General features: G+C 69.6%; 45 protein-coding genes and 4 pseudogenes (2 of these 49 running past the window's edge). 28 read left to right on the top strand and 21 right to left on the bottom strand.

What is annotated here, in order from left to right; all coding sequences use genetic code 11:
• From ACFY0P_RS22340 to ACFY0P_RS22350, 3 genes and pseudogenes are all read left to right on the top strand, one after another.
• Nucleotides 1-153: the 3' portion of a hypothetical protein gene (locus ACFY0P_RS22340; RefSeq protein ID WP_388915708.1), read on the top strand. The gene continues 528 nt to the left of window position 1, outside the view; the window shows 153 of its 681 coding nt (coding positions 529-681); the start codon falls outside the window, past its left edge; its stop codon occupies nt 151-153.
• Nucleotides 38-289, top strand: a pseudogene (locus tag ACFY0P_RS22345) (DUF4291 family protein); the annotation flags it as partial. The gene ACFY0P_RS22340 and the pseudogene ACFY0P_RS22345, both read left to right, overlap by 116 nt.
• 112 nt (nt 290-401) lie before the next feature.
• Complete coding sequence (locus ACFY0P_RS22350; RefSeq protein ID WP_388915711.1) at nt 402-1,469, top strand: integrase core domain-containing protein; 1,068 nt, start codon at nt 402-404, stop codon at nt 1,467-1,469.
• 54 nt (nt 1,470-1,523) lie between these two features.
• On the opposite strand, the pseudogene ACFY0P_RS22355 reads toward ACFY0P_RS22350, so the two are convergent.
• Nucleotides 1,524-2,831: pseudogene (locus tag ACFY0P_RS22355) on the bottom strand (PP2C family protein-serine/threonine phosphatase); the annotation flags it as partial.
• 617 nt (nt 2,832-3,448) lie between these two features.
• On the opposite strand from ACFY0P_RS22355, the gene ACFY0P_RS22360 reads away from it, so the two are divergent.
• The 6 genes from ACFY0P_RS22360 to ACFY0P_RS22385 all read left to right on the top strand — a co-directional run bounded on the left by ACFY0P_RS22360 (nt 3,449) and on the right by ACFY0P_RS22385 (nt 10,347).
• Nucleotides 3,449-4,234: an AAA family ATPase gene (locus tag ACFY0P_RS22360; protein ID WP_388915714.1), complete on the top strand. Its 786-nt coding sequence runs from the start codon at nt 3,449-3,451 to the stop codon at nt 4,232-4,234.
• Nucleotides 4,235-4,423: 189 nt separating this feature from the next.
• Entirely contained in the window at nt 4,424-5,470 is a 1,047-nt protein-coding gene (locus ACFY0P_RS22365) for an AraC family transcriptional regulator (protein ID WP_388915717.1), read from the top strand.
• Between the two features lie 106 nt (nt 5,471-5,576).
• Nucleotides 5,577-6,779: an acyl-CoA dehydrogenase family protein gene (locus ACFY0P_RS22370; protein WP_388915720.1), complete on the top strand. Its 1,203-nt coding sequence runs from the start codon at nt 5,577-5,579 to the stop codon at nt 6,777-6,779.
• A 74-nt stretch (nt 6,780-6,853) separates the two neighbouring features.
• A complete protein-coding gene (locus ACFY0P_RS22375; RefSeq protein ID WP_388915722.1) occupies nt 6,854-8,629 on the top strand; it encodes an FAD-dependent monooxygenase in 1,776 nt (591 codons plus the stop codon).
• Nucleotides 8,630-8,865: 236 nt separating this feature from the next.
• Complete coding sequence (locus ACFY0P_RS22380; RefSeq protein WP_388915725.1) at nt 8,866-9,672, top strand: flavin reductase family protein; 807 nt, start codon at nt 8,866-8,868, stop codon at nt 9,670-9,672.
• Between the two features lie 96 nt (nt 9,673-9,768).
• Entirely contained in the window at nt 9,769-10,347 is a 579-nt protein-coding gene (locus tag ACFY0P_RS22385) for an NADPH-dependent FMN reductase (protein WP_388915728.1), read from the top strand.
• A gap of 204 nt (nt 10,348-10,551) precedes the next feature.
• Here the strand turns inward: ACFY0P_RS22385 and ACFY0P_RS22390 are convergent.
• Together ACFY0P_RS22390 and ACFY0P_RS22395 are read right to left on the bottom strand one after the other, a co-directional pair.
• Nucleotides 10,552-11,641: pseudogene (locus tag ACFY0P_RS22390) on the bottom strand (maleylacetate reductase).
• Nucleotides 11,641-12,522 carry a dioxygenase gene (locus tag ACFY0P_RS22395; protein WP_388915731.1) on the bottom strand — a complete coding sequence of 294 codons (882 nt, stop codon included), beginning with the start codon at nt 12,520-12,522 and terminating at the stop codon, nt 11,641-11,643. The pseudogene ACFY0P_RS22390 and the gene ACFY0P_RS22395 overlap by 1 nt, the downstream one beginning before the upstream one ends.
• Nucleotides 12,523-12,935: 413 nt before the next feature.
• Here ACFY0P_RS22395 and ACFY0P_RS22400 point away from each other — a divergent pair, with 413 nt between their 5' ends.
• The 4 genes from ACFY0P_RS22400 to ACFY0P_RS22415 all read left to right on the top strand — a co-directional run bounded on the left by ACFY0P_RS22400 (nt 12,936) and on the right by ACFY0P_RS22415 (nt 18,339).
• Nucleotides 12,936-13,967 (top strand): AraC family transcriptional regulator, encoded by a 1,032-nt coding sequence (locus ACFY0P_RS22400; protein WP_388915734.1) that lies wholly within the window; start codon nt 12,936-12,938, stop codon nt 13,965-13,967.
• 345 nt (nt 13,968-14,312) lie between these two features.
• Complete coding sequence (locus ACFY0P_RS22405) at nt 14,313-15,782, top strand: streptophobe family protein (RefSeq protein WP_388915737.1); 1,470 nt, start codon at nt 14,313-14,315, stop codon at nt 15,780-15,782.
• A gap of 236 nt (nt 15,783-16,018) precedes the next feature.
• Nucleotides 16,019-16,717, top strand: coding sequence for a response regulator transcription factor (locus ACFY0P_RS22410; RefSeq protein WP_388915741.1), 699 nt, complete (start codon nt 16,019-16,021; stop codon nt 16,715-16,717).
• Nucleotides 16,714-18,339, top strand: a complete 1,626-nt coding sequence (locus ACFY0P_RS22415; RefSeq protein ID WP_388915743.1) for a sensor histidine kinase — start codon at nt 16,714-16,716, stop codon at nt 18,337-18,339. Before ACFY0P_RS22410 ends, ACFY0P_RS22415 begins: the two co-directional genes overlap by 4 nt.
• 212 nt (nt 18,340-18,551) lie before the next feature.
• Here ACFY0P_RS22415 and ACFY0P_RS22420 read toward each other — a convergent pair whose 3' ends face one another.
• A complete protein-coding gene (locus ACFY0P_RS22420) occupies nt 18,552-19,538 on the bottom strand; it encodes an Lrp/AsnC family transcriptional regulator (RefSeq protein ID WP_388915746.1) in 987 nt (328 codons plus the stop codon).
• A 143-nt stretch (nt 19,539-19,681) separates the two neighbouring features.
• On the opposite strand from ACFY0P_RS22420, the gene ACFY0P_RS22425 reads away from it, so the two are divergent.
• From ACFY0P_RS22425 to ACFY0P_RS22450, 6 genes are all read left to right on the top strand, one after another.
• Entirely contained in the window at nt 19,682-20,767 is a 1,086-nt protein-coding gene (locus ACFY0P_RS22425; RefSeq protein WP_388915749.1) for an urea transporter, read from the top strand.
• Nucleotides 20,768-20,811: 44 nt separating this feature from the next.
• Complete coding sequence (locus ACFY0P_RS22430) at nt 20,812-21,774, top strand: dihydrodipicolinate synthase family protein (RefSeq protein ID WP_388915752.1); 963 nt, start codon at nt 20,812-20,814, stop codon at nt 21,772-21,774.
• Nucleotides 21,775-22,076: 302 nt separating this feature from the next.
• Entirely contained in the window at nt 22,077-23,345 is a 1,269-nt protein-coding gene (locus tag ACFY0P_RS22435) for a PucR family transcriptional regulator (RefSeq protein ID WP_388915755.1), read from the top strand.
• A gap of 203 nt (nt 23,346-23,548) precedes the next feature.
• Nucleotides 23,549-24,772, top strand: a complete 1,224-nt coding sequence (locus ACFY0P_RS22440) for an acyl-CoA dehydrogenase family protein (protein WP_388915758.1) — start codon at nt 23,549-23,551, stop codon at nt 24,770-24,772.
• A 79-nt stretch (nt 24,773-24,851) separates the two neighbouring features.
• Nucleotides 24,852-25,427 carry a flavin reductase family protein gene (locus ACFY0P_RS22445; protein WP_388915761.1) on the top strand — a complete coding sequence of 192 codons (576 nt, stop codon included), beginning with the start codon at nt 24,852-24,854 and terminating at the stop codon, nt 25,425-25,427.
• Between the two features lie 337 nt (nt 25,428-25,764).
• A complete protein-coding gene (locus ACFY0P_RS22450; protein ID WP_388915764.1) occupies nt 25,765-26,538 on the top strand; it encodes an SDR family NAD(P)-dependent oxidoreductase in 774 nt (257 codons plus the stop codon).
• Nucleotides 26,539-26,889: 351 nt separating this feature from the next.
• On the opposite strand, the gene ACFY0P_RS22455 is transcribed toward ACFY0P_RS22450, so the two are convergent.
• Nucleotides 26,890-27,855 (bottom strand): SDR family NAD(P)-dependent oxidoreductase, encoded by a 966-nt coding sequence (locus tag ACFY0P_RS22455; RefSeq protein WP_388915767.1) that lies wholly within the window; start codon nt 27,853-27,855, stop codon nt 26,890-26,892.
• Nucleotides 27,856-27,892: 37 nt separating this feature from the next.
• Between ACFY0P_RS22455 and ACFY0P_RS22460 the strand changes: the two genes are divergently transcribed.
• Nucleotides 27,893-28,582 (top strand): GntR family transcriptional regulator, encoded by a 690-nt coding sequence (locus ACFY0P_RS22460; RefSeq protein ID WP_388915770.1) that lies wholly within the window; start codon nt 27,893-27,895, stop codon nt 28,580-28,582.
• A 236-nt stretch (nt 28,583-28,818) separates the two neighbouring features.
• Here the strand turns inward: ACFY0P_RS22460 and ACFY0P_RS22465 are convergent, their stop codons facing one another.
• The 5 genes from ACFY0P_RS22465 to ACFY0P_RS22485 form a co-directional block, all read right to left on the bottom strand.
• Complete coding sequence (locus ACFY0P_RS22465) at nt 28,819-29,520, bottom strand: LuxR C-terminal-related transcriptional regulator (RefSeq protein WP_388915773.1); 702 nt, start codon at nt 29,518-29,520, stop codon at nt 28,819-28,821.
• A gap of 136 nt (nt 29,521-29,656) precedes the next feature.
• The gene (locus tag ACFY0P_RS22470) at nt 29,657-31,165 is read right to left on the bottom strand and encodes an MFS transporter (RefSeq protein WP_388915776.1); all 1,509 of its coding nucleotides are present in this window, start codon (nt 31,163-31,165) and stop codon (nt 29,657-29,659) included.
• Nucleotides 31,166-31,267: 102 nt separating this feature from the next.
• Entirely contained in the window at nt 31,268-32,314 is a 1,047-nt protein-coding gene (locus ACFY0P_RS22475; protein WP_388915779.1) for a lipocalin family protein, read from the bottom strand.
• A 941-nt stretch (nt 32,315-33,255) separates the two neighbouring features.
• Nucleotides 33,256-34,500 (bottom strand): DUF3500 domain-containing protein, encoded by a 1,245-nt coding sequence (locus ACFY0P_RS22480; RefSeq protein WP_388915782.1) that lies wholly within the window; start codon nt 34,498-34,500, stop codon nt 33,256-33,258.
• A 24-nt stretch (nt 34,501-34,524) separates the two neighbouring features.
• On the bottom strand, nt 34,525-35,220 hold the full coding sequence (locus ACFY0P_RS22485; RefSeq protein ID WP_388915784.1) for a FadR/GntR family transcriptional regulator: 696 nt from the start codon (nt 35,218-35,220) through the stop codon (nt 34,525-34,527).
• A gap of 74 nt (nt 35,221-35,294) precedes the next feature.
• Here ACFY0P_RS22485 and ACFY0P_RS22490 point away from each other — a divergent pair, with 74 nt between their 5' ends.
• The 3 genes and pseudogenes from ACFY0P_RS22490 (at nt 35,295) to ACFY0P_RS22500 (ending at nt 37,593) form a co-directional block, all read left to right on the top strand.
• Nucleotides 35,295-36,164 (top strand): fumarylacetoacetate hydrolase family protein, encoded by an 870-nt coding sequence (locus ACFY0P_RS22490; protein ID WP_388915787.1) that lies wholly within the window; start codon nt 35,295-35,297, stop codon nt 36,162-36,164.
• Nucleotides 36,165-36,849: 685 nt separating this feature from the next.
• Nucleotides 36,850-37,014 (top strand): annotated as a pseudogene (locus ACFY0P_RS22495) (helix-turn-helix domain-containing protein); the annotation flags it as partial.
• A gap of 54 nt (nt 37,015-37,068) precedes the next feature.
• Nucleotides 37,069-37,593 (top strand): IclR family transcriptional regulator, encoded by a 525-nt coding sequence (locus tag ACFY0P_RS22500; protein ID WP_388916380.1) that lies wholly within the window; start codon nt 37,069-37,071, stop codon nt 37,591-37,593.
• A 384-nt stretch (nt 37,594-37,977) separates the two neighbouring features.
• Here the strand turns inward: ACFY0P_RS22500 and ACFY0P_RS22505 are convergent, their stop codons facing one another.
• From ACFY0P_RS22505 to ACFY0P_RS22530, 6 genes are all read right to left on the bottom strand, one after another.
• Nucleotides 37,978-38,667 (bottom strand): type 1 glutamine amidotransferase domain-containing protein, encoded by a 690-nt coding sequence (locus ACFY0P_RS22505; protein ID WP_388915790.1) that lies wholly within the window; start codon nt 38,665-38,667, stop codon nt 37,978-37,980.
• 240 nt (nt 38,668-38,907) lie between these two features.
• Nucleotides 38,908-40,101, bottom strand: a complete 1,194-nt coding sequence (locus tag ACFY0P_RS22510) for a cytochrome P450 (RefSeq protein ID WP_388915793.1) — start codon at nt 40,099-40,101, stop codon at nt 38,908-38,910.
• A 196-nt stretch (nt 40,102-40,297) separates the two neighbouring features.
• Complete coding sequence (locus tag ACFY0P_RS22515) at nt 40,298-40,915, bottom strand: TetR/AcrR family transcriptional regulator (RefSeq protein WP_388915796.1); 618 nt, start codon at nt 40,913-40,915, stop codon at nt 40,298-40,300.
• Nucleotides 40,916-40,924: 9 nt separating this feature from the next.
• On the bottom strand, nt 40,925-43,264 hold the full coding sequence (locus tag ACFY0P_RS22520; RefSeq protein ID WP_388915799.1) for a bifunctional 3-(3-hydroxy-phenyl)propionate/3-hydroxycinnamic acid hydroxylase: 2,340 nt from the start codon (nt 43,262-43,264) through the stop codon (nt 40,925-40,927).
• Nucleotides 43,265-43,411: 147 nt separating this feature from the next.
• Nucleotides 43,412-44,671 (bottom strand): DUF3500 domain-containing protein, encoded by a 1,260-nt coding sequence (locus tag ACFY0P_RS22525; protein WP_388915802.1) that lies wholly within the window; start codon nt 44,669-44,671, stop codon nt 43,412-43,414.
• A gap of 342 nt (nt 44,672-45,013) precedes the next feature.
• A complete protein-coding gene (locus ACFY0P_RS22530) occupies nt 45,014-45,307 on the bottom strand; it encodes a putative quinol monooxygenase (protein WP_388915805.1) in 294 nt (97 codons plus the stop codon).
• An 847-nt stretch (nt 45,308-46,154) separates the two neighbouring features.
• Here ACFY0P_RS22530 and ACFY0P_RS22535 point away from each other — a divergent pair.
• Genes ACFY0P_RS22535 through ACFY0P_RS22550 form a run of 4 tightly spaced genes read left to right on the top strand, consistent with a single transcriptional unit; the run spans nt 46,155 to nt 50,010 of the window.
• On the top strand, nt 46,155-47,399 hold the full coding sequence (locus tag ACFY0P_RS22535) for a CaiB/BaiF CoA transferase family protein (protein WP_388915808.1): 1,245 nt from the start codon (nt 46,155-46,157) through the stop codon (nt 47,397-47,399).
• 17 nt (nt 47,400-47,416) lie between these two features.
• On the top strand, nt 47,417-48,319 hold the full coding sequence (locus ACFY0P_RS22540) for a fumarylacetoacetate hydrolase family protein (protein ID WP_388915811.1): 903 nt from the start codon (nt 47,417-47,419) through the stop codon (nt 48,317-48,319).
• Nucleotides 48,316-49,137: an enoyl-CoA hydratase-related protein gene (locus tag ACFY0P_RS22545; protein WP_388915813.1), complete on the top strand. Its 822-nt coding sequence runs from the start codon at nt 48,316-48,318 to the stop codon at nt 49,135-49,137. The genes ACFY0P_RS22540 and ACFY0P_RS22545 overlap by 4 nt, the downstream gene beginning before the upstream one ends.
• A 36-nt stretch (nt 49,138-49,173) precedes the next feature.
• Entirely contained in the window at nt 49,174-50,010 is an 837-nt protein-coding gene (locus ACFY0P_RS22550; protein ID WP_388915815.1) for an SDR family oxidoreductase, read from the top strand.
• A gap of 500 nt (nt 50,011-50,510) precedes the next feature.
• Here ACFY0P_RS22550 and ACFY0P_RS22555 read toward each other — a convergent pair whose 3' ends face one another.
• Both ACFY0P_RS22555 and ACFY0P_RS22560 read right to left on the bottom strand, forming a co-directional pair.
• Complete coding sequence (locus tag ACFY0P_RS22555) at nt 50,511-52,331, bottom strand: acyl-CoA dehydrogenase (RefSeq protein ID WP_388915817.1); 1,821 nt, start codon at nt 52,329-52,331, stop codon at nt 50,511-50,513.
• Between the two features lie 510 nt (nt 52,332-52,841).
• The gene (locus ACFY0P_RS22560) at nt 52,842-53,906 is read right to left on the bottom strand and encodes a lipocalin-like domain-containing protein (protein WP_388915820.1); all 1,065 of its coding nucleotides are present in this window, start codon (nt 53,904-53,906) and stop codon (nt 52,842-52,844) included.
• Nucleotides 53,907-54,272: 366 nt separating this feature from the next.
• Here ACFY0P_RS22560 and ACFY0P_RS22565 point away from each other — a divergent pair, with 366 nt between their 5' ends.
• A complete protein-coding gene (locus ACFY0P_RS22565) occupies nt 54,273-54,938 on the top strand; it encodes a TetR/AcrR family transcriptional regulator (protein WP_388915823.1) in 666 nt (221 codons plus the stop codon).
• Between the two features lie 135 nt (nt 54,939-55,073).
• Here the strand turns inward: ACFY0P_RS22565 and ACFY0P_RS22570 are convergent, their stop codons facing one another.
• The 3 genes from ACFY0P_RS22570 to ACFY0P_RS22580 form a co-directional block, all read right to left on the bottom strand.
• Entirely contained in the window at nt 55,074-55,751 is a 678-nt protein-coding gene (locus ACFY0P_RS22570) for a response regulator (protein WP_388915826.1), read from the bottom strand.
• Nucleotides 55,748-57,082, bottom strand: coding sequence for a sensor histidine kinase (locus ACFY0P_RS22575; protein WP_388915829.1), 1,335 nt, complete (start codon nt 57,080-57,082; stop codon nt 55,748-55,750). Before ACFY0P_RS22575 ends, ACFY0P_RS22570 begins: the two co-directional genes overlap by 4 nt.
• Before the next feature lie 90 nt (nt 57,083-57,172).
• On the bottom strand, nt 57,173-57,671 hold the 3' portion of the coding sequence (locus tag ACFY0P_RS22580) for an ABC transporter permease (RefSeq protein WP_388915832.1). The gene runs 344 nt beyond the window's last position; 499 of the gene's 843 nt are visible here — the last part of the coding sequence; its start codon lies off the right edge, out of view; it ends in the stop codon at nt 57,173-57,175.

Here is a 57,671-nt window from a genome sequence, read left to right on the forward strand (position 1 = left end):
TGGCGGGGAAGCGACTCGCTGGTGGCCGTGTACGCAGGTGAGGCCGAGTGCCTGTCGGCTCCCCAATGCCGCACAGCGTTGCTCTACTCCGGCCTCGGCGAATGGGGGTTGTACGGCGGCGTCAAGGACGGGAGCAGACGGAAAGGGCTGTGAACGAGTCTTGACGTGGATCAAGCCGTCGTTCCCGTGGATGATGTACCGCTGCGGATGGGGTACCAAGGAAGGCCAGAAAACTGTCCTCATGGTCGAGATTTCCCGTGAAGGCTTCGAGTGGGCACTGGCACACGCCTCCCCAAAATCGCCCAGATCAACCAGCGGACCACCCGTATCGCTTCAAAATGGCTGCATAGCCTGTGACCTGGGACAACGCTCCGCGGGCCGATCGGGCACCATCGGACCTTGTGGCCGTACGAACGCTCTACCTGATCACCACGCGGATCTTCGCGTGGCTGGTCCTGCTCTCCCGATCCTCCGCGGCGAAGGAGGCCGAGATACTGATCTTGCGACACGAGGTCGCGGTACTGCGCCGACAGGTCGCGGCCCCCAAACCCAGCTGGCCCGACCGGGCACTGCTCACCGCCTTCGCCCGACTCCTCCCGCGGGCGCTGCGCCGGCATCGCATCGTCTCCCCGCGCACCCTCCTGGCCTGGCACCAGCGTCTGATCAAGGACAAGTGGACACAACCCGCCTCACCGGGACGCCCACCGATACCCGAAGAGCTACGCGACCTGATCATCCGGCTCGGCGCCGAGAACCCACGGTGGGGCTTCCGACGCGTTCACGGCGAACTCCGCCGCCTCGGGCACAAGGCCAGCCCGGCCACCGTCCACCGCATCCTGCGCGCCGCCGGCCTCGGGCCGGCCCCGCGCCGACATCCGGTGCGCAGTGAGTGGACCACCTTCCTCAAGGCCCAGGCCCACGGCCTGCTCGCCACCGACTACTTCCACGTCGACACCATCAGCCTGCAGCGGCTGTACGCGCTGTTCGTCATGGAGGTCCGCACCCGAACCGTCCACATCCTGGGCGTCACCGCGCACCCGACCGCCGCCTGGGCCGCCCAGCAAGCCCGCCAGCTGCTCTGGCAACTCGGCCACCGAGCATCAGGCTTCACTCACCTGATCCGCGACCGGGACGCGAAGTTCACGGCCGCCTTCGATGCCGTCTTCGCCAGCGAGGGCATCAACGTCACCAAAATCCCTCCGCGCTCTCCCAACTGCAATCCCCACGCCGAGCGGTTCGTACGATCAGCACGCGAGGAGTGCACCGACCGGCTCCTGATCTTCGACCGCGGCCACGCCGAGAAGGTCCTCAAGGACTACGCGCGCCACTTCAACCGGCATCGGCCGCATCAAGGCCGCGGCCAGCTCGCACCGTTGGACGATGCCAACGTCATCCCCCTGCCAGCAGCCCGGATCGAACGCCGGCAAGCCGTCGCCGGACTGATCAATGAGTACCACCGAGCCAGCTGACCGTCCGGCAAAGCCACAGCTCACAGGCTGTGAAGGCATTCTGAAGCGGTACGGGTGACCGGCCAGGGAGTAGGTGCACCTACCTGCGACGGGGTCGAAAACGGCATACAGGCAGGTGGCGTAGCTGTCCTCGCCGAGGTCGCTGACGAGGTCATTGAGATGGATAAAAAGCTCGTCAGGAGGCATTTCGAGGTCTGCGAGGGTCCGTACGGCGGTACGCAGACGGCCCATGATGGCCGCTTCGGTGATGCCATGCCCCATGACGTCGCCGATCACCAGGGCGACCCGGTCGGCGGACAGTGGAATCACGTCATACCAGTCACCACCCACATCTTCGTCCCTTCCTGCGGGCAGGTAGCGGGCGGCGGCGCTGGTGGCAGGCAGGCGAGGCAGCATCCTGGGCAGCAGACCGCGCTGCAGTTCCTGGGAACGGGCGTGCTCTACGTCGTACAGCCGGGCCCGCTCCAGCGCCTGGCCGACCAGACCACCGAGAGCCGTCAGCAAGGTGCGATCCTCGTCTCCGAAGGAACGTGGATGGCCGAAGGACACCGCGCACACACCCAAGACGCGTCCGGACACCATCAGGGGCAGGAACGCCCAGGCCTCCTTCGGTGCCAGCTCCCACAAGCCCCTCATCGTCGGATAGCGCTGCAAGAACTCCGTACTTGATTCGACGAACCGGGGAACACGGGTGCGCACTACGTCGAGCGCCGGGGCACTGGCGGAGACCGGAGTGTCCCTGACCGCTTCGAGGAATTCCTGTGGGTAGCCGATGCCGGCGATCACATGGACCCGCCCGCCCTCCAGCACCGTGAACATCAGCCCGTCGGCTCCGAACGGAGCCAGGACATGCTTCGCAAACACCTCCGCTACGTCCTGTGAGGTGACAGCCTCGGCCAGCGCGGCGGTCAGCTCACCCATGCGGACGGAGCGCTCGGCTCCGGCCACTGGCCCCGGGCCCGCCGGTATGCCTGGTCCGCCGCCCAGGCGCCCAGCAGCCCACCCCGCCACCGCACGCAGGAAGGACCGTTGAACCTCACCCGGTTCATCAGCCCCTGCGGTGAGTACAGACAGCACTCCGACCGGCCCATCGGCCCCCAGGAGTGGCACTGCCGCCGTGCCCGCCGCCCCGACGCCCAGGCTGTCCCCGCCCACCCAGACGAAGCCGCCCCGCATGGCCCGCACGGGTGCCACGTCCGCCTCAGCGTGCAGATCTGCCCACGCTTCGGCGCTTTGCGGGGTGAGCCCGCTGAGCGACACCAGGCGCAGCCGACCGGCAGAGGGAACCCACCGGTGCATCAAGGCTCCCAGGCCACCAAGGCACATCGTCGCCTGCTGAAGCACGAGGGTCAGCGTCTCCATGGTCTCCTTGCCCGACGCTCCCTCGCGCCGACCCTCTTCGTCCCAGATCGCCGGGCAGCCGGACGCCACCGGCTGAGGCTGCTCCTCTGCGCGGTTATCCGGGCCAGCATCCTCAGGGGTCACCTCGGCTCCTGCTCACGAAGAAGTCCACCCGTACACACATAAATGGTATGCGCCACCAAGAAAGCCGCCATGCCTGTCTTACCGGAACAGACGGCGACCTACACAACCGATCGGGTGAGCAAGCGCAGACGGTTCGGGCTCGCAGCGCACGCAGCAGTCGCTCACCCTCGCCCTCGGGAGACGCCACCACCAGCACGTCGAGCATCGCCTGTGCATGCGCACGGAAGACCGCCCCCGTTGCCGCTCGTGCCGCATCGGTCAGTCGCAGCAGCGCGGCGTCGCACTTTCCGCGGGACGAGACCCGGCCGACCAACTCCGCGCGAGCGCCATCCGGGTCATAGCCCTCGGCCGGCACCCCGACCGGTCAACGACGCCAGCGTAGCCGGACTTACCGTTGCCGCAGCCGACGAGACAGCAACACAGCGTGACCAATGCTACTCCGTGTTACTTACCGGTTGACCTTGCGTTAAATGGCAGGTATGGATTAACGGGGAGTGGAGCCAGCGAAGATTACGACGTTGCGACTGAGCAATTTCCAGTCCTTTGGATCGAACTCAACGGAAATCGAGCTCGATAACCCGACATGTGCCCTTGGCCCGAACGACTCAGGCAAGACCGCTATTCTTGAGGCGCTGTCGCGGCTATTCAGCCCGTTTGAAGCTCAGCGCAAGATTCGCTTTGCGGATTCCCACGTGCCCGTCGATCAATCCGCAGGCGATTTGCAAGCCGGGGAGCCGACATTGCGGCTGGAGGTGGATGTCGATTTCCCTGAGGCAGGAGCCGACAGGGACCACGCGTCGGTGCCGCCGATTTTCTTGTCTATGGCAATTGATACCGCTGACGCGGTTCCGAGGATCCATGTACGGTTGACAGCGTCGCTGGCACCGGAAGGGGCACCGACGAGAAGATCGAGTACATACTGGCGGCCGATGATACGGGCGAGCCGACTCACCGTGTGGCATGGGCTGCATCGCGGCGCGTACCTCAAGGATCCGTCGATCGCTTTCGGGCGGGGCGAACGGGAAGGTGTATCGCGCCTGCTCACCGCGACCTTCTCACCGACGCACGACGGATCGCGTCTGCTGCAGGTTTGGGTGACAGGTCGACCTGCCCCACGGTTTGGGTTCCGCACGGGCTGGAGTGATGTTCATCAGGGCCTGCGGGTTGCCTCCCTCAGCCTGCCGCGCGACCATCGGCTCTACGGACTTCCGCTGCGTGCCCGGCAACTGACGTCGCCGATACAGTGCTCCCCCACGGCGCTGATCCGACGACACGAATGACTCGGACAACTCCGCCGCGCAGTCCTGCAGAACACACCGGGCCGCAGCCAACTCCCGATCCCCTACAACAGACCAACGGCACAACCGGCCAGACAGACACCCACCGGCGAGTGAACCTGACCAGGACTTACCAGTATCAAGATATCCAATATCATCGTAAGAGTCTCTATTTACATGCAAAAGAGGCAAATGATGACATTCGTAAACGACGTCGGCCGGGAAGCCGCCGCGGTGCCTGACCGCCTCGGCTCCGACACACTGTCAGCGTTCGAGCTGTGCCGGGACACCGACCTCGCCGTGGTCACCAGAACGCTCGACGACGTCCTCGCCTGCCCCGGCAGTTGGGAACTGCTGAGTCCCGGCGCCGAGCCGGAGCCGTCAGTCGTCCGGGCCGTTGAGCTGACGCATCTGACGCTCTGCTCCGTCCAGTTCGGAACCGAGGTGCGGATCGTGCTCGACCCGATTCACGCGTACCACGTCACCGTGCCGATCACCGGTCAGCTGCTGTGCCACTTCGGCTCTCGCGATGTCACGGTGGGCCCCGGCCTCGCCTCCGTGGTGACAACCGACAACCCCGCGTTCATGCCGCGCTGGAGCGCGGGGGCCGAAGTCCTCTGCATCAAGATCCGGCAGGACGCCTTCGAGAGCGAGCTGGCAGCGATGATCGGGCGGCCGGTCCGGCCGCCCGTGCGGCTCGGAATAGGGCTCGATCTCAGCACGCCCGCGGGCCAGAGCTGGCTCTCCGTGCTCGGTCTGCTGCTGCACGACCTCGCGACACCAGACAGCCTCTCCCGCACATCGAAACATCATCGCGAGCAGTTGGAGCGGTTGGTCATCAGCACGCTCCTGCGCGCACAGTCGCACGACTACTCTGGCGACGTGTGGAGCAGCCAGGCGCCGGCGCGCTGGTCGTCGGTCAAGCGTGCCGTCGAAGCCATTGAGGATGCCCCGGAACTGGCCTGGACGCTGACGCAGCTGGCGGAGGTGGCGGGGGTGAGCGGGCGCCGCCTGCAGCAGGGGTTCCACGCTCAGCTCGGGATGTCCCCGATGAAGTACCTGCAGAACGTTCGTCTCGAAAGGGTGCATCGCGATCTCCTGAACGATGCGGGACCGGTCGGCGATCTCTGCACACGCTGGGGATTCACACACCTGGGGCGCTTCGCCGGCGCCTACCGCGAGCGGTACGGCGAGCCTCCGTCGCAGACCCGCCGTCGTAGCCGGTCGGCCCCGGTCTGACCAAACTTTCGCATCCCGGATCGTCCGCTTCGGAATCCGGATCGCACGGCATCGGCAGCCCGCTGAGACTGACGCAATCGACTGTCAACGCGGACAGGAGCTTCCGATGCCCGAAACACTCAGCCAGCCAGCCGGCCGCACGGCCACCGACGCCGACCTCATCGCGAGGGCGACGGACCTGCGTGAACTGCTCCGCAAGGAGGCTGCCGCCGGAGACGAGCAGCGCAACATCACCGATACCGCCGTTGCCGCCCTGCGCGACGCGGGTATGTTCCGGCTCGGCACGCCCAGGCGGTGGGGCGGCCATCAGGCAGGCATGCGGACCACCCTCCAGGTACTCGCCGAACTCGGGCGGGGCGACGCGGCCGCCTCCTGGGTCACGATGATCTACGCGGTCACCAACCTCGCGGCGTCGTTGAACACCGACCGGGCGCAGGAGGAGATCTGGGGAGACAACCCGGACGCGGCCGTCGCGGGCACGTCCAACTTCATGGGCAGCACGGCGGTGAAGGTGGACGGCGGCTACGTGCTCAACGGGAAATGGCCGTTCAACTCCGGTTGTCTGCACGCCGACTGGACGATGACGCCGTTCCCGATTCTCGCCGAGGACGGCAGCCTGGCGGGCCTCAGGTTCGGCCTCGTTCCCTACACGGATCTCACCATCGAGGACACCTGGCACATCGCGGGAATGCGTGGCACCGGAAGCAACACGGCAGTCGGTACGGACGTGTTCGTCCCCGACCACCGCATCATCGAATTCGACCGGATCGTGTCCGGGGGCTCGAGGTCCGAGCATCCGGAGGCACGGGAAATCCCGGGGTCCGTACAGATCGCGATGATCCTGGGGCTCATGGGGCCGTTGCTCGGAGCCGGTCAGGCCGCTGTCGACCTGGCCCGGGAAGCCATCGACAAGGGACGCCCGGTGGTCGGATCCCTTTATCAGAAGGCATCGGACTCACCCAGTTACCAGCTCAACTACGCGACCGCCGTGTCGAGGTTGGACACCGCGTTTCTGCACATCCTTCGTGCCGCCGACGATGTGGATCGGTCGGTGGGAACAGAGCCGCCCGACGACGTGACCCGGGGCAGGGTCCGCATGGACATCGCGGTCGCACTGCAGAGTCTCCGCGAAGCCGTGACGCTGTCCATGAGCATCGGCGGCGCCGGAAGTTTCGCGACCGTGAATCCGGCCAACCGGGTATGGCGGGACTTCGAAACAGGCGCGCGGCACGCCATCCTGAGCCCCGGCATCGGACACGAAACCTACGCCCGGGCACTTCTGGGCCTCCCGCCCATCGCCGTCTTCTGATCAGAACTTCCCGACTCTGATGCGGACTATCCACCCGCCCACGTCGGCGGTTCTCAATGAGGAGCGATGAAAAGATGGCGATGAAGCAAGCGCCGAAAACGGGCGACGTCGTCCACACGGACGTTCTGGTCGTCGGCGCCGGACCCGCGGGACTGACCGCGGCCGCGTTTCTGGCCGAGTACGGCGTCGACGCGATCACGGTGACCAAGTACCCGTCGACAGCGCCCACCCCTCGCGCGCACATCACCAACCAGCGGACCGTGGAGGTGCTGCGCGACCTGGGCATCGAGGACCGGGTCCGCGAGATCGCCATGCCCGCCGACCTCATGGGCACCAACGTGTGGGCGACCTCGTTCGCGGGCGTCGAACTGGCACGCATGATGACCTGGGGTCAGGGCCTGGACCGTCGCAGCGAGTACGCGGCCGCGAGCCCGTGCGACATGTGCAACGCGCCCCAGAACGTACTGGAACCCGTGATCCTGGACGCGGCGCGGGAACGCAAGGCCGACATCCGGTTCAACACGGAACTCATCGACATCAAGCAGGACGACGAGCAGGTACGGGCCACACTGCGGCGCCGCGACGACGGTGCGGAATACACCGTCGAAGCCCGCTACGTGATAGGTGCCGACGGCGGGAACAGCACCGTCGCTCGCGTTCTCGACTTCGCCATGGAGGGCGAGGCCGGTATCGGCTCTGCCTTCACGGTGTGGATCGAGGCGGACCTGACCCGTTTCGCCAAGCACCGTCCCGGCGCCCTGTTCTGGGTCTCGCCCCCCGGCACCAACGTGCTGTGGAGCCCGTGGACCACCATCGTGCCCCACACGGAGTGGATGGCCCTGTTCCTGATGCACGACCTGCTGCCCGCCGACACCTCGGACGAGGCGGTCGCCGAGATCGTCCGGGCCGGCATCGGGGATCCCGACGTCGAGTTCAAGATCAAGCACATCGGGCAGTGGCAGGTCAACCATGTGGTGGCCGAGCGGTACCGCAAAGGCCGGGTCTTCCTGGCCGGCGACGCGGCACACCGTCATCCGCCGTCCAACGGACTCGGCAGCAACACCTCGATCCAGGACTCCTACAACCTGGCCTGGAAACTGGCCCTCGTGCTACGCGGAGACGCCGGTGAGGAGCTGCTGGACAGCTACCACGACGAGCGCAAGCCGGTGGGACGCCAGGTGATCGACCGGGCGATCAAGAGCCTCGCCGAACTCCAGCCGTTGAGCGAGACGATCGGCCTGGCCTACGGGCAGACCCCCGAGCAGGGCTGGGCGATCATCGACGAGCTCTTCGCCCCGGGCGAAGCCGGGGCGGCCCGCCGAGCCAAACTGCTGGACGCGGTGCAGCTGGTCAACTACCAGCTGAACGCCCACGGCGTGGAGCTGGGGCAGCGGTACACGTCCACCGCCGTCGCGGACGACGGCACACCGTTCCCCGAGTACACGCGAGACCCCGAGCTGCACTATCACCCGACGACGCATCCCGGCGCCCACCTGCCCCACGTCTGGCTCCAGCACGGCACCGAGCGGGTCTCGACCCTCGACCTCGTCGGGCACGGCCGGTTCACCGTGCTCACCGGCGTCGACGGAGCGGCCTGGACCGAGGCCGCGGCGGCCGTCTCACGCGAAACCGGTCTCACCATCGAGGCGCGGACGATCGGGATGCGCGCCGAGTACGACGACGTGCTCGGGGAGTGGACCAGGATCCGCGAGTTCGACGACGACGGCTGCCTCCTGGTCCGCCCGGACCGTCATGTGGCGTGGCGCTCCCGTAACTCGGTCGACGACCCGGTGGAGACGCTCCGTGGCGTCCTCGCCTCCGTGCTGGGGACGCCTGCTGGCAACGACTGAGAGAACCAACGGCCCGGTCCGGTGACTCGCCTGCGCCAGCGGCATCGGTTGCAGGGCTGTTGAACCAGCCGGACGAGGTCACCGCCTATGCCCGCCACATGGTCGGGGGCCGCTGTCACGGGCGCTGGTCGCCCAGATGCCCTTCACCTCGGGTGGCCCGCCCGAGGTGAAGGGCATCTCACTCGTCACGCACATACCTGGTAGAGCCGACGGCGCGGCTCCGCGAGCGCAACGACGTGGTCTTCGCCGGGCTGAACCACAGGACGGGGTACCGCGGCACGACGAACACGCTGCCGAACTTCGGCGAGGGCAGTTACCAGCCCGATGTTCCACAGGACGAACAAGGCGCGGATCGGCGTCGGAGCAGGGGTGATGGATTCTGCCGCCCCGTCAGGGCCCTGAACAAACACATTGTTTCGTCGATGCCGACTGGAGACCCGCCGATGTCAGAAACAACTGATCGCGATCAGACACGGGAGCACATTGCGTTGATCGACGATGCCTCTCTGGAGCCGGGGTTGTCGGCCGACGCTTTCCGCGAGGCGTTCCGCAACCACGCGGGCGGGGTCGCGGTCGTGACCGCTGACGCCGGCCGGGGCCCGGTCGCCTTGACCGCGACGTCGGTGATATCGGTGAGCGCGACGCCACCGCTCCTCGTCTTCTCGGTGGCGGCCCTCTCTTCGGCGACGCCGACGATCCTGGAGTCGTCGTCCGTGGTGGTGCACCTGCTCGGGGCCGGTCAGGTCGGCCTAGCCCGGCTCTGTGCGACGAGCGGAGCGGACCGCTTCGCGGACACCGGTGCCTGGGCCCGGCTGGCGACCGGCGAGCCGTACTTCGTCGCTGCCCCGGTACGCATCCGTGGCAGCATCGCCGCCACCTTCGCAGCGGGAGCTTCGATCCTCGTCGTCGTCAACGCCACCCACGCGTACTACGCGCCGACGGACGCCGCCGCCCCGGGCGACGCGTCGCGGCCACTGGTGTATCACAACCGGACTTGGCATCAGTTGAGCGAGCAGTCCCAGTTGGTGTCGGGCACGCAGTAGCGCGGTCGCATCCCGAATCCCCTGGCCCAAATGTTCGGCCGCGCGCTCTGAGACCGTCACACCCACACCCTTTACCGAAGGAGCGGAGGGCTTCCCGTGACAAAGCTGGAGATCATTATCGCGAGTACGAGGCCGGGCCGGATCGGCCTCACCATCGGTGAGTGGTTCGAGACCCATGCCAAGGAGCACGGCGGGTTCGACGAGATCGAGTTGGTCGACCTGGCCGAGGTGAACCTGCCGTTCATGAACGAACCGCACCACCCGCGCCTGGGCCGGTACACCCACCAGCACACCCGTGACTGGAGCGCCAAGGTCGCGGAGGCGGACGCCTTCGTGTTCGTGATGCCCGAGTACAACTTCGGCTACAACGCCGAACTGAAGAACGCCATCGACTACCTGCACCGTGAGTGGCAGTACAAGCCGGTCGGCCTGGTCAGCTACGGAGGTGTCTCCGCGGGCACCCGAGCCGCGCAGATGATCAAGCAGGTGGTGACCACCCTGAAGATGACACCAGTCGTCGAGTCGGTGGCGATTCCCTTCGTGCACCAGTTCCTCGACGAGGAGGAGGGCCTGGTGCCGAACGAGGTCATGACCGGCTCCGCGACGGCGGTGCTCGACGAACTCGTCCGGGTCGCCGAGGCCCTGCGCCCGCTGCGCACGCCTGCGGCGTCGTAACCCCGAGGGCAGGGGGGCACGCGGGAGGTCCGGCCACGAACACGCTCCGGAGCCAACCAGGTCGTCGGCTTCCGCCCCGCAGACACCACACGAGGCAGCCGCTGTCCATGCTGATCCGCCCTGCTGACTCAGCGCGAACGATGCGTGAGGCTGCACCCGGGCAGATATGAGCCCTCAGCCAGTGCCGCATAGTCCTCTGACCACCTACGCGATCGGCGTGCCGCTAGCCGGGGGCCCTCCGGCCCAGGCGGCACGCAGGAGTCCGCCGAGGCCTTCCGCGGTCACCTCGCGAGGGTTGGCATAGGGGTTGGCCAGCGCGACCTGGACGATCCGGTCGATGTCGTCCTCGGCCATGCCGAGTTCGCGCAGGGACCGCGGGGCGCCGAGCCGGCCCGCGAGATCCCACAGGTACGAGGCCGGGTCGGCGGAGGTGCCCAGAGCGCGGCCGAGCGCGGCCACCGCCTTGGGTGCCGCGACCTGGTTGTAGGCGAGGGCGTGCGGGAGGACCACGGTGTGGGTGGCGGCGTGGGGCAGGTCGAGGGTGCCGCCGAGGGCGTGGCAGAGCTTGTGGTGCAGGGACATGGTGGTGGCCCCGAGGCAGGCACCGCACAGCCAGGCGCCGTACTGGGCCCGGGCGCGGGCGTCGAGGTCGGCGCCGTCGGCGACGACGTCCGGGAGCGCGGTGGCCAGCGCCCGTACACCTTCCTCGGCCATCAGGTCGATGACCGGGGAGGCGTCCGGCGCGTACAGGGCCTCGACCGCGTGCGCGATCGCATTAATGCCGCTGGCCACGGAGACGGCGGGGGGGCAGGTTCACGGTGAGCGCGGGGTCGTACAGCACCGAGACCGGCAGGACGCGTGGATCGCGGCCGGTGCGCTTGACGCCGTTCTCCGTCAGACCCCACACGGGCGTCATCTCGGAGCCGGCGTACGTCGTCGGGACGGCGATGACCGGCAGGCCGTACCGCAGGGCGACGATCTTTCCGAGGCCGATCGCCGAACCGCCGCCGACGGCGACGCAGCCGTCCGCGTTCACCTCTTTCGCACGTCGTTGGGCCTCGGCCGCCGACTCGGCGGGCACGTGCATCCGGGCGTGGGGGTGGATGTCCACAGCGCGCCGGCCGATGAGGCCGGCGACGGTCGCGGCGAGCTCCCGCTGTCCGGGTGAGCACAGGACCATGACCCGCTCGAGGCCGGCGTGGTCGATCTCGTCGGCGAGCCGGTCGAGTGCGCCGGTGCGCAGCACCACGCGCATCGGGAGCGCCTGGTAGCTGAAGTCGAGCGGGGTGTTCATCACCGGGCGTCCTTGTCCGTCTCGGGGTCGACGGTGATGTCGAACTCGGCCATGCGGAACGGAGCGGTGACCCGGTACTCGATGGCCTTCTCCTCGTCTTCGACCTGTGGAAAGTCGACGACCAGGCTCTCCTTCACGGCGAAGACGGCGTCCGAGTCCAGGTAGGGGCCGTCGGCGACGAAGATGTGTGTCGTCAGCGTTCGGTGACCGTCGGCCTCGACGATGAAGTGGATGTGCGCCGGGCGGTAGGGGTGCCGCCCGGTGGCGCCGATCAGCACTCCCACCGGGCCGTCGGTCGGAATGGGGTAGTGGCTCGGCACGACCGTGCGGAACCACACGCGGCCTTCGTCGTCGGTCCTGAACAGTCCACGTCCGTTGCCCGGCGGCTGGACGTCGGGCTGCTGCACGTCGTAGAAGCCGTCCTCGGTGCACTGCCAGACATCGGCGCTCGCTCCGGCCAGTGGGCTGCCGTCCGCCGATGTGACGCGGAGCGAGACGACACAGGGTGTTCCGGTGCCCATGAGGTCGATGTTGTCGCCGCTCTCGCGCTTGGGGGACTCCACGACGTGGAAAGGGCCCAGGACCGTGCTCTCGGTGCCGCCGCCCTGCTCGTTTACCGTCTCGACCAGCATGGAGACACCCAGCACGTCGGAGAGCAGGATGAACTCCTGGCGGGTGGGATCACATTTCTGCCCGACGGCCGTGAGGTAGTCCACCGCGTACTCCCACTCCTGGATCGTGGGGCGCAACTCACGGACGTAACCGTGCAGATGGCGGACGAGCCCTTGGAGCAGTTCACGCAGGCGCCGGTCCGGGGTGTCACGGAAACTGTCCACGGCGGCGGCCGTGATGGCCTTCGTCGCCTCGCCGGTTCCGGGCATGACATACCTCCAGTGGTGGCGCGTTCCTCGACCGGGGTCGCGGCCCCGATGTGCGTCTGCTGCCGTGCGCCGACGAGCGTCCGCACGGGCGAACGTCCTGCCAAGCGCCGAAGGTGCGGAGGCCAGGATGCGAGGCAATCGCTTCTCCGCACGCCGCGCGGTGCCGGGCGAACGGGCTGAGGGAAACGCTAGGGAGCCGTGGCCGGGGGCGATATCCGCAAAGCGCGACCGCCACCCGAATCGCGCGACGCGTTCCGGACGGCCGGTCCGGGGAGCGGCCAGGAGGGCTCAGGAAGGACTCGCGTCCACCGCCTGTGTGACGAGGCTCGCACCAGTGCGATGACCTGGCGTGATCTGCGGGAACCCGTGGATCGGCCCTTGTTGCGCAGGCTGGGCGCGGATAACAATGGCGCATGGGCCGCTCCCTCCTGGCGAGCCACGTGCTGTGCCGCGACTCGGGCTTCGAGGATTTCCGCGAACGCCTCAACGACCTGTTCTACCCGGCCGAGGTCACTCCGCTGTCGGGCCCCGAGGGCCCCGGCGGCGAACTCCGCGGCACACGCACCGAGCACATCACCGTCGGCCTGATGACCTTCGGTCAGCGCACGCGCGTCGATCCCGGGCGGACGCCGTCGCACTACCACGTCAACGTCGTCCTGCGAGGGGCCATCGAAGCAGCCACCGGCCGCCAGGAAATGGTGGCCACCGCCGGAGACGCGATGGTCTTCACACCGGCACAGCAGCACCGGCTGCTGAGCTGCGACCAGGGCGAGCAACACCTGGGAATCAAGGTCGACCGGAGTCTCGTCGAAGCCGAACTCGAGGCTCTCCTGGGCCGCACGCTGCAGGCTCCACTGGAATTCGCGTTCGACTTCGATCTGACGTCCGCGCCCGGGCGTAGCTGGCGCAGCACCCTGGACCTGTTGCTTGCGGAGTCCGACAGCACCGGCGGGCTCATCGGCCGGCGCCCGGTCCAGCAGCACTTCGAGCGCCTCCTCGTCAGCGGCCTGCTGCTGGCCCAGACGCACAACTACACAGAAGCGCTGCTGCGTCCGCAGCCTCCCGCCTACCCGCGGACGGTACGCAAGGCCGTCGACCTGATCGAGGCCCACCCCGAGACCCCCTTCACCATCGGGGACCTGGCCCGGGCGGCAGGCGTCAGTGCCCGACGTCTCCAGGAAGGATTCAGGGAGCACCTCGGCGTGACCCCGCTGACGTACCTGCGTAACGTCCGCCTGGACCGTGTTCACGCCGACCTTCTCACGGGTGCCACCGGAGTCACCGAAGCGGCCGGGCGGTGGGACTTCACCCACCTGAGCCGGTTCTCCGCCGCCTATCGCCGGCGCTTCGGTGCCGCGCCCTCCCAGACACTGGCAGGGTCCGGCGGTCGGGACCTCGGCGAGCGGGGGAACCGCGGGTTCGGCGGCGAGCGGATGCCGACCTAGTCGGCCACCGCGCTCACCCGAGGGATCCCCACGCGGCGGCGGAGGAGAACTCTGGGAACTTTCTGAGAGAGGGACAGCACGTCGGTCGTGGGCGCTGCGTTACCTGCGTCGCTCTCTCACCGGCTCTCAGAAACCTCCCAGAACCTCTCGGGAACGTCGTACCCGGAACCGCCAGTGTGTGCGGGTCCCCTCACGCGCGGCGCCGTGGTCCCCCGCTCGGCGCCGCGTGTTCCCCCGCGAGCGAAGCGGAGTGTTTCCCTCATGGCTGCCATCACGCCCCGCCCCCGGACCATGCCTGGTTCAAGCCCCTCGCCTGGTACGGATCCGCGGCCCCCACACCGCACGGTGCCGGTCCGGCTGATCGGCCCGTGGCAGAACGCCCTGGAAGGCGCGGCGGCCGCGCTCTGCGCAGTGGTCGCCATGGCGGCCGTGTCCGCGCTGGCACTGGCCCTGTTGGACACGGGATCGTTCGGATCGCTGTGGTCGCTTTCGATGGCCCTGACCGCCATGGCCGTCGGCGGCTCGGTGAGCGCGGGTTCGGATGTCTCCGCGGACACCGGGGCGATGGGCGGTCTGGCGTCCCTGTTCGGCGGTGGCGGCGGCATGGGACCGTCGATGAGCGGTGCGGTCGATGCCGTACCGCTCGGCGTCACGCTGGTCGGCACCCTCGTCCTGTGGATCGCGTTCTCCCGACGACTGGGACAGGGGCAGCAGCGGCGGTTCACCGCCGGTGAACTGGCCGTTCGGTCGGCCGGAGCGGGATCCACGGCGCTGGTGACCTTCATGATCGTGGCCGGCCTGGCAGGAGGATCGGCCAGCATGCCCGCGTCGGCGATGACCGGGATGGGAGGAGCCGGCGGCGACCGGTCTGCTGGGGGATTCGGTGGCGGTGGCGGCCTGGGTGATCTCATGGGCGGTGCGAGCGGTGGTGGCCTGGGCGGCCTCATGGACGGTGGCGGTACGGGGGCGCAGCCGGCGCTGTCGTACCACGTGAGCGCGGGATCGGCGGGCCTTGGCGCGCTGCTGTGGGTGGCCGTCGTACTCGGTGCGGGATGCCTGATCAGCCGTCGGGTGCGGCTGACGACGGGCGGTGCGCTGGCCGGGCTGCGCGCCGGCTGGGGCCCGAGCCTCTCGGCCGTCGTCCGCACGACCCTCGTCCTCGCGGCCGTTCCGCTGGTGGCCCTGACGGTCGTCGGGACGGTGGCCGGTGGCCGGGCCGGCTCGGCGGCGGGTGCCGTCCTGCTCGTCGCCCCGAACGCCCTGGCGGTGTTCATGACGCTCGGCGTCGGTTCCTCGTGGACAGCCGCGGTGCACCCGGTGCAGAGCGACGGCGGCAGCAACCCGCTCGCCGCTCTCATGGGCGGCATGGGTGGTGCGGGTGGGATGGGCGGTGGTCAGCAGCCCGACCGTACCGAGCACCTGAGGTCCCTGTCGGCGGGCGGATGGCCGCTGTGGCTCGCGGCCCTCGCGGTGACCTGCCTGATCCTGCTCGCCTGCGCCTACCGGGCGGCCCGGGCCACGCACCCCAGCCGGGGCCGCCCCCTGCTTCCCTATCGGGGCCCGCTGTCCGGGCACCTCGCCATGGCTGAGCGGTTCGGTGTCGTCACGGCGGTCGTCCTGGGCCTGGCGGCCTGGCTGGTGGGGGCGTCCGGGAACTTCGGCGTCAGCATGTTCGGCAGCCAGATGGGGGGAATGGAGGTCGAGCTGAGCGGCAGCGTGCTGCGGACGGTTGTGTTCGGGCTGCTCGTCGGGGGCCTGGCCGGGTTCGCCGGGAGCCTGCTGTCGGCGGTGCGCGGTTTCCGTGGGCCGCGGTGACAGCGGCCTTACACGTGGTGCCAGGGGGCCTTACGTGGTGATGACAGCCTTCTTTCGTATCCTGCCGGGCAGGATCCCGCCCGCCGCGGGGTGCGTGCCTTCTGCCGTGTCCGCGTATCCGGCGGGGCCGGGAGCGTTTCCCGGTCGCCTGGAGGCCTCTTTTGACCCCTGCTGAGCGCTCTGCCCCACCTGGCACCGGCCTCGTAGGCCAGCCCCGCGCAGCGGCCTCGACCGGCGTGAATCTGCTGGTCGTCGACGACGATCCCACCGTGCGGGAACTGCTGTGCGCGGCCCTGCGGCACGCCGGTTTCACCGTCGCCGCCGCCGGCACCGGCCAGGAGGCCCTGGACCGGGCGGAGGAGGTCTCGCCCGACCTCGTCCTGCTGGACGTCATGCTTCCCGATCTCGACGGCTTCGAGGTGATCCGCCGACTGCGTGAGCGGTACGGGTCGGCCGCGGCGCCTCGCACGGGCCACATCCCGGTCGTGTTTCTCACCGCCCGTGACGCGACCCAGGACAAGATCGAGGGCCTGGTTCTGGGCGGCGACGACTACGTCACCAAGCCGTTCGACCTCCAGGAGCTGATCGCGCGCATCCGTGCCGTGCTGCGCCGCACGAGCGGCGACCCCACGGCGCTGCTGCGCGTGGCCGACCTGGAACTCGACCCGGACGGCGTCCAGGCGGCCCGTGCGGGCGAGCCGCTGCGTCTGTCGCCCACCGAGTTCCGGCTGCTGCACTACCTGATGGCCAACGCCGGGCGCACGGTCTCGAAGCCGCAGATCCTCCAGCGGGTGTGGGACTACGACTTCAACGGCGACACCGGCATCGTCGACACCTACATCAGCTATCTGCGTCGCAAGATCGACAACGGTGGTCCGAAGCTCATCCACACCGTGCACGGCGTGGGTTACGTGCTGCGCGGGGCGAAGACGTGACCCGGCCGGGTCGCGTTCGTGCGCTGTGGGTGCGCGGGTCCCTGCGCAGCCGGGTGCTGCTGTTGTGCGTCGTCCTGCTGGCCGCTGGCTTCACGGCGTTCGCCCTGGTCACCGGAAACGCCCTGCGCGGCTATATGGAGAACCGGGTCGACGCCCAACTCCGCGCCGCCGCGCAGGTACTCGCCGTACTGCCGCCCACGGTGGCGGAGAACGGAGCCGACCGGAAGTCGCCGGCGAACTTCGCCGACTTCGGTACGGAGGTCCTCGGCAATCCCGTCATCACGTATGTCACCGCGGCCGGCACCGTCGAGAGCAGCATCGACTCCTTCGCAGGGGCGAACCGGACGAACAGCGCTCATGGTCCGGCACTCCCCCGGCTGGACACGGCCGGGGTCGAGGCCCACGGCGGCCACCCCTTCACCGTCGACAGCACGAAGGGCGACGCACGCTGGCGGGTGATCGCTGTGCCCAGAGTCGCGCGTGCCGCACTACCGGGGACGACGGTGACGAGCCCTGCGGCCTCCGGCAGTGTGGTCGTGGCCATGTCGATGGACCAGGTGGACGGCACGGTGGGCCGCATGTGGCAGAACTACCGGACCACCGGCTTCGCCCTGCTCCTCGTCCTGGCCGTGGCGGGCTGGTTCGCGGTCCGCTCCGGGCTGCGTCCGCTGTCCCGCGTCGAGCAGACCGCCGCCGAGATCGCGGCCGGTGACCTGTCCCGCAGGGTCCCCGAACTAGCCGGGCCAAGAACGGAGTTGGGGCGTCTGGCCGCCGCGCTGAACAGCATGCTGGGACAGTTGGAGACCGCGTTCGCCGCGCGCGCCGAGTCCGAGGCGCGGATGAGCCGGTTCGTCGCCGACGCCAGCCACGAGTTGCGCACCCCGCTCGCCGGTATCAAGGGCCTGACCGACCTGCACCGCATGGGCGCCCTTCCCGCACGCGAGGACGTCGACGGCACGATGGACCGCATCGCCCGCGAGTCCGAACGCCTCGCCCGGCTCGTCGAGGACATGCTCCAGCTGGCCCGCCTCGACGAACACGCGTTGAAGACCACGGGGAGCCCTACCGGTTCGCACGCGCCCGGCATCCCACCGGACCTCGACCTCACCCCCACCGACCTGCGCACCCTCGCCGCCGACGCCCTGCACGACGTACGCGCCCTGGACCCGGCCCGCACCGTCACGCTCACCGGACCGGCCGGCGACGGCCCGCCCGCCCCCGCGCCCGCCCTCGCCGACGAGGCCCGGCTGCGCCAGGTCGTCACCAACCTGGTCGGCAACGCCGTCACCCACACCCCACCGCACACTCCCCTGCGGATCGGCGTCGGTACGGTCGGCGACCACGCCGTCCTGGAGATCGCCGACCAGGGACCCGGTCTCACCGCGGAACAAAGCAGCCGTATCTTCGAACGCTTCTACCGCGCCGACACCTCACGCAACCGTGCCACCGGCGGCGCCGGCCTCGGCCTGTCCATCGTCCGGTCGCTGATCACCGCTCACGGCGGACACATCGAGGTCGAGTCGGCCTCCGGCGAGGGCGCCACCTTCAGGATCCTGCTCTCTCGGCTCACAGAGCAGCCGACGCCGACAAGCCCCCCGGAACCGGCGGTTCACCGGCAGTGACCGGCGGCTGCGCAGAGCCGTAGCAGGTGCACGGCCACCTCCGGAACACCCGGGCTCCGCACGGCACTGTCCACGGGGCTGAAAGTGGCCCAGCCGGACCCTGGTTGGGCTGGGCCGCTCCCGGCGCTGCGGGGCGAGCCCGGTCGCGGCCTCCGCATCGGCGTGCCGGATCGCAAGGGACGAGCGCTGCCTCACAACGGAGTTCGCCCACCTCATGAGGGTCGTCCGCTCGGCGCGGCGCGTTGTTGCCGGAGCAGGGGGGCGAGCACCCCGCTGCGTTTGAACGAGGTGACGACCAGGCGGGTGTCGACGGCATGGGCGGTGGCCAGCGCCGGAGAGGTCGTCACGAAGTCGTAGAGCTCGCGACGGTCGCGGGTGATGATGTCGGCGAACAACTGGTGTTCGCCCATGATCGCGGCGGCGTACCGGATGCGCGAGTCGTCGGCGAGCAGAGCGCCGATCCGGTCGACGTCATGCGGGCCGGCCTTGATCCACAGCACCGCCTCGGTGCCGAGGCCGAGGTGCTGCGGTTCCACCACCGCGCGAATCGTCAGCCGGCCGTCGCGTCGCAGCGCCTCGAGCCGTCGGCGCGCCGTGGATTCGGCGACCCCGAGCAGACGCGCCAGCCGGTCCGTCGGGATGCGGCCGTCCTCTGCCACGGCCTGCGCGAGCGCTCGGTCGGCGCTGCTGAGTGCCTGCGGTGCGCTGTCCGCCGACTGCGGTGGCGGGACGAAGGGACGCAGCGCTTCGATCTCCTGGGGCCGCAGGAGGTCGGGGTGCCACTGGAAGCCCGTGCGGAAGTACTTCATCACCGGCAGTGTCGACATGGCGACCAGGCCGGGCGTTCCGGGCAGGTCGTCGTGGAGCAGCGTGGGGAGTGCGCCGGGAGCGGTGCACACCTCGGTCACGCAGTCGGCCGGTCCGGTCAGCGTGTAGGTGAACGTCGTGTCGGGGCGGTGCGCGAGCGCCGTGGCGGTGAGGCGGATCGTGTGGGCGGTCCCGCTGATGCTCAGGATCGAGGCCGTGCCGGGGGTCTCCCATCCTGAGATCACCACGGTGCCCGATTCCAGGAGAGCGGTACCCCGTCGGCTGATCGTGCGTTCCGGCTCGCCGAGCGCGTCCGCGATCAGGCGCCATGGGGCTCGTCCGTCGATCTGCAGCGCCCCGACGATCCGCCGGTCCAGCGCATCGAGCGTCATCGGCCAACAATATGGCCAGATTCGCGATCTCGCCAGCAGTCATTGCCGGTTTGCGCCAGGCGCAGCGAGTCTTTGGCGGCATCGATGCGCCGCGACCGCCCCCGCGTCGCACGGCGTTCTCACTCGATCCCCGGAGACGACCCATGGCAAGCACCGCCGACGGCACAGCCGCACTCTCCTTCACCACGATCGCCCGCGAGGCGGTGACCGGCACGATGCCGTCACTCCGCGAGGCCACGGACCGCAGACCGTGGCTGCGTTTCCTCGATTCCTGTCTGCGCGGGATCGGTCAGGGAGGGCTGGTCGACAACCCCGTCGGCGGCCTGTTCTTCCTGGCCGCGATCGCAGCCTTCTCACCGTGGGTCGGTGTGGCCGCGGCGGTGGGCGTGCTCGCCGCGACGGCGACCGCCGAGTTCTTCGGCCTCGACCGTGCACACATCGGCGCCGGTCTCTACGGCTACAACGGAGCCCTGGTGGGCACGGGCCTGGTCACCTTCCTCGGTCCCCAGTGGAATCTCGCGGTCCTCGGCTACGTCGTTGTCGGGGCCGCGCTGACCACCCTGGTGATGGCGGCGCTCGTGGTCACCCTGCTCAAGACGTGGAACGTGCGCCCGACCGCGCTGCCGTTCAACGTCGTGCTCACCTTCCTGCTGATCGCACTGCTGCACAGCTCGCGCGGGCATGCCGGTCCGCTGGTGTCCGCCAAGAACGTCGGCGCCGCCGACCACGTCAACACCGTGCTGCGCGCGGCCCCCGACGGTCCTGGCGCGAACTCGGTGGCCAACGTCTACGAGGCAGTGCTCCACGGGATCGGTCAGCTGTTCTTCCTCGACAGCAGCCTCGGCGGCTACCTGATCCTCGCCGGCCTGGTGATCTGCTCGCGTCGGATCGCCGCGCTCGCGGTGCTCGGCTCGGCGACCGCCGTTCTGACCTCGATGGCGCTGGGCATGGACGGCTTCCGTATCTACCTCGGCGTGCCCGGTGTCAGCGGATTCCTCACCTGCTCCGCGCTGGGCGCGGTGTTCCTGCGCCCCTCGATCCGCTCCTACCTGATCGGCATGGCCGCTGCCGCCGCCAGCGCGGTCTTCTTGGCCGCCCTGACTCCCGTGGTCACCGCCTGGGGACCGCCGGCGGCATTCTCCCTGCCCTACTGCCTCGTCACCATCCTCGTCCTCTTCGCCAGCGGCGCGCAGCGCACGGCCTCGACGCCTTCGGCTCAAGCCGCGTGACGACCCGCCCCAGCCAGCCCCACCGACCTGCGAAGGAAGCCGTCGTGACCGACGCCCCCACCGACCACATCGACCTCTGGGTCGCGCTGCCCACTCCGTTCCTCGCCGACGGGGAGGTGGATCACGCCGGTCTCCGGCTCAACGTCGAGAAATGCGTCGAAGCGGGTCTGGACGGCGTCTACTGCAACGGCCTGATGGGCGAGGTGTGGGCCCTGCGCCCAGACGAGCGCAAGGCGGCGCTGGAGACGATCGTCGACGCCAGTGCCGGACGCGTCATGATCAGCCCGGTCACCAGCGGCCGGACACCCGAGGAGTCCCTGGACTACACCCGGCACGCCCAGCGGGCCGGCGCCACGCACGCGGTGCTGAGCGTCCCCGCGGACACGGCCGGGGACGGTGAGCTGGTCGAGTCGCTGACCGCGGTGATCGGCGCGGTGGACATGCCGTACATCCTGTTCAACCCCGGCCGCGACGGCAGCCGCGAAAGCCTCCTCACCCCAGGGACCTTTGCGCAGCTGTGCCGGATCGAGAACATCCGCATTCTGAAGACGACCGCCACCGACGCCGAGAACAACCGGCTCCGGGAGGTCGCGGCCGGGACCCACGTGCTCGTCTCCGACCCCCTCGAAGAGCACTTCCTCACCAACATGACCCAGTTCGGTCAGCGGGTCCTCTACTGCGACCCCGAGGGCTACCTCTACCAGTCCGCGCACAACCGGCCGATCCGCGAGTACGTCGACCTGTACCTGGCGGGCCACCATGACCTGGCCAGGCAGCGGTTCGACTCGCTGGCCCCGCTCCGCGCGGTGTACCGCAAGTGGATCATCGGCCCGCTCGAGCACGGTGCGATGCCGAACGCGGCACTCAAGCGCTGGTGCGAAGCCGTCGGTATGGCCGGTGGACCAGTGCGCCCGCATCTGGCCGAACTGAGCCCGGCCCAGCGCGACGAGTTCGACCGAGACCTCGCCGCGGCGACCCAGGCCGCCGCCGGGCCGGTCCCTTCCTGACTCATCCCGCCGCTGCGTGGGTCCGCGTCGGCTGGTACGACGAGGGACTGGCGCTGATCAACGCCAACCCCTACGGCAACGGCACCGCGATCTCCACGAACGACGGCGGTGCCGCCCGCCGGTGAGCTCGACGGAGGGGGTGCCGGTGACCGGGCTGTGCTGGATTCTGCGCGCGGGCGGTCGAGGTGGTCCAATCTTCCTGTTCATCTGAGAGCCGGCAAGCCGAGCCACCGGACTTGCACAGGCTCGTCGCAGGACGGCCGAGGCGGGAGGCGGGGTTGGGCGAGCACACCGGAGCGTGGGTGAGGCGGTTGCGCCCGGCCGTGGACGCCGGGGAGCCCACCTGCACACGCGAAACGGTACGCCGTGCGACCGACCAGGTCGGTGACCTGCCGGTCGCGTGGGCGGTCGGGGTGGCGGCCGACATCGTCCAGGGCAACGCATTCCCGGATCTGACCGGCACCGGTCTGAAAGGCCCGCAGGCGCTGCGCTCCACCATCGAGGCGATCGTCATCTCGACGCTCCTCGCCATCGAGGATGACGGCCACCCGCCGGCCTTGCTCCCGCCCGAGGCTGAGGCGCATCTCGTGGACCTGGTCCACCGCCGGGTTCCTCTCGACCTGCTCCTCACCCATCAGCGCAGGATCCACTCGCAGCTGGCCGACCACTTCATGGGCGGCTGCCGCTCCCAGGTACCGCTCCCCGATCTCGCGGCGTCACTCGAGCACGTGTCCCATGTGCTCTTCGAGTTCGCCGACACGTTCGCCACCATGACCGCCGAGTCGTACACCGCCGAGAACCAGCGCTTCCTGAGAAGCACCGCCGCTGCCAGGTACGAGACGGTTCTGGCGCTGCTGGCGGGAGAGGGCTCCGCCGACGCGGCGTCCCGACAGCTGGCCTACCCGCTGACGAACCCCTACCACATCGGCCTGGTGCTGCATCCCGCGACCTCGCCGAGCCATACCGCGGATCATCTGGACCACGTGGCCCGGTCCCTCCTGCGCGGCATCGGCGCGGACGCTCAATTGGTGGTGGCGGTGGACCGGACCGAGGCATGGGCGTGGGGAGCGTTCCGGGCGCGGCCACCGCGTGAAACGCCGCCGCTGCCCGGCGGATCCGACGTGATGGTGGGCATGGCGTCACCTCACCGGGGGGTCCAGGGCTTCCGGCGCACCCACGAGGAGGCCCTCGACGCGGCGCGAGTGGGGGCTTTGGGCATGCCCTCGACGGCGGACGCGAGTGTCGTCCGGTACGACGAGGTCCGGTTGCTCTCGCTGCTGATCGCGGACCCCGACAAGGCCGCTCGCTTCGTGCGGGACGAACTCGGCGCACTGGGATCGAGTGCGGGTTCCGCACAGGTTCTCCGCCGGACGGTGCGGGTCTACCTCGACTGCCACGGCAGTCCGCAGGAGGCCGCGAAGGAGTTGCAGGTCGCGAAGAACACGGTCATCTACCGGGTCAAGCGGGCCGAGGAACTCCTGGGCCGCTCCGTCAGGGACTCCCAGCTCGAGCTGCACGCGGCGCTCCGCCTCGCGGAGCTGTTTCCCGATCTGGACGACACCGCTCGCTGACGGGCACACGTCACGCATCCCGCACGCCGCCATGGCCGTCGGGCCCTTCGCCGCGCCACCGTTTTGGACCGGGGGCCCAATCGACGTCGAAATCTTGGCGGGTGAGGCATAGAGACCGGTGTCATGCCCGGACTTCAATCGACATCAGGACGACAGCACCGGCCACCGCTTCGGCAGGTGAGCCGCCGAGGCAAGGAGGCCTCATGACGACTCTCGATGACGTCACGACGTTTGGACCGCAGGCGCAGGGCGAGGTTCGCGAACGTCTCCTGCAGACCGCTCGCGATCTGCGGCCGCTCCTGCGTGAGCACGCGGACGAGTCCGAGCGCAACCGCCGTCTGGCCGAGAAATCGGAGCGGGCCCTGCGCGAGTCCGGGTTGTTCCAGGCCCTGACGCCGCGCCGGTCGGGCGGGGCCGGCGGAGACGTCCGGACCCTCATCGAGCTGTCGGCCGAACTCTCGCGGGGGGACTCGTCCGCGGGCTGGGTCGCCTTCATCGCCAACACGACCGCGTTCGGCATGGGCCTCTTCCCCGACGACGTACGGGAACTGGTGTACGGGCCGGACCCCCGCAACGTCGCGATCAGCCAGTTCGCGCCCAACGGGACCGCCGTGAAGGTAGACGGCGGATACCGCATCAACGGCAAGTGGGGTTTCGCCTCGGGCTGTTACCAGGCCCAGTGGACGCTGAACGCGTTCCTGGTCCTCGACGCGGAGGGGCAGCCCTCGGAGGTGCGGTGGGCGCTGATGCCGCTGGCCGACATGCGGATCGAGGACACGTGGTACGTCGTAGGTATGGCCGGGACCGGCAGCAACACCCTCGTAGCCGAGGACCTCTTCGTCGAGGACCGGTGCACCCTGGACTACGGGACGTTCATGGGCACGGCTGTCTTCCCGATCTGGCACGAGGACGAGAGCAGCTACCGGGCGTCGCTGAGCAGTCTCGCCTGTCTCGGCCTGTGCGGTCCGCTGCTGGGCATGGCCGAGGCCGCCTGGGACTTCACGACGGAGAACCTCGGCAAGGGCCGCCCCATCAGCTACTGGACCTACTCGGACCGCCGGGACGCCCCCAGCTACCGCCTCGCCCTTGCCGACGCGCGGGTCGCGATCGACGCAGGCAGGATGCACCTGCTCAGGTCCGCCGACGAGATGGACGACGCCGCACGCGAGGGCCGGGTCCTCGACACGGCGGCCCGGGCGCGGATCCGCGGCGACTCCGAGATCGCGACCCGCAACTTCCGCCAGGCCGTGACGCTCATGCTCGACATCGTCGGCACGAGCAGCTTCGCCCAGTCCAACCCGCTGCAGCGGGTCTGGCGTGACCTGACAGTCGCCAGCGGCCACGGCCTGAACAACCCCCTGCTGAACCGGGAGGTCTACGGCCTGAGCCTCGTCGGTCGCGACACCGCGGAGGTCGGTCGGCTCTGAGGCCCTCGGGGGCCGGCCCTCGCGGACTGGCCCTCGGGCCTCCACGGCGCGACTCGACACGTCGAAAGGAACCTCCGCCATGACGACACTCGCCATGCCTTCGCCCGCCCACCCCCCGATCCACCTGACCGCGGCGGAGCGGGCGGAGTCACTGCCGGCCGAGACCTTCAGGTCGGCGTTCCGGATGCACCCCTCCGGCGTCGCCGTCGTGACCGGCGACCTGGATGGGCGGCCGGTCGCGATCACGGTCAGCTCGCTGGCCTCCGTCAGCGCCGAACCGCCACTGATCGTCTTCTCCGTCTCCTCGAAGGCCTCCAGCAGCTCGGTCCTGCGGCGAGCCGACAGCGTCGTCATCCATATGGTGGGCAGCGACCAGCTCTGGCTCGCGCAGCTCGGGGCCACCAGCGGGGTCGACCGCTTCGCCGATACGAGTGCCTGGACGCGGCTGGCCACGGGCGAACCGGTCTTCACGGCAGCCCCCGCGTGGGTGCGGGGGAAGGTGGTCTCCCGTATCGAGGCGGGAGAGGCCTCGATCTTCGTCGTGCACGCGGTGTCGGCGGCCGTGCCCGAGGGAGCCGCCGAGCCCGTGTCGGCTCCACTCGTCTACCACTCCCGGTCGTGGCACCGGCTCGATGAGCGCTCGAAGCTGGCGTAACCCGGGCGGGTTCCCGTGCCGGGTCCGACAGACCCGCACCCTCCCGCCGTGACGGTTCACGGCGTGCCGGTGAGGTCGCGCGTCACCTCGCGCCCTTGCTGCGGGGGCGGCCGGGCGCGGGTGGGCGGCTTCGGTGCGCAGGTCGTCGAGAGTGAAGGCGACGCCCGGCGCCAGCGCTCGGGGACCGCGCCCGTGACGCCTCGGGCCAGCAGATCATTGGCGCGCTTGGGAGCGTCCCGGAGGACCAGGCGGCCATTCTCCACAAGCCATCAAGGGCGAACACCCCGTCAGCCACACCCGGTCCTCCCGGACCGCCCAACCTTCTGGAGGAACTCTCATGTCCAAAGTGACCGCCGTCTTCGGTGCCGGTACCGGCCTGGGCCTGTCCGTTGCCCGCCGCTTCGGCCGGGAAGGCTTCCGTGTCGCCCTGGTGGCCCGCCGCAAGGAGCGGCTCGATGCCCTCGTCGCACAACTCACCGACGAGGGCATCGAGGCCGTCGCCTACCCCGCCGACCTCTCCGACCCTGCCGGGATTCCCGCCCTGGTGGACGCCATCCGCCGCCGCTTCGGCCGGATCGACGTCGTCGAGTACGGGCCGATCGGCGCCGACCAGGCCTTCACCCCGGCCGCCCAACTGGACGCGGCCACTCTGGAAAGGATCTCCCGGGTGCTCCTCCTGACCCCGGTGGAGGTGTTCCGCGCCGTACTGCCGGAGATGACCGCCCGCGGCGACGGCGCCCTCCTGATGACCACCGGCTACTCGGCCGTGCAGGGCGTGCCTCACCTCAGCGGCCCGGGCCCGGTGATGTCCGGCGCCCGCAACTACGTGTACTCACTCAACGGCGAACTTGCCGGCACCGGCGTCTACGCCGGCACCCTCACCATCGCCGCCCTGATCACCGGCAGTGAGTCGTTCGAGGCAGCCACCAAGGGCGGCATCGACCTTCCGGACACCGGCGTGCAGTTCCCCGTCGTCCACCCGGACGAACTCGCCGGGTACTACTGGGACATGTACACCCGGCGTGACCGCGTCGAGCAGGCCCACCCCGTGGAGTTGACCCCGAAGGCGGTCGCCCCCGCGTTCACTCCGCAGGCCGACGCCACCGAGTAACCTCCAGGAACCGCACGGCGGTTACCGCCCGAAGCCGAACAGGCCATGGGATCCCTGCGCGCCGGCCCGGCGGCCGCAGGACGCCGATGGTCACGTGCCCCAGCCGGAGATCGTCACGAACCATCAGCGTCGCCTGTCCGCGTGGACGAGATGGTGTTCCCGTCCACGAGGGGGCTCACCCGCGGGAAGATCTCCGCGCACCTGGCCGAGACCCGCCACGACGAGGTTCCGTACCTGTTCCACAGTCACCAGACGGTTCCCGAAGCGAAGTCGAAGCAGGCGAGCGGCGCCGGGACAATGCGTGCCCTCGCCTTCAGCCGCCGGCGGCCCCTCTCGGCCGGAGACCCCACTTCACGACGCCCTCGGCGACCGACCGGCCCAGCGACGGAGTGAGTGCCGCCGTCGTCCCGGTCGGCGTGCGGCGATCGGCGTCGGCGCGAACGTGTTCTCCACCATCGCCGCGGAGCCGGCCAACAGGCCTTGCCCCGGCGACCGTCGGCCGGGAGGTGCGCAGGCGATCCGCGGGCCGACCTTACCCGGTCGGGGCTCGGTCAATGGATGTGGGACCCGCCGTTGACGTCGTACGTCACGCCGGTGACGTAGCCGGACTCTGGCCGGGCCAGGAAAGCGATGACATTCGGCCACGTCCTCGACCACGCCGATGCGGCCTACCGGAACATCCGCGATCATCGCCGCCTTGCGCTCCTCGTCCAGCTTGCCCTGGGTGATGTCGGTGTCGATCAGGCCTGGGGCGACGGAGTTGACCGTCACTCCGGACGGGCCGAGTTCGCGGGCGAGCGCCTTGGCGAAGCCCAGCAGAGCGGCCTTGGCCGCCGAGTAGGCCCCCCCGAACACCCCGCCCCCGCGCTCGGCCGAGACAGACGACAGGAAGACGATGCGGCCGAACCGGCGCTCGGCCATCCCGGCGGCCACCCGGTGGGTCACCAGGAAGCTCCCGCGGACGTTGACGTCGAGGATCCGGTCCCACTCGGTGGGCGTGACGTCGAGGAAGCGCGTCGGGGACGTGATCCCCGCGTTGTTGACCAGGGCGCCGACCGGCGGGAGCGCCGCTTCGACCGCCCCGATGGCGGCGTCGACGGCGTGGGCGTCGGTGACGTCCGCGACAAGGCCCATGGCTTCCACGGCGTGCCGGGCGCTGATTTCCCGGGCGGTGTCCTCGGCGGTCTCCTTGTCCAGGTCGAGGACGGCGATGTGGTATCCCGCGGAGGCCAAGGCGTGCGCGGTCGCGCGGCCGATGCCACGGCGGGAGCCGGCACCGGTGATGACGGCGGTGCGAGGGGTGGGTTCGGTGGACATGCGGTACTCCAGAGAGAGGGGAAGAGGAGTGGACACCGTGTCCGGTCAGGCTTTGTCCAGTCTCACCCGCTCGACGACCCTCCGGGAGCGCGCGCTCGTGGCCCTGCGGACGGCCATCACCACAGGCCAGTACCGCCCCGGCGACCACCTCGGAGAAGTGGAGATCGCCGAGCACCTGTCGGTGAGCCGCGGCACGGTACGCGAAGCCCTGCGCCACCTTCAGCAGGAGGGGCTCCTCACCGCGGGAGCCCGCGGCATGCTGCGCGTGTCCCAGCTGACCCCGACCGAGGTAAGGGAACTGTTCCAGGTCCGGGAAGCACTCGAAGGACTCGCGGTGGCACAGATCATCACTTCACCACGCAGACGCGACGCGGCCGACGCCCTGCACAACGCCCTGGCAAAGCTCCACGACGCCTTCGAGTCAGGAGCGGATCTGGCCGCGAAGGTCGAGGCCGACCTCGGCTTCCACCTCCTGTTGTGCGAGCTCTCCGGCAACTCGATCCTCCTCAGGACCTGGCGGCAGCTGGAGGGGCCGATGCGCGTGGTGATCATGAGTGCGGCCGGCGAACGCCGCGATGTGGCCATGTCCGCGGCATCCCACTCCCCCATCGCCGACGCGATCGCACGCGGAGACGCGGCAGCGGCCCAGGAGATCCTTCACACGCACATGACCTCGGCGATCGAACAACTGGGCATCGAGCCGCAAGCTACCCCCGAGACTGCCTGACCGACGACCTGGCGGGCGCACCTCCATGCGGGCGAACGACCTCTGAGCTGCGCGGGCGCGTCAGGGCGCCCGAGGCTCCCGGTGGCAGTGGCTCATACACCTGAGGAGGGTCGAGCAACACCATCGCGCACGAGGTTGGCACCGGCCAAGACCGCGGGCCCCGCCGCTCGTCGCCTCGGTGTAGCCGGAAGAAGTCGCCGTAGCACGTCAGGACGACCCCTGTGTCGATTCACAGGTCAGGCCGCCGGTTGTACCAGGCCGGACTCGTAGGCGTAGGTAACCGCCTGGACGCGGGAGCGGGCCTGGATCTTGGCGAGGATGTGGCTGACGTGAGACTTGACGGTGGCCGGGGCGATGGACAGCCTGGCGGCGATCTCGGCGTTGGACCAGCCCGAGGCGACGGCGAGGAGGACGTCGCGTTCGCGTCCGGTGAAGGTGTCGGACCCGGTGTGCTGGTCCAGGGGGTGGGGGTTGGGCTGTTGGCGGACGGCGTCCACGAGTGCGCGGGTCAGGCCGGGGGTGATGACGGCGTCTCCGGCGGAGACGATGCGGATGGCGGCAGTGAGTTGGTCCGGGCTTGCGTTGTGCGGGAGGAATCCGCCGGCTCCGGCGCGCAGGGCTGCGTGGGCGTGTGCCTCGCCCCTGGTTGAGGCCAGGACCAGGACGCGGGGCGGGAGCCGGTCTGGTCTGGCGGAGTCGGGGGCGTCGGGGAGAAGGCGTACGGGTCGGGTGATGCGTCGGATGGCGTCGATGCCGTCCGTGTCGGGAGAAGGGGTGGCCATCAGGACGACGTCGGGACGGAGTGCGGCGCTCAGGCGGACCGCCTCGGCTCCCCTGACAGCTTCGCCGACGACGGTCAGGTCGGGCTCGGCGGTCAGGAGCATACGGAGGCCGAGTCGCTGCAGGGACTGGTTGTTGACGATGAGTACGGAGACCATGCCGGTCGTTCTCCTTGCCGGGTGTGGGATGCGACGTCATCGGCGAGGGTGTTTGGGGCGCCGGGCTGAGACGGCCCGCCGGGTTTGCGGCGGGCCGTCTCGGAGGATGGGGGCGGTCGCGAGCCCGGTCGGGGTCCTACATGTGGACGACGGGTGCAGCGTCGGGGTCCTGGGTGGGTACGCCGCGGCGGTACAGGACGATGCTGATGACCAGGCCGACGGCGAAGAAGGCGGCCGACCACCAGTAGGCGGTGGAGTAGCCCTCCAGGCTGGCATGGGCCTGGACGGCCGGGTCCGCCGGGTTCCTGCCGTCGAGGTAGTTGGTGACGGCGCTGGAGAAGAGGGTGTTGAGCAGGGCGGTGCCGAGGGAGCCGCCGACCTGCTGCATGGTGTTGACGGAGGCGGAGGCGACTCCGGCGTCCTCAGCGCCCACGCCCGCGGTGGCCAGGCTCATGGCCGGAGCCATCACCAGGCCCAGACCGAGGCCCGCCAGGACCAGCGGGGGCATGATGTTGGTGGCGTAACTGCTGTTCAGGTCGAGACCGGTCAGCCAGACCATGCCGGCGGCGGCGAGACCCATACCCAGCGGCACGACCACCTTGGGGCCGATGCGGGGGATCAGCACGGTGGAGGCGAGAGTGGAGGCCAGCATGAGACCGGCGACCATGGGCAGGAAGGCCAGCCCGGTCTTGACGGGCGTGTAGCCCAGGCTCTGCTGGAGGTAGTAGGTCAGGAACAGGAACACGCCGAACATGCCCGCGCCTGTGATCAGAACGGAGATGAAGGAGGCGCCGCGGTTGCGGTCGAACAGGACCCGCAGCGGCAGCAGGGGGTGGGCGGCGCGCGTCTGCCACCAGGTGAAGACCGCGAGCAGGACGGCTCCGGCGACGAGGAAGCCCCAGGTCTGCGGGGAGCTCCAGTCATGGCTCTCGGCATTGGAGAAGCCGTAGACCACGCAGAACAGGCCGCTGATGACCAGGACGGCGCCGGGGATGTCGAGGGTGGCGGACTTGTCGCGGGTGGTGCGCTGCAGCAGGAGCACGCCGCCGACGAAGGCGACCGTGGCGAAGGCGAGGTTGACGTACAGGGTCCAGCGCCAGTCGAGGTACTCGGTCAGCACGCCGCCCAGCAGCAGCCCGATGGCACCGCCGGCGCCGGCGATGGCGCCGAACACGCCGAAGGCCTTGGCGCGTTCCTTGGCATCGGTGAAGGTCGTGGTCAGCAGGGACAAGGCGGCCGGGGCGAGCAGGGCACCGAACACGCCCTGCGCCGCCCGCGCGACGATGAGCACCTCGAAGCTGCCCGCTGCGCCGCCCAGGGCGGACGCGCCGGCGAAGCCGACCAGCCCGACCAGGAAGGTCATCTTGCGGCCGAAGAGGTCGCCTATGCGTCCCCCGAGCAGGAGCAGGCTGCCGAAGGCGAGGGCGTAGGCGGTGACGACCCACTGCCGGTCGCCGTCGGAGAAGCCCAGGTCCTTCTGGGCCGAGGGCAGGGCGATGTTCACGATCGTCGCGTCCAGCACCACCATGAGCTGGGCCACGCCGATGACGACGAGGATCCACCAGCGGTGGCGAGGCGGTGCGTCGGCAGACGGGAGGGCGGACACGGTGGCCACGTCCGTCGTGTCGGCGGGGGTTCGAGGCATGACGAAGACTCCAGAACCGGGCGAAAGGATAGGGCGGTTGGGCAGTACGTGGGCAGGCAGCAGGGTCTTGTGGCCGAGTCGTTGTGCAGCGGCCGTGGACGGCTACTGTCCGCCGGTGAGCTCGACGTAGGTGGTGCCGGTGACCGGGCGGTGGTCGTAGGTGCCGGTGACGGCGGCGCTGCCTTCGTAGCGGGGCCCGGGGACCGTCAGTTCCTGGTCCTTGGCGTAGGTCTTGACGTTCAGCTTGGCGTGCTCGCCCGGGATGGTGATCTTCCAGCGCGTGGGGTACTTCTTGCCGGTGGTCGGGCTGGTCCACAGGGTGGAGCTGTCGGGCGTGAGGGTCGCCTCGGCGACGGTCTGCGTGCCGTCGGGCTTCTGGACGGTCGCCCAGGTGTTCTCCTTGCTGTCCTTCGTCTTCCAGAGGCTGACCTCGTCGCCGTTGGACAGGTTGAGATTCATCCAGGACCACGAGGCCCTGCCCGCGGCGATGTCGGGAAGGGGCCCCCACTGGTGGTCCAGCCAGGACTGCCCGCGGACCTTCTCGGTGCGACCGTTCAGGGTCAACGTCCCCGAGGTGTCCATGGTGGGGAAGGCGTACTCGTAGTTCGGGTACTTGGCGTCGCCGAACATGGGGAAGTAGCCCGTCCCCATGTTGTAGAGGACGTTGCCCTGCGGGCGGAAGGTGACGTCGATGGTCCCCTCGGGGACCTTGGCGCGCAGCTTCTGCTCCTTGGCGTCACCGGTCCAGGTGATGTTGTCGGTGTGGATGTCCACGCCCTGCTTGTCGGACAGGCCCGTGCGGGGCGGGAGAGCGATCTCCGACTTGGTGTACCAGCCGGTGTCCTCGTCGATGAGCGAGACGGTCGAGAGGGTGTGCCCCTGCTTGGCGTCGCCGGAAGTCAGGTGGTTGGCCATGAATCCGTAGCGGTGGCCCCCGGCGGTCACGTGGGCGGTCACGTACCAGGACTCGTTGACCCTGTCGGGGTTGGCGGTGAGGTCTGCGGCAGGGTCGACGGCGACCGGGAGGCTGGTCTGCCTCAGTCCCTGCCCGGAGGCGGTGGTCGCGGTGGCCGTTCCTCCCGAGGCGAGGGCGAGCGAGGCGATGAGTGTGGCGGCGACGGCGGTCGCGCCGACAGTGGCCTTGCGCATGATGACTCCTTGTGCAGATGTACTGCACGGATTGCACGGAGATAAATGTACGAAACTGTTTCGTACTCTCGATGGATGCGGTTACGGGCAGAAGAAAACCTGCTGGCGCCGGAGGTACGCCGGCTCGTCGGCGGGCGGCGCCTATCCTCGGGCGCTCCGCATCGACCACCCGAAAGGAATATCCAACGCCTGTAGGATTACCGATTCGGTGGCCCGTGTCAAGCCGGTGTCCGGGCAGGGACCGCCGCGTCAGATCCGGGACAGGCGCTGACCTGGGACGGTGCTCAGATGTGCCGATCGGGGCGGCTACGCCGGTGCGACCGACGGGCGCACGCCCGCACAGCCGACGGAGGAGGACACGTGGGAGGCAAACCGACCACCACTCGATGCCCGGACCGTCCCGGCGCGGACTCCGCCGCGGTGCCCGCGGAACCGGACGTGCTGCTGCGGGGCCTGGAGGCGTTCGCGGAGCTGAGGTACGACCGGGCGTCGGCGCGGGAGTTCGCGCGAGGTCTCGATGGACGTCGTGTTCTTCGCCGTCATCACCCCGGTGTCAGGACTGGTGCAGGAGCCGCTCGCCCGGCGAACGTGGCCCAGTAGCCGTCCTGGAAGCGATAGGCCGGCTCGGCGCTGTGTGCCGAACCCATCTGGGAACCCTTGGGGCTCGGGGCCGTCAAAGGTGGCGCGTTCGGGTCGTACAGCTCGTAGAAGTACGTCCTGGCGGCGCTGACCCCGCGCACCGAGCCGTCGCCGGTCCTCGCCAGAGGCGCGGCGCTCCCCTCCGGCGAGGCGTGCACCGCTGACGGCGCGACAAGGGCGACCGGCGCGAGCAGGCAGCCACCCGGTCGGCCGTCGCATGGTCCGATCCTCCGATTCGGAAGCGAAGGAAACCCCTGCGGCGAGGTTGCACCGCCTTTCTCCGCTCAGAGTGCAAGGGCCCCTCAGGCGTTCCGTGCCTGCCAGGCGCGCACGTAGGCGCGGCCGTAGTCGTTGCTGTGCGGAGTACGCAGCACGGTGTGGATGTGGAAAGGCCTGGGGGTGTCGTAGTCGAGGAAGACGCCGCAGTGGTGGTCGAGTTCGGCGATGAGCACAGGCGACTGGAGACGGTAGTAGAAGACGTCGCCGACCTCGTGCCCGCCGATCCAGCTGAACCAGGTCTCGTCGAGGTGGTCGCGGATCTCGCGCATCCGGGCCGCGCGCGGCCCGTCCGGCAGCAGGGACACGAACAACTCGGCGATCACCAGGAGGATCTCCCGGGCCCGCTCGGGCATGGCCGCGGCCCGCAGGCCCTCGACCGGAATCACCCGGTTGTCCTGGAAGGCACCGGCGAGGTGCCGTTCGTCGCCGGGGTGGATGCGGCCGGGCGGCATGGCGGGGTCGACCATGTGCTCGTACACGGTCGCGGTGGCGCGCTGATCCTGCGGAAGCGCGGCCATCAGATCCGTGCCGAGCCGGATCCGGTCGGTCAGGGCCACCGTGCCGGCGTGGGGGCCGTCGTCGATCTCGTTGGGTTCGGCGCCGAGGAACGCGGGACTGACGACCATGCGCCCCTCGACAACCAGGCAGTGGACGGCGCAGTGGTGGCCGAACAACTGCCAGCCCCACGGGGCGGTGGGGTCGGGATCGCCGTAGAGCGCGAAGTTGTAGCTGAACTCGTTGAGGATGCTCTGCAGACCCACGACCTCGCCGAGGAAGCCGTTGATCAGCATCAGGTCGCGCACCAGGCGGAAGCCGTCGGGGCTCAGCGAGGCCTCCACCAGGGCGAGAGCCTTCTGCCGGACCTCCGGTGGCTGGAACTCCAGGCGGATACCGGTGTCGAACTGCAGGAACTCCGGGTTGGCCCAGGTCTGCCACTCGACCCCGTCCACCGGGTGGCACAGCTCGGCACGGGCGTCCGCGTCGAGCGCCGCCAGCAGGTCCCGCACCGCGGCGACCATGTCGGCGACGGGAGCCTCTTCGCCAGGGCGGGCGGGTTCCCAGGCGTGTACCTCGGGCCGTGGCGTGCCGTCCTCGCTCACCCCACGGAAGTCGGCGAGCTGCAGGGGTTTCCAGCCGCGGATCAGCCCGCCGGTGAACGGGTCCGCCTTGGCCGCCTCCCGGTATTCGTAGGCGTCCAGGCCTCTGATCGAGGACAGACGCGGTGCGTTGGACGGGTAGAGGTGCTTGCGGTACTCGGCTGATGGCATGACGACTCCCGTGACCCCGTACGTTCAGTCGGTGTGGTTGTGGCGTGCGACGGCCGCACGAACGGCGTCCTCGTCCCCGGCCGCGATCGCCTCCACCAGGTCCACGTGGATCCGCAGGCGCCTCGCCCGGTAGGCGTCGGCGTCCCGGTCGGCGGCGCGCGCGGTGGACGACGTGAGATGTCCGAGCGTGCCGATGTAGACCGCGCGGGCCATGGCGTTCGGGCACAGCCGCGCGATGCCCTCGTGCAGGGCCCAGTTGGCGCGCATGAGTCCGTCCCAGTCCGACGCGGCCGCCATGTCGTTCAGGCAGGCCCGCAGCGGCGGGATGTCGCCCGCACCCGCGCACCGGGCGGCGCCGACGGCGACGAGTTCCTCCAGGTGGTTGCGGAGCTCGATGGCGTCCGCGACCGTGCCCGGTTCTCCCGCGACGCTCAGCAGGGTGTGCCGCAGCCGCACGACCGGGCTCTGGTCCGCGACGAAGAGTCCGCCGCCGCGACCGGGGCGGATGTCGAGCACCCCACGGTCACGCAGGAGCCGGATGGCTTCACTGACGGTGGCGCGCGCGAGACCTGACTCCTGCCGGACCTCCTCGATGGTGCCGATCGCGGAGCCGGGACTCAGTTCGCGGACGCGGTCCTCGAGGGCGTTGGCGAGTCGCTCGGCCCGTGTGCCGCCAGGAGCGCTCAGGCCGGCCAGCAGGGCGCGGTTCTCGTTGACCATGACGGTATTCAATCACAAAGGTTATAACCTTTAGAGTCTATGGCATTGCTGTCTTCCCGAGCGGAGAAGTGCGGATGCAGATCGTTGGAGTGGCGTACGGCGACGAGGTGCGGGTTGCGAACCCGTCGCCGGACGGCGACCGGTTCACCGTGGTGGCCGGGCTGCGAAAGTTCTGGGCCGACCCCGAAGCATGGCTGGCCCGCCCCCCGACCGGCGAGGTGGTATCCGCGGGTGAGGCGCGCCTGGTGCCGCCGGTGCTGCCGGAGGCACAGATGCTGTGCGTCGGTCTGAACTACCTCGACCACGCCGCCGAAGGGTCCTACCGCCACCAGGAACTGCCCGAGCACCCCACGCTGTTCGCGCGGTGGACGCGGTCGTTGACGGTCGGCGGGGCCGAGATCCCCGTGCCCTCCACCGAGGATGGTCTCGACTGGGAGGGCGAGATCGTGGCCTGGGTGGGCCGACGCCTGGTGGACGCGGACCCCGCCGAGGCGCTCGATGCGGTGGTCGGTTACTCGACGTTCAACGACATCACCGCGCGGCGGGCGCAGAAACTGACCTCACAGTGGACCCTCGGGAAGAACGCCGACCGCTCCGGCCCGCTGGGCCCGATGGTGCCCGCCGGCGAGGTGGGTGACCTGCGGGACGGACTGCGGGTGCGGACCCGGGTCAACGGCACAACGGTCCAGGACGCCTCCACCAGCCAGATGATCCACCACGTGGGCGAGACGCTGGCCCACATCTCGCGCACCCTCACGCTGCGCCGAGGTGACCTGCTGGCCACCGGCACCCCGTCCGGTGTCGGCTACGCCCGCACACCGCCCTGGCTGCTGCGCCCCGGCGACACGGTGGAGGTCGAGGTCGAGCGGCTCGGGATCCTCCGCAACACGATCGTGGACGGGGGCCACCGCCGAAAACCTCCTCTCGGGGATCCGCCCTGTTGAGGACGCACGGTGTTCCCGGGTCGTCCTCGGGCAGGAACAGTGGTCTCTCCCCCGCAGGACAGACGGGTTGACCCGGTTCCGGACGCGGGAACGTCGCTCGCCCCCTCCGGAACCGGAACCGCGGTGCTGGGCCCGCAGGCGACAGACCGCTTGGCCGCTGGGGGCATGGCCGGTGATCAGGATGTGGATCTCGCGCGGTCGCCTCGCGGTCGACGTGGATGGTCTGCAGTCGGACCTCAGCAGGGAAGCGTGCAGGTTCCGTACCAGGGCATGCTCAGCCGCTCGGGACCAAGATCCGGAGTGGTGTCGAAGGACGTGAGCGCCGGCCGGACAAGTTCGAAGTCGACTCGGCGCTGCCGATCGGTGACGGCAGCCCCGATCTCGAAGGTCCGAGCGGGAGCTCACGAAATGACCATCATCTCGGCGCAGGACTCGAGGCCGACGATCGCCATGGTCAAACCCCGACAGGGTCGGCGTGCGCTGACCCGGATGTTCCGATGACACCGCGCCGACCATCACGAATTCGGCGTACAGTCGACCCATTAGACGGTCAAGTGATCCATCATACGGACCGAAGGGCCTCACAGCTGCGATCAGAAGCACTTCCCATGGCGCCCTCACTACGATGACGGGGTCCACCACCGAAGGAGAGAGCGTGAGTGAGTCGTCGGGTACACGGCAGGGAATGCAGTCGGTGCTGCGATCCCTTGATGTCCTCGAAGCCGTCGCCCGGTCACAACCCGTCGGAATCAGCGCCCTGGCGAGGTCGCTGGGAATCCCGAAGGCGACCGTCCACAGGATCTTGCGCACTCTCGGCGAGGCCGGCTGGCTGGCCCCGCAGGGAGCACCCGGAGAACAGCGCTGGGTCCTGACCGCTCGGGCGCTCGCGGTCGGAGCGAGGGTCATGACTCAGGACGACCTCCGAGAACGAGCCCGCCCCGTCCTCGAAGAACTCGGCCGGCAAACGGCCGAGAACATCCACCTGTCCGTCCCGGACGGCGAGTCGCTGGTCCTGATCGACAAGGTGCCGTCCACCCGGCCCGTTCAAACGGTCGCCCAGGTCGGCGAACGTGTTCCCATGGTCCTCACGGCGTCGGGCTGGGCCTACCTCTCCCGCCTACCGACTTCGGAGCGGGGCACCCGAATCCCGTCCGTCGTCGATCTGGCCACCGGCGGACGCCTTACCCGCAAGGAGGTGCTCGCCGAGCTGGAGGCCATCGCGGAACGGGGTTTCGCGGTCAACCCCGGTCGGTGGCGACCGGACGTCTCCGCGGTCGGTTCGGCCATCAGCGATCGCCAGGGACAACCCGTAGCCGCCCTGTCGATCTCGTTGCCCAGCTACCGACTCACCGACGATCTCCACGAGCCCTACGGACAGTTGGTGATGGAGGCGACCGACCGGATCTCGGCGGAACTCGCACGCCGCTGACGAACGCTCGACGTCCGCCAAGTGCGTACGGGAGGACGTAGACGCCGTCGAGCCGACACCCCTAGTGCGCCGTTGGCGCTCGGGACCGCATACCCTCGCCCGTCGGCGACGTCATCGCTAGAGCGAGACGGCAAGCATCTTTACATCATCCACAAGGGGGGCCAGTCCCCCAGTACGACGACTGGTCCAACCGCTCCCGGCGGCCGTTAGGATCTTGACGGCAGTTACTGTCTCTGGCCGGTGCGGGACCGGATCGGTTCTCCCGCTCTTCGGGCGGGCCCGGGGTCACAGTGTGGCCGGCCCTGGTCGACCCGGCCGAGCCGGCGCAAAGGGCCGAATCGGCCGGGTGGTTCATGCACTCGCGGAGCATGACAACCTACGCGCTCACACGCCGCCCGTGTTGAGCAGCTCGATCAGGGCGTCGGCAGCGGGAGCCGATGAGGCCGGGTTCTGCCCGGTGATCAGCAGACCGTCCTTGAGGACGTAGGGCTGCCAGTCGCCGGTCTTGGAGTAGACGCCTCCGAGCCTGGTGAGTTCGTCCTCGACCAGGAAGGGGACGATGTCGGTGAGCTGGACGGCCTCTTCCTCGGAGTTGGCGAATCCGGTGACCGTCTTACCCGAGACCAGGGGGGTGCCGTCCTCGTTGACGACGTGGCGCAGGACGCCGGGTGCGTGGCACACCAGTCCCACCGGCTTGCCCGAGCGCAGGGTCGACTCGATCAGCCGGGCGGAGACGGTGTCCTCGGCCAGGTCCCACAACGGTCCGTGCCCGCCGGGGTAGAACACCGCGTCGAAGTCGCCGGCCGAGATCGCGTCGAGGCGCACGGTGTTCGCCAGTGCCTTGGTCGCCTCCTGGTCGGCCTCGAAGCGCCGGGTGTCGTCGGTCTGGGAGCCGGGCTCGTTGCTCTGGGGGTCCAGCGGCGGCTGTCCGCCCTTCGGCGAGGCGAGGGTGATCTCCCAGCCGACCTCCCTGAAGCGGTAGTACGGCGCCGCCAGTTCCTCCAGCCAGAACCCGGTCTTAAGGCCGGTGTCACCCAACTCGTCGTGCGAGGTGAGGACGATGAGGACCTTCATGACGCAACTCCCTTGATTGATGAGACCAGTCAAACATTCAGATGAAGCGGACCTCCTGGTCGATCGTCCAGGAGGCACGGCCCTTCTACAGGTGCAGCAGCCTGCGGGGAACGCTTCGCGCGCCGAGCGTCACCCGGCCGGCACCGACGTTGCCGTCGGAGACACAGACGACACCGAGAGCCTTCAAAGACCCGCGGCAGAGCCTCTGCCCGTCGGTCGAGACAGGAAAGGACGGCCGTGTCACGCCCCAAGACGCCTCACCCGTCCGCGCGCACCAGCAACGCGGCCATGGGGCAGACGCCGGCACCGGCAACCGCGGCGTCCTCCTTGTCCGCCGGCACCTGCCGGTCCTCGTACTCGAAGGTCACATAGCCCTCCTCGCAACTCGACGCGGGCGACACCCTGACCGGCGCAGGTGTGCGTGCCGTATCCGAATCCGAGGTGATCGAGCGGATTCCGCCGGAAATCGAACTCGTCCGCGCGCTCCCACTTCCGTTCGTCACGGTTCGCGGAGGCGACGAGCGGCCACACCCGAGCACCCCGCGGGATCGCCATACCGCCAAGCTCCGTATCGTGCGCGGCGACGCGGGCGAAGCCCCGGAAGGGACTCTCGAACCGGACAAGCTCGTTGATCGTGGAAGCCACCAGCCCGGGCTCGACGCGAAGCGCGGCCCACTGGTCCGGGCGCTCGGCGAAGACGACGAGCAGATGGCCGATCGCCGAGGCCGTGGTCTCCAGCGAGGGACCGATGTGGTCGATGAAGAGCAGCGGGCATTTCTTCGCGGGAATGACACCCTGGTCGGCTGCCTCGAGCATGGCCGCGCTGATGGTACCCGGCGTGACCTCCCCGTTCTTGGCGAGCTCATGGGTGAATGCCAGCATGCGCATCGACATCTCCATGTTGCCGGGGGTGCGCTCCGTTACCGGGCCCAGCAGGTCGGTACCCACCTTCACCCACTCGTAGAGGTGGTCACGATTACGGTCGGGCAGGCCGAGGAAGTCAGGGATGACCGACATCGGCACCGCCTCGGCCAGTTCCCTGACACCGTCGATCTCCCCTCGGGAAACGACGTCCGCGACGAGGCTCCTCGCCTTCTGGGCGATCTCCTCGCCACGGCCCCGTATGACGCGGGGCTTCAGTCCGTTCGCGACGACGGAGCGCAGCAGGTCGTGCTCCGGCGGGTCGCTGACGAGAGTGGTACCCCGGACCATCTGGTTCAGCTCGGGATTGAAGCCCACGCCTTCGCCGGAAATGAACGACGTGTGATCCGCCAGCGCGGCTTTCACCTCGGCGTAACGCGTGACCGCGTACGCGTCCGGTTCACGCAACCTGACAACAGGACCCAGCTCGCGCAACTGTCGGTACTGCTCGTAGCGGGTGCGCTGATCCGACGTCGCGAACATGTCGACGTCCGTCACGGGCGGGACGGTCACGATTCCTCCTCGAACTACGCGGCGACGCGCGGCAGACCTGGCCTGATGTCATTTCACGCGTTTCCTGACGACGTTTTCCGACGAGTTCACCGCTCGCATGGAACCGCTACTTGCACCAGGTTTTTCGCCTCCTGAAAGGATCTTTCGATAGGTCAGCTCGGCAAGACTGATGTGCCACAGCTTCAAGGGGACATGCTCATGACTCGAAAGCGGGAGGAACGACAGGGCGGTCGGTCAGCAGCGCGGGCATGATCGCCAGGTCGACGTAACGCGTCGCGTAGTCCATGTCGAGGAAGGCCCCCTCGGTCAGCGGCCGGGCCATCAGCGCGACGAACAGCAGCTGCGGCAGGAACTCGACGGCGGCCGGCCGGACGGCCAGCTCGCCGCGCCGGACGGCTCGTTCCACGAATCCGTCCAGCGCGGCGGACTCGGGTTCGACGAGCGACGTGCGCATGGCCGAGGCGAGCTCCGGGTCGATAAGCACGGCGTGGGCGAGCGCCGCCACCAACTCGGTGTCCCGCTGCACATCCGCCACCAGTTGGCCGCACAGGGCCAGCAGGTCACCGCGCAACGTGCCGGTGTCGATCGCGCCTGTGTCCACCCGCCGCGTGGCGTACAGCGCCGCCACGATCAACTGCGGCTTGCCGCGCCAGATGCGGTACAGCGTGGCCTTGCTACAGCGGGCCCGGACCGCCACCGCGTCCATCGTCATGGCCTCGTAGCCGACCTCACGCATCACGTCGAGGGCGGTGGTGAGCAGTTCGACCCACCGCTCGGCCGTCAGCCGCTTGCGGCGGATCGGCTGGTCCGGCATACGAGGGCCTCACCGGTTGCCCGAGGCAGAACCGACCCGGTCCGTGACGAAGGTCTCGACGAGATCGACGAATTCATCTGGCGCGGTGTTCTGCAGGTCGTGGCGGCCACCGGGAACCAGCCGGAACTCCCCTTCGGGCAGGGCCGTGCGGAAGGTCTCCTCCAGGGACGGCTTCAGGACCTCGTCGTCGGTGCCGAGAAGCCCCAGTACCGGAATCCCACGCTCACGCACGACGGCGATCGCCTCGGTGGCGTCCTGGTCCGGGGGTGTCAGCTGGATCATCCGCATCCGGTTCGCCATCTGGTGCGCGACGTACCCGGGGGTGGCCCACGGCTTGTTGGGGTGGATCGTAGGAGCGCCGGCCGGTAGCGGGTGCTGGTCCTCCGGTCGGCTCGGTGTCATGGACGCTTCGAGGATGACGCCCTGCACCCGGTCCGGGATCCTCGCGGCCATGTGCAGCGCGTTGGCGCCCCCCATGGATGTTGCCAGCAGGACGAACGGCCCGTCGATGAGGTGGTCGACCGCCTCGGTCAGCAACGCACCGATCTCGCTCTGGGACATCGGCCGTGACACGCCCGTCTGGTCGCCCCAGCCCGGGGGGTTGATCTCCACGACCCGGTACCGCTCGGCCAGACGGTCCTTGGCGGCGGACATCTCCAGGCCGGCGGAACCGGGCAGTGACACGATGGTGCCGAGGGGGGCCGCGGGGGCGGCTTCGGCGTAGTGCAGGGTGAATTCGCCAGCCGGGACCGTTGCCCGGCTGAAGGCGGCTCCGGGCCGCGGGACGGGCGGCTGCGTGGCGGACGAGGCAGGGAGTTCGGTTCGTGTCAGCGCTGCGGCCAGGGCGTCGATCAGTGCGGGAAGGTCCTCAGCCCTCGCCGCGGTGCCGAAAAGGTAGAAGTCCGGGCGGCTGAGGTAGGCGACCAGGCCGTTCTCGTCCAGGAAGCTTCGGTAGGTGCCGTCGACGTCCTCGACGTCGTCCGGACCGAGGACTACGACATGAACGCGCAGTCGCTCGAGCAGGGCGGTGTGGGCCGGCGTCAGCAACTCCGCGACCGGGGTCCGGCTGACCAGTTGGAAACCGAAGCCGACGAGATCGTCGAGCAGCCCGCTGCGCTCCCCGATACGGACGCGCCCCTGCGGACTCAGCGAGCCGGCCAGCGGAGCCAGGTCGCCCTCGGGCGTGTCCCGCAGGAATCCGGTCGTCAGCGTAGACGCGGACGGGAGTGGCACCTCGCCGCTGCGCAGGAAGGCGTCGCGGGCGGCGGCCTTGTCCGGGTCGGTCTCCGCGGCCAGGGCCCACCCCATCAGCGAAGCCTGGATGATGGGGGCGACGTGGGCGAGCCGCTCCGGCCCATAGGTGTCGAGAACCGTGGCGGAGGCCCGGCCGTCGAGCACGAGGTCGAGACGCCACGCGAGGTTGATGGCATCCCGCATCGCGCTGCACGATCCCTGCGCCCCGGAGGGGGTCATGAGATGGGCGGCGTCACCACCGAGGAAGACGTTGCCCACCCGCATCCGGTCGGCGATCTCGGAACGGAACCGGTACCTGACCTGCCGCGTGACGCGCACCGACTGCGCTCCGATGCCGGTCTTGTCCCGCAGGAAGCCCAGTGCGTGCTCGTGGGTGCAGACCTCGGCAGGGTCGTCGGGCAGCAGCCTCATGTCGATGCGGCATCGCCGGTCGCCGTTCGGTCCCCAGTAGTAGGCACGGGGGGCTTCCAGGTGCAGCTCGGTCGACGGGGTGGCGACCTCGGGATCGATGATGTCGTAGTCGGTCATCACCCACTCGTCGTCATGGCGGTGGATCACATCCATACTGATGCCGACCGCCTGCCGGACGAAGCTCGATCCCCCGTCCATGCCGACGGCGTAGCGGGCGTTCACCCGGATCTGCTCACCGTCCGCGTCCCTGACGGCGGTGACGACGACCCGGTCACCGAGGTCCTCGACACCGGTGGCAGTCGTGCCCCAGTGGACCTGCACCGACGGGCAGGCGTCCACACGGTCGTGCATGGCGGCTTCGATGTTGGGCTGGTGGAGGCTGAGACGGAGAGGGTGGCCGCACGCGGTACTGCTCCAGTCGCCCACGAGAGCCAGCTTGCCGTCGGCACCGTAGAGGCTCACGGTCGCCTGGGGCACCGAGTCCTTGAGAGCTGCGGCGGGGTCTGCGGCGTGTTGCAGGACACGGGCGATCTCGCCGTCGAGCGTGCTCATCCGGGGCAGGTTGTAGGGGGCCGGGAACTTCTCCAGCACGGCCACCTTGTGGCCTCGTTGTCCCAGGAGGGAAGCCAGTACGGCACCTCCCGGTCCGTACCCGACGATGACGACGTCGACATTGATGTCCATAGCGGCTCCTAATGTGGCATGGGAAGTCACGGGACCCCGCGGCCCAGGGGTGGCGTGACGTGCGGCTCGATGTCCGCCGACGCCTGCGGTGTCCGGCTGGGGCGGGCGGCAGGCGGTGGGCGGGGGTTCAGGTGGGAGTCGGTCTTCTCAGGTACGGGGCTTCCACAGCAGACGGCCGTAGTCGTTGCCGTTGGGCAGCCGCAGGATGGTGTGGATGTGGAAGCGGGCCGGGACCGGATTGGTCAGGAACATGCCGGCGTGGTGGTCGAACTCGATGAGCACCACCGGGCTCTGCACCCGGTAGTAGAACGGCTGCTCGTCGTCGACGCCACCGATCCAGGTCAGGTACGTCTCCGGGAGGTGCGCACGCACCTCGCGCATCCGGGCCGCCCGTGGGCCTTCGGGCAGCAGGTCGCTGTACTGCTCGATGACGGCCAGCAGCAACTGCTGCTGCTCGCCGTCCAGTTCGGTGGCGCGGATGCCCTCCACCGGGATCACACGGTTGTCCTGGAACGCGCCCGCGAGGAACCGCTCCTCCACCGGGTGCACCCGTCCTTCCGGCATCCGTGGATCGCGCACCTCCGGGTAGCTGCGGGCCACGGAGAGCTGTCGCGGAGTCAGGCTGTTGACGAACGACAGCCCGACCCGTTCACGGACACCCAGCGGCCGGACACCTGCATCCGGCCCGATGTCGGCGCTGTCCGGCTCTGCACCGAGAAAGACCGGGCCGATCACCATCCGGTCCCCGGCCACCAAGGCGTTGACGCACACGTGGTGCCCGTACAGGTGCCATCCCCACGGCCGGTCCAGGGACGGTTCGCCGAAGACGGCGAACTGGTAGCTGCCGGTGTTCATGACCCCGCTCATGCCGGTGAGCTCACCGAGGAAGCCGTTGAGCCGCATCAGATGGCGCACCACGGTGTAGCCGTCCTCGCCGAGGGTCGCCCTCACCAGCCCCAGCAGCGCGTCCGCGGTCCGCTCCGACACCTCCTCCAGACGAAGGCCGTTGTCGTACAGCAGCACCTCGGGGTTGCTCCACGTCCGCCACTGCGGGGCCTCCAGCGGATAGGTCAGCCGCTGCCACTGCTCCTGAGTGGTGTGGCGGCGGATCTCCTCGACCGCGCGGAGCATCGCCTCGGTGGGCGGGCGTTCGGCATCGGGGACCGCCCCGAGTTCGTAGACGCCGTGGCGGACGCGGCCGTCGGTGGTGATGCCGACGTACGGTTCTTCCGCGCTCTCGCGCCACTGGCGTGCCACCTCGCCGAGCACCGGAATGCTCAGCCGGGCGTCGGCGTACGTCCGAGCCGTGTGCTCGTGCAGGCCGGCGACGCGCGGGTCGTCGGGGGCGGGAACGTAGCGACGGAACCGTGTTGTGTGCTGCACATCGGTCTCAGGCGGGTTCGGCATGATGACTCCTTCCGACGATGCCCAGGTCGGCGAGGATGACGCGTACGCCTCGCAGGAAGGCCGGGCCGGGCTCGGCGGACTCCGTTGTCGCTGTCATGGCGCCCTTCATTCCACCTCGGTCCGCAATATGGACCAGTGAACCGGGATAAGAACCTCAGGCAAACTTAGGCCTGGCCTTCCAGGAGCGTCAAGCAGGTGGAAAGGATGCCCCCGAGGCCTGCGGACCTGGGGTCTCGAGCCAGATCGCGACCCACAGGGCCTGCTGGGCACAGGCCCTGGTCCGGCAGGTCGGCTCGTGATCGCCGGGGCTTCGGGGAGCACACCCGACTCGCGGACTACGCGTCAGAAATCGAGCACGGTGGTGAACTCGTGGGAGCGGTCCGCCAACGCCGGAGCCGCCTGGCCCACCGCGTACTTGGTGAAGTGCGGGTAGTTGCCGTGCGCCTTGACCGCGTCCTCGTCGTCGTAGATCTCGAAGAACCTGAAGACCGTGGGCTGATCAGGGTCCTGGTGGACGATGTACGCCTGACATCCGGGTTCGGCACGAGCGGCTGGGACCAGTTTGGCCAGGGCGTCGCGGACGACGTCCTCCTTGCCGGGTTGAGCCGTCCAGATGGCGGAGATGGCGATGGCCATGGGAGGTACTCCTCGGCGTTTCCTTGTGCGGGGGTGCGATGACGGCGGCGCCGGTCGGGCCGCCGGTGGTCAGAGTGTCGAGGTGGTGGTCGCGGCGCCCGGAACAGCCGCGACAGGCGGTCATCGACGAGCGCGATCGCCCGCCCCGTGAGGAGTACGGTGGCGTCGCGAACCGAGGAACCCTGCTTCCCGCGCCGGGTCGGCGAGGGTCCGCCGTGTGCTTCACGAGGCGCGGACCCTCGCCGTGCACTGCCTGGCCCAGCAGAACGTCAACACCCCTCCCCGCCCGCCCCGCACCCGACAACCGCGAGGTCGGCGCCCAGATGTGCCTGCGGCTCCCGACCTTCGCGGGGCGGCCGGCGGATGCGTGGCCGACGACCGCCCCCTGTGAAGCCTCTCGGCGGCGTCCGAGCGCACGGAGGCGTTCAGGAACCTATCCCCATAACGCCGTGGACCGCTAGTAGATCCTCTGATCCAACATGCGGTCCACATTCGGTTCCCGGCGACCCTTCATCGACCGCCTCCGCCGGCGCCGGCCCGCTCCAGCCCTCTGGAAGCACTGGCGGAAGCCGCTCTCGACGGGGACGCGCCGCTCGTCGACACCGACTGCACCCAGGAGTGCGAAGGCACCGGATTCTGGCGATGAGTCCTCACTGTCGCAGCATCCGGGCTCGCAGGCCTCAGGGGCACCCTTCTCACCTGCTTGACGCTCCTGGAATGCCGGGCCTAAGTTTACCTGAGGTCCTTATTACGGTCCACCGGTCCATATGGCGGACCGATTGAAATGAAGGGCGCCATGACAACGACAACGGAGTCTGCCGGGTCCGGCCCTGCCTTCCTACGAGGCGTGCGCGTCCTGGATGTGACCGGGGCCCTGGCCGGCCCCTACTGCACGACCATCCTGTCCGACCTCGGCGCGGACGTTCTCAAGATCGAACCGGTCAGGGGTGACGGCATGCGCGCCCGGCGGATGGGCCCGGAGCGCAGGTCGATCCCCTTCGACCTGACCCACCGCGACAAGCAGAGCCTCGCGGTCGACATGAAGTCCCCCGCCGGCGCCGACATCGTGCGCTCCCTGGCACGACGCAGCGACGTCCTGGTGGAGAACTTCCGGGTGGGCGCCATGGCCCGGCTCGGCCTGGGCTACGAGGACCTGCGGGCGGAGTGCCCCGACCTCGTCTACTGCTCCATCTCCGGCTTCGGGCAGTTCGGCCCGATGCGCGACGCGAAGGGCATCGACCTGATCGCGCAGGCCTACAGCGGCCTCATGTCCGTGACCGGGTCGGTCGACGGGCAACTGGCCAAGGCAGGCTTCCCCATATCCGACGTGGGCACCGGCATGTGGGGAGCGATCGGCGTCCTGGCCGCCCTGCTGCGCGCACGCGCCGGTGGCGGCGGCGCGTACATCGACGTCGCGCTCGCGGACTCGGTGGCCGCCTGGTCGCTGTGGGAGGTCGCCGACTACGTGGCGACGGGGGTGGAACCCGCCCCGCTGGGCACGGCACACCGACTGGCCGCCCCCTACGAGGCGTTCACCTGCCAGGACGGCGCCACCCTCGTGCTCGGTGCCGTCGACCGGGCGTGGGAGGCACTCTGCGCCGTCCTGGAGCTCGATCTGCGCGACGATCCGCGCTTCGCCACGGAATACGAACGCTTCCAGCACCGGGCACCCCTCGCGGAGATCATCCAGGCACGGTTCGCAACGGCTCCCCGGGATCACTGGATGGGCGCGCTACGTGCGGCAGGGGTCCCCTGCGGTCCGGTCAACGGCATCAGCGACATCCTCACCGACGAACAGTTCGCCGCGCGCGGCCTGTTCGTGCACGACGAGGAGCGCTACGCGGAGCCGACGATCGTGAACACCCCCATCGTCGCCGACGGGGCGCCGCGCGCTCGTGGCCGCGCACCCGAACTGGGCGCGGACACGATCGCGGTCCTGGCCGAACTGGGATACGACGACGACCGGATCGCCGCCCTGATCGAGGACGGCGTCGTCGGCGTGCACGATGCCGACACGGCCACGGTCACGGCTGCTCACGCGAGGACGGAGGCGGCCACCCCGGCCGCCCGCAGCGCCGAGGCGCAGAAATGAAACAGGAGGGCACCTTCATGACCACTGCGACGCCCGCTTCAGCGGCGGACTGGACCGACGGCCTCGGCCTCGCCCGGGTCCTGCACGGCGGTGGCCCTGTGGTCGCGCTCAGGCGGGACGGGGCGACAAAGGCGCACCTCACCCTCGTGGAGGGCCAGGTCTTCGAAGACCTGCCCCCGCTGCTGGAGGCGGCTCAGGGCGACCCGGCGGCCATCGAGGCCGGCCCCGTGATCGACGCGCCGGACCATCGGCTGCTGAGCCCGGTCGGACGCCCGGGCAAGGTCATCTGCATCGGGCAGAACTACCTCGCGCACGTGCACGAGGGCGGCCGCGACACGGGACCGGCTCACCCCGATCTCTTTCCGAAATGGCACACCTCACTGGCAGCGCCCTACGCCGAAGTGGCCCTGCCACCGGAGTCGGACCAGATCGACTACGAGAGCGAGCTCGCCGTGGTCATCGGTGCCCGTGCGCGTCGGATCGCGGCCGAGGACGCGGAGAGCGTCATCTTCGGGTACACCGCGGCCAACGACGTCTCCGTGCGTGACTTCCAGTTCCACACCACGCAGCGGGTCGCCGGCAAGGCCTGGGACGGTCTCACCCCCGTCGGGCCGGTCGTCGTGCCCGCCGCGCGACTCGGCGGCGCACGGCCCGACCTCGCCATCAAGGGCACGCTCGACGGTGAGGTCCTCCAGGACGACCGCACCTCCTCACTCCTGTTCGGTGTACCGGAGTTGCTGGCCTACATCACCACCGTGATGACCCTGGAGCCGGGTGACCTGATTCTCACCGGCACCCCGTCGGGGGTGGGATTCGTACGCGAGCCGAAGGTGCTCCTGCGCGACGGGTCGGAGTTCGAAGTGCGCATCGAGGGGATCGGCGCGCTGCGCAACCGCTTTGTGGCCGAGAAGGTCGGATGACCGCGGCGACCGGCACATCCTCGCCACGGATCCGCACCGAGGTACGGGACGCGGTCGGCACCGTGGAGATCAGCAACCCGACCCGGCGCAACGCGCTGTCAGTGGCGATGATGACCGAACTCGCCGCCGCGCTACGGGCGATGGACGAGGACCAGGACGTACGTGTGGTCGTCGTGCGCGGCGCGGGCGAGCAGGCCTTCGTCTCCGGCGCGGACATCAGCGAGTTCCCGGGCCGCCAGGACGAGGCCGCACGGCAGGCGGCGGACGACGCCGCCACGACGTTGTTCACACAGCTGTCGGCGCTCTCGGTGCCCGTCATCGCCCGTATCCACGGCTACTGCCTGGGCGCGGGCATGGCCCTCGCCCTGGGCGCGGACCTGCGCTACGCGGACACCCGCAGTGTCCTGGCCATACCGGCCGCACGCCTGGGCGTCGGCTACCCCTTGGCGCAGACCGCCGCGCTCGTCCAGACCGTGGGGCCGTCGGTCGCGAGCGACCTGCTGTTCACCGGACGCCGGCTGCCGGCCGCCGAGGCGCACGCCGTGGGCCTGGTCGACCGGGTCGTCGAACCCGCCGAGTTGGGCAAGGTCGTCGACGAACTCGCGGCCACCATCGCGGCGAACGCCCCCCTTTCCGTCCGCGCCGCCAAGGCTTCCGTACAAGCCGTCCGCCGCCTGAGCGAGGGCGACGAAGCGGCGGGCAGCGCCGCGCTGGTTCACGCGATCGAGGCCGTCGCCCGCTGCCGCACCTCCGACGACCTCCGCGAAGGCGCCCTCGCCTTCCTGGAGAAGCGGCCCCCGCGCTTCACCGGGTGCTGACACCCAATGCACGACAGACGACAGGAGCACCCCGGCATGGGGACATCACTGAAGGGCCGGACCATCGTGATGTCCGGCGGCAGCCGTGGCATCGGGCTCGCCATACTCACCGCCGCGGCCCGCGAGGGCGCCAACGCGGTGTTCCTGGCCAAGACCGACACGCCGGATCCGAGGCTGCCGGGGACCGTGCACACGGCGGTCGCCGCGATCGAGGCCGCCGGCGGATCCGCCGTCGCGGTGGTCGGTGACGTCCGTGAGGAGGCCGACGTCGAGCGCGCGGTCGCCACCGCCGTGGACCGGTTCGGGGGCGTCGACGTCTGCGTCAACAACGCCAGCGCCCTCGATGTGCGGGGCACCGAGGAACTGCCCGTCAAACGCTTCGACCTCATGCAGTCGATCAACAGCAGGGGCACCTTCCTGCTGACCCGGGCCTGCCTGCCGCACCTAAAACGGTCCGACCACGCCCACATCCTGACCCTGTCACCGCCGCTCAACCTCGCCCCGCGCTGGCTCGGCGCCCACCCCGCCTACACCCTGTCGAAGTACGGGATGACGCTGCTCACTCTCGGCTGGGCGGCCGAGTACGCCGAGGACGGCATCGCCGCGAACTGCCTGTGGCCGCAGACCCTGATCGCGACCGCCGCCGTGGCCAACGTCCTGGACGGCGAGAGCCTCACCTCCCGGTCACGCGGCCCCGAGATCATGGCGGACGCGGCCCTCGCCGTGCTCTCCCGCCCACCGCGCGAACAGACCGGCCAGACCCTCGTCGACGCCGACGTCCTGACCGAAGCCGGTCACACGGATCTCTCCGGGTACGGCGGGGGCCGGGAACCGGAACTCGACTTCTTCGTGGATCCGCCGCAGGTGGGATGACCGTTCGGGTGTGAGGGCGGAGCAGGGGAATCGGTCACGCGCCAGGGGCCAGGGCGCTGCCCGCGCCTCCTGTGCCGGCCGCGTTCGATGACCTGCCGGTGATCACCATCGGCAGGTCATCGGCCCGTGCACGGCGCCTTGCCGGGGCCGTCGCGGAGGAACGAGGCGCAGGTGGGGCCGGCGGCGACGCGGTGCGCGGGCTTCCGCGCGGCTTCGGCGACGCCTTCCTCGGGAAGAACGCGGTTCGCCGCGCTCCGGCGCTCCAATGTCTCCGCCGACAACGCTCCCCTGTGTGGATCGGCCCGCTCGCTCTGGTCGGCTCGGCTCCCTCGGCCCGGCGCTGGGGCCCTCCGCTCAGGGGCATCAGCACTTTCCGCGGTGGCGACGAACACCGCCACGTCGAAGAAAGGTTCAGCACCGGCCGGGCCAGTACGACGACCGCGAGGGCACCGTCGTCGTGGTACTGGCTGCGGGCCGGTGGGGTCGTCGGTGTCATCCCCTCAGAACCATGTGTCACCGGTGTCCAGCGTCGTCGTGTCCAGGCGCGCGAGCAGGTCGAACTGCACTGTGGTACGGGGTAGTTCGTAGCGGTAGAAGTAGCGGCAGGCCTGCCGCTTGCCCTGCCGGAAGGCGTCGCCGCCGTCGCCGGTGGCCAGGAACTGCTCCAGCCAGATCCAGGCCACGACGACATGCCCGGCCGCCTCCAGATACACCGACGCGTTGGCCAGGCGAACGCCGACGGGCACGTCGGCGGTGTGGATCGTCCGGGTCACCTCGACGAGCCGGGTGAGGGTCCGGTCGAGAGTGGCCGCGAGATCGCGTGCCTCCCCGCCGACGGCACAGGCCCGCGCGACAGCGGACCGGACGAGCACTTCGAGCGCGGCAAGGCCGGCGCCGTCGTCCATGACCACCTTGCGGCCCAGCAGATCGAGGGCCTGAATTCCGTGGGTTCCCTCGTGGATGGGGTTGAGCCGGTTGTCCCGGTAGTGCTGCTCCACGTCGTACTCGCGGGTGTAGCCGTAGCCGCCGTGGATCTGGATCGCCAGGTCGTTCGCCTGCAGACACCACTGGGAAGGCCAGCTCTTCGCGATCGGTGTGAGGACCTCCAGCAGCAGGCGGGCCCGCGCGCGCTCCGTCTCGTCGGTCGCGCTGCGCTCCTCGTCGAGCAGCCTGCCGCAGTACAGGACGAGCCCCAGCGCCCCTTCCACGTAGGACTTCTGAGCCAGGAGCATCCGCCGCACGTCGGCGTGCTCGACGAGGGGCACCGGCGGTGCGGTGGGGTCCTTCGCTCCCGCCGGGCGTCCCTGGGTGCGCGTACGGGCGTACGCGAGGGACTTCAGGTAGCCGGTGTATCCCAGCGCCGTCGCCCCCGCTCCGACGCCGGTCCGCGCCTCGTTCATCATGTGGAACATGGCGACGAGCCCCTGGTGCGGCGCGCCGACGAGATGCCCGACCGCGCCCGGCTCGCCGCCGGGCCGGTAACTGCCCTCGCCGAAGTTCAGCAGCGTGTTCGTCGTACCGCGGTAGCCCATCTTGTGGTTCAGCCCGGCGAGGACCACGTCGTTGCGCTCGCCGAGTGTGCCGTCGGCCTTCACCAGGTACTTGGGTACGAGGAGGAGTGACAGGCCCTTCACTCCGGGCGGACCACCCGGAATCCTCGCCAGGACCAGGTGGACAATGTTCTCCCCCAACTCGTGGTCTCCTGCGGAGATCCACATCTTGTTGCCGAAGATCCGGAAGGTGCCGTCGTCGCGGGGTTCGGCACGGCAGGTGAGGTCGGCGAGCGAGGATCCCGCCTGCGGCTCGGACAGACACATGGTGCCGTGATAGCGGCCCTCGACCATGGGGCGGACGTAGGTGGCGACCTGCTCGTCGGTGCCGTGGGCGAGCAGCAGGTTGGCGTTGGCGACCGTCAGCATGGCGTACGCCCACGTGCTGATGTTCGCCGCCTGGAACCAGAGGAAGCAGGCGGTCTGGACCACCTGCGGGAGTTGCAGGCCTCCGACGCGAGCATCCATGCCGCCGCTGAGCAACCCGGCGTCCGCGACCGCGTCGAGGGCGCTCTTGATGTCGGGCGGCACCACCGTCCGGCCGTCCACGACCTTCGGCTCCTGCTGGTCGTTCAGTCTGTTGTGCGGAGCGAAACGTTCCTCGGCGATCTGGGCGCAGAGGTCCAGGACGGCATCGAACGTCTCCCGGGTGTGATCGGCGTACCGCTCGCGCTTGGCGAGTGTTTCGACGTCGAGCCAGTCGTAGAGCAGGAACTCCAGGTCACGGCGGGACAGCAGAAGTGAGCGGGGTGCAGAGGATGAGACCGTCATGGAGCGCTCCCGAGGACAGGGCTGATGACAACGGAACCGCGCCGCATGTGAGCCGCCGCCACCGAAGGCGGCGGCACCGCTTCGGAATGACGATCGACGTGCACTGACGCAGTCCTCGCTCGTTGACGGGAGGCACTCGCTCCTGTTTGAGCGCCGCCAACCCGGAAGGAGAGGCGGTCCACCATTCAGACCACCGAACCAAAATGCGGTCCGAAATAAAGCTATGTTCCATTCCGCAGGCGGTCAAGAAGCGAAGGGGGCGCCGGAGCCGGCCGACGAGCCGACCGAGGATAAGGGCTCGCGCACAGCCGAAGATCGATCGCCTCACTTCCCCCTGGTCGGCGGGATGTCGGCCGCTCAGTGCCCGACCAGGTGGGACTCAGGGCGACGAGGGACGGCGATGCGCTCACGGCCACGCGGGCACTGGTGGAGCGCCTGCGTGGCCGTGGTCTTCGCTGTGGTGCCGGGAGTTGGCTGCAGGGCAGGCAGGAGGGCTCGCCCCGTCGCCGTTCAGCGGCCGGTGACCTCGATGTAGGTGGAACCGGCGACCGGGCGGTGTCCGTAGGCGCCGGTGACGGCGGCGCTGCCTTCCAGGCGGCCCGTCACCAGCTCCTGGTTCTTGGCGTAGACCTTGACGTTCAGCTTGGCGTGCTCACCCGGGATCGCGACCTTCCAGCGCGTCGGGTACTTCTTGCCGGAGTCCGGGCTGGTCCACAGGGTGGACTCGTCGGGCGTGACGATCGCCTCGGCGACGGTCTCGGAGCCGTCGGGCTTCAGGACGGTTGCCCAGGTGTTCTCCTTGTCGCCCTTCGTCTGCCAGAGGCTGACCTTGTCACCGTTGGACAGGTTGATGTTCATCCAGGTCCACGAGGCCTTGACCGCGGAGAAGTCGGGAAGGGGACCCCACTGGCGGTCCAGCCAGGACTCTCCCCGGACCTTCTCGGTGCGGCCGTTGAGCGTCAGCGTCCCGGATGTGTCCACGCTGGGGAAGGCGTACTCGTAGTTCGGGTACTTCGTGTCGCCGAACATCGGGAAGTATCCCGTCCCCGCGTTGTAGAGGACGTTGCCCTGGGGCTTGAGCGTGACGTCGATGGTCCCCTCGGGGACCTTGGCGTGCAGCTTCTGCTCCTTGGTGTCACCGGTCCACGTGATGTTGTCGGTGTGGATGTCGACGCCCTTCTTGCGGGACAGCCCCGTCCAGGCAGGCAGAGCGACGTTCGACTTGGTGTACCAGCCGGTGTCCTCGTCGGTGATCGACACCGCCGAGATGGCACGCCCCTGCTTGGCGTCACCGACGTTCAGGTAGTGGGCCAGGAGTCCGTAGTGGTGGCCCCCGGCGGTCACGTGCGCGGTCACGTACCAGGACTCGTTCTGACGGTCCGGGGTGGGGGTGAGATCCGCCGCGGGGTCGACGGCGACCGGAAGACCGGTCTGCCTCAGACCCTGCCCGGAGGTGGTGCTGTGGGCGGCGGCCGGGCCGGCGGTGGTCGCGATGGCCGATCCTCCCGCGGCGAGCGTGAGCGAAGCGACGATCGCGGCGGCGACGGCGGTCGCCCCGACGGTGGTCTTGCGCATGATGACTCCTTGATGTCCTGCGGGATGCAGGCGACAAGTAGGTAAACGAAACTGTTTCGTACTATCCCTGGACGCAGTTATGGGGCGGCGATCTTTTTGACGACACGAGAGATGGGCGCGTCGGCGCCGCCCGCTCGATGGCCGGGCGGGCCCCGATTCGCACTGCGCGGGGCCGTCCGCCGGAATATCCGACATCTGTCAGATTACTCCGGGTCCGGCCTGTGTCAACTGGGAAACGCAGTGACGTCCGCGTCAGGTTCGCAGCAGCGACGCTGACCAGGCGCAGCGCTCGGATGCGCCTGCCCGGGCGGTTACGCTGGTCCGACCGGCGGGCGCGCGCCCGTACTGTGGGGCCGAGGAGGCCACTTGGGAGGCAAGACGAGTACCACCCGACGCCCGGGGCGCCCCAGCGGGGGCTCCCCAGCGGTACCCGAGGAACAGGACGTCCTGCGGCGGGGCCTGGAGGCGTTCGCGGAGCTGGGATACGACCGGGCGTCGGCACGGGAGCTCGCACGTCGCCTCGGGGTCAGCCACACCTTCATCAACGACCGCTACGGCTCCAAGGCGGCCTTCTGGCGCGCGGTGGTGGACGCCGTGCTAGGGGCTCAACTGGAGCGGATGGCACCGGCCCCACCCGGGAGCGACGACGAGGACGTGGTACGCCAGTTCGTCACGGAGTTCTACCGCGTCCACAGCGGCGAACCGTTCCTGGCCCTGCTGATCGCGGACGAGTCCGTACGGGACACCGAGCGGCTGGACTACCTGTGCCGGCGCTACATCGAGCCGACGCTGGCCCTCGTCGCGCCCAGCATCGAGAGGCTGATGGCATCCGGGCGCATGGCACGGGTGCCGAAGGACCTCCTGTTCTCCGCGATCATCGCCCCCGTGTCAGGACTGGTACAGAAGCCCCTCGCCCGACGCCTGGGCCACCCCGAGCACCTGTCGCAGACGGACGGTCTCGCCAGGGCGGAGGTCTTGGCCTCACTGGTGGTGGACGGCCTGCTGTCTCCAGGGGACACAAGCCGCCGGTAGTGAGGCGGGCTGGGTCCGTTGCCCCTCGTTCGGCGTCTCCGGGTGATGGTCTGCCGCCCGGGCGGTGTGAAGCCGCGCTCGACCGGCGCCCGTTCGCCACTGACCGTTCGGCCGGCGCCACAGGTCCCTCGCGCGTCATTCGGGTGTGCTCGGGCGGGCGAGGCCCAGGTCGTAGGCGAGGATGACGGCCTGGACGCGGTCGCGGGCTCCCAGTTTCGCCAGGACACGGCCGACGTACGTCTTCACAGTGGACTCCGAGAGCACCAGACGTTCGGCGATCTCACCGTTGGTCCAGCCCTGACCGATGGCGACGAAGATCTCGCGCTCGCGTTCGGTCAGTGAGCGGACCCCGGAGTCGTCGTCGGGCCTGGTGCTGGGCGACGCCCCGGGGAGGTGGTGGGCGTAGGCGTCCAGCAGTCGGCGGGTGAGTGCCGGGGCGATGACGGCGTCGCCGCCCGCGACCGCGCGGATCCCGGCCAGGAGTTCATCGGGGTGGGCGTCCTTGAGGAGGAAGCCGCTGGCTCCGGCGCGCAGGGCCGCGTGCGCGTACTCGTCCAGGTCGAAGGTGGTCAGGACGAGGACTCGGGAGCGGCCGCCGGAGGCGATGATGCGGCGGGTGGCCTCGATGCCGTCCATCCCGGGCATCCGGACATCCATGAGGATCACGTCAGGGCGGAGTTCGGCTGCCATGCGGACGGCCTCGCCGCCGTGTTCGGCCTCACCGACGACCTCGGTGCCCGAGGAACTCTCCAGGAGCATCCGGAAGCCGAAGCGCTGCAGCGACTGGTCGTCCACGATGAGCACGGTGGTCACTCCGCGCCGCCCGCGTGGGAAAGACGGGGGAAGCCGGTGATCGGGGTGAGGTCGAGGGCGGCTCGCACCGCCCAGCCTCCCCCGGGAGCCGGTCCCGCGGTGACGGTCCCGTTGTACAGGGCGGCACGTTCTCGCATACCGGTGAGACCTTGTCCTTGGTCGCGGGGTTGTTCCGGCCGGGCTGCTCCCTGAACCGGGCCGGTGTCCTGGACGTCGATGCGCAGTTCCATGTCCCGGGCGGTCACCGTCAGTTCGATCCGTGTGTCGCGACCTGCGTGTTTGAGGGTGTTGGTGAGCGCTTCCTGGACGATACGGTAGACGGTCAGCTGGACACCACGGTCAAGGCTGTCCAACTCGCCGCCGGTGCGGTAGACCACCTGCGGACCGGCGGCGCGGATGCGGGCGCACAGGGCGTTGATGTCCACGATGCGCGGCTGCGGGCTGAGATGGGCGGAGTCGGAGGCGGCTCGCTGGTCGCGCAGGACGCCGAGCGTGCGGCGCAGTTCGCCCAACGCCTGGCGCCCGGTGTCACCGATCATGAGCAGAGCCTGCTTGCCGCGTTCGGGGGTGATGTCGGCCGCCCGTGCGCCGCCGTCCGCGAGGGTGATGATGACGGAGAGGTTGTGGCCGACGATGTCGTGCATCTCACGGGCGACCCGGGTGCGCTCGGCAGCGGCGGCCAGTTGGCTGCGCTGGTCGCGTTCGATCTCCAGGCGGGCCGCGCGGTCGTGCAGGGCCGCCAGCTGGGCCCGCCGCACGCGTACGACGAGACCCAGCGCGACCGCGGCGACGACGGTCGTGAACAGGAAGAACAGCCCGTCCACGATCGACACGTCGCCCGGCAGGCGCAGGGCGACCAGCCCCAGGGCAACCGCCAACACGGCACAGGCCACGGGCAGATGGCGCGGCCGTCCGCGCAACGCGAGGTGGTAGAGGGCGATCAGCACGGCCATGCCGGCGCGTAGCCAGACCCCCAGAGCGCACTGGATGAGAAACACCGCGGCGATCACGGTGAACGTCGGGGCCGGCCTTCTGCGCCGCCACAGCAGGGGCAGCAGCAGGCCCGCCTGCAGCGCGATCGTCCCCGGCCAGGGCAGGCGGGTGAAGGAGACGTCGAATTCCAGCGGGCGGTCCTGGGACATCACGTCGGGCACGCACAGCAAGGGAATCAGGACGACCACCAGGCCGGCGTCCAGCAGCCACGGATGGCTCCGGTCGATCTGCCTGAGGCGCTGCCCGACACAGGACACCCGCCTGACCAGCGGGTGGTCCCACATGGCCTCGATTCCCGCCGGTGACGGGTGGGGCGGAGTGGCGTCGTAGGTGGTCATGGGTGTCCCCTGTCCATCGTGGCTCACCACGGCCGGGCGGAACGGTGACCGACCAGGTCGGTACCGCACCGCCCGAGCGGAAGGGCCGCGTCACGCATCCGTGCGCGCCAGACGGTACGCGGCGCCTGCCAGTGCGAGCGCGGTCCAGCCGAGCAGGACCAGGAGTCCGGCCGTGGGCGAGAGACTCGCCGCGTCGTGGGTCAGCGAGTACATCGACTCACCCGCGTTGCTGGGCAGGTACTTGCTGACGTCGTCCTGCCAGGAGTGGGGCAGCAGCGAGGTCAGGCCGGGCACCAGCACCAGCGCGCCGACCAGGACGGAGATGCCGCCCGCGACGGAGCGCAGCAGCGCGCCCAGTGCGGTGCCGATCACGGCGACCAGGCCGAGGTACAGGCCGGCGCCCAGCAGGCTGCGCGCGACGCCGGCGCCGGACAGGGAGAGTGCGGCCGCGGTGCCGGACACCAGGTGGTTGGCGATCGGGAAGGTGACGAAGGCGCCGATGGTGGCGATGGCGAACGTGACCAGGCCGAACACCGCAGCCTTCGACCACAGCACCGGCAGCCGGCGTGGGACGGCGGCGAGCGTGGAG

The sequence above is a fragment of the Streptomyces sp. NPDC001714 genome (assembly GCF_042892755.1).
In the GTDB taxonomy this organism is placed as follows: domain Bacteria; phylum Actinomycetota; class Actinomycetes; order Streptomycetales; family Streptomycetaceae; genus Streptomyces.

Coding starts and splice junctions, on each gene's coding strand:
- ACFY0P_RS22465 (WP_388915773.1), bottom strand. CDS start 29,520: ATGGTCTCCGTACTCATCGTCAACAACCAGTCCCTGCAGCGACTCGGC.
- ACFY0P_RS22420 (WP_388915746.1), bottom strand. CDS start 19,538: ATGACGCTCGATGCGCTGGACCGGCGGATCGTCGGGGCGCTGCAGATC.
- ACFY0P_RS22530 (WP_388915805.1), bottom strand. CDS start 45,307: ATGGCCATCGCCATCTCCGCCATCTGGACGGCTCAACCCGGCAAGGAG.
- ACFY0P_RS22370 (WP_388915720.1), top strand. CDS start 5,577: ATGCCCGAAACACTCAGCCAGCCAGCCGGCCGCACGGCCACCGACGCC.
- ACFY0P_RS22520 (WP_388915799.1), bottom strand. CDS start 43,264: ATGGACATCAATGTCGACGTCGTCATCGTCGGGTACGGACCGGGAGGT.
- ACFY0P_RS22480 (WP_388915782.1), bottom strand. CDS start 34,500: ATGCCATCAGCCGAGTACCGCAAGCACCTCTACCCGTCCAACGCACCG.
- ACFY0P_RS22540 (WP_388915811.1), top strand. CDS start 47,417: ATGACCACTGCGACGCCCGCTTCAGCGGCGGACTGGACCGACGGCCTC.
- ACFY0P_RS22505 (WP_388915790.1), bottom strand. CDS start 38,667: ATGAAGGTCCTCATCGTCCTCACCTCGCACGACGAGTTGGGTGACACC.
- ACFY0P_RS22425 (WP_388915749.1), top strand. CDS start 19,682: ATGGCAAGCACCGCCGACGGCACAGCCGCACTCTCCTTCACCACGATC.
- ACFY0P_RS22450 (WP_388915764.1), top strand. CDS start 25,765: ATGTCCAAAGTGACCGCCGTCTTCGGTGCCGGTACCGGCCTGGGCCTG.
- ACFY0P_RS22490 (WP_388915787.1), top strand. CDS start 35,295: ATGCAGATCGTTGGAGTGGCGTACGGCGACGAGGTGCGGGTTGCGAAC.
- ACFY0P_RS22475 (WP_388915779.1), bottom strand. CDS start 32,314: ATGCGCAAGGCCACTGTCGGCGCGACCGCCGTCGCCGCCACACTCATC.
- ACFY0P_RS22560 (WP_388915820.1), bottom strand. CDS start 53,906: ATGCGCAAGACCACCGTCGGGGCGACCGCCGTCGCCGCCGCGATCGTC.
- ACFY0P_RS22485 (WP_388915784.1), bottom strand. CDS start 35,220: ATGGTCAACGAGAACCGCGCCCTGCTGGCCGGCCTGAGCGCTCCTGGC.
- ACFY0P_RS22375 (WP_388915722.1), top strand. CDS start 6,854: ATGGCGATGAAGCAAGCGCCGAAAACGGGCGACGTCGTCCACACGGAC.
- ACFY0P_RS22395 (WP_388915731.1), bottom strand. CDS start 12,522: ATGCCCGGAACCGGCGAGGCGACGAAGGCCATCACGGCCGCCGCCGTG.
- ACFY0P_RS22400 (WP_388915734.1), top strand. CDS start 12,936: ATGGGCCGCTCCCTCCTGGCGAGCCACGTGCTGTGCCGCGACTCGGGC.
- ACFY0P_RS22500 (WP_388916380.1), top strand. CDS start 37,069: ATGACTCAGGACGACCTCCGAGAACGAGCCCGCCCCGTCCTCGAAGAA.
- ACFY0P_RS22525 (WP_388915802.1), bottom strand. CDS start 44,671: ATGCCGAACCCGCCTGAGACCGATGTGCAGCACACAACACGGTTCCGT.
- ACFY0P_RS22575 (WP_388915829.1), bottom strand. CDS start 57,082: ATGACCACCTACGACGCCACTCCGCCCCACCCGTCACCGGCGGGAATC.
- ACFY0P_RS22445 (WP_388915761.1), top strand. CDS start 24,852: ATGACGACACTCGCCATGCCTTCGCCCGCCCACCCCCCGATCCACCTG.
- ACFY0P_RS22555 (WP_388915817.1), bottom strand. CDS start 52,331: ATGACGGTCTCATCCTCTGCACCCCGCTCACTTCTGCTGTCCCGCCGT.
- ACFY0P_RS22440 (WP_388915758.1), top strand. CDS start 23,549: ATGACGACTCTCGATGACGTCACGACGTTTGGACCGCAGGCGCAGGGC.
- ACFY0P_RS22455 (WP_388915767.1), bottom strand. CDS start 27,855: ATGTCCACCGAACCCACCCCTCGCACCGCCGTCATCACCGGTGCCGGC.
- ACFY0P_RS22545 (WP_388915813.1), top strand. CDS start 48,316: ATGACCGCGGCGACCGGCACATCCTCGCCACGGATCCGCACCGAGGTA.
- ACFY0P_RS22470 (WP_388915776.1), bottom strand. CDS start 31,165: ATGCCTCGAACCCCCGCCGACACGACGGACGTGGCCACCGTGTCCGCC.
- ACFY0P_RS22365 (WP_388915717.1), top strand. CDS start 4,424: ATGATGACATTCGTAAACGACGTCGGCCGGGAAGCCGCCGCGGTGCCT.
- ACFY0P_RS22550 (WP_388915815.1), top strand. CDS start 49,174: ATGGGGACATCACTGAAGGGCCGGACCATCGTGATGTCCGGCGGCAGC.
- ACFY0P_RS22515 (WP_388915796.1), bottom strand. CDS start 40,915: ATGCCGGACCAGCCGATCCGCCGCAAGCGGCTGACGGCCGAGCGGTGG.